The organism is Nocardiopsis ansamitocini, assembly GCF_030268225.1.
Classification (GTDB): domain Bacteria; phylum Actinomycetota; class Actinomycetes; order Streptosporangiales; family Streptosporangiaceae; genus Nocardiopsis_D; species Nocardiopsis_D ansamitocini.
Window position 1 is genome coordinate 567277 of record NZ_BSQG01000002.1, and the last position, 55746, is coordinate 623022.

Consider the following 55746-nt stretch of genomic DNA (forward strand, 5'->3'; position numbering starts at 1 on the left):
CGCACCAGTGGAGCGGGAGCGTCACTACGAGGTCGTGGTCATCGGTGGCGGCGCCGCGGGTCTCAGCGGGGCGCTGACCCTGGCCCGCGCGCGCCGCTCGGTGCTGGTGATCGACGAGGGCCGGCCCCGCAATGCGCCGGCCGCCCAGGTCCACGGCTACCTGACGCGCGACGGTCTCCCGCCCGCGCAGTTGCTCTCCGCCGGGCGCGCCGAGGTCACCGGTTACGGCGGCGCGATCATGACGGGCACGGTCGTGGGTGCCGAGCGTCTGGCCACGGGCGGTTTTCGCCTCGTCGTCGACGGTGGCGGGGTCATCGTCGCGGACCGGTTGCTGGTGACCACCGGACTGGTCGACGAGCTGCCCCAGGTGCCGGGGCTTGCCGAGCGGTGGGGGAACGAGGTCCTGCACTGCCCGTACTGCCACGGGTGGGAGGTCCGCGACCAGGCCATCGGCATCCTGGCGACCGGACCGTTGTCGGTCCACCAGGCGCTGATGTGGCGACAGTGGAGCCAGGATGTGACCCTGTTCCTGCACACCGCCCCCGAACCGGGGGACGAGGAGTACGAGCAGTTGGCGGCCCGCGGTATCGCCGTGGTCACGGGTGAGGTCATCGGTCTGGCGGTCGATGGCGACCGGCTCACCGGGGTGACCCTTGCCGGCGGAAAGGAGCTCCCCTGCCAGGCCCTGGTGGTGGCTCCGCGGTTCACCGCCCGCGCCGATGTCCTCACGGGGCTCGGCCTTGAGACCACGGAGCAGGAGATGGGCAAACAGGTGATCGGCAGCTTCATCGTCACCGATCCGTCCGGAGCGACCCGGACCCCCGGTGTGTGGGCGGCAGGCAACGTCACATCACTGACCGACCAGGTCGTCGCGGCTGCCGGAGCGGGAGTGCGCGCGGCGGCGGCGATCAACGCCGACCTGACCGCCGAGGAGACGCGCAAGGCCGTTGCCGCGCGCAACGCGCCCTTCTCCGCGCGAGCTGAGCGCGAGGCGTCCGAGCGGGTGCTCGGCGATCGCAGGCACGGTCTGTGACCGCTCCGCCGCGATGGTGGCGGTGGTTGGCCTTCAGGGAGAATCGGTCCGGGTTGAAAAAGAGTCAATGTGCCGAGAGTCCTAACAGGCCGCGTAGCTCTCCCGACCTTCGTTGAGTCGTCCACGGTCGGCCCGCCGACCCCGGTCCCTGAACCGTCCGCCGAGTTGCTTCGCGCCTTCGCCGGCCGACGACCGAACCTGACCGCAGCGACCAATCCCGGGACGCGCTGGCTCTTCTCCGGTCGCCGGGCGGGCCATCCGATGGACGCTGGAGAGCTGGCCGCGCACGTTGCGCCTGGCCGTGATCCTGCTTCTCGCCTGGTGAGGCGCTGAAATCGGGTGTGCAGGCGCAACGGGTTCAACCGGGTGGCGGTCCCGTTGCGCTCCAATCCGCTATAACTTTCTATAAACTCGCAGGTCAGAGCGTTGCGAATATGTCGGTTAGTGCGTAAGCTAATCGCGAACGACGCCGGTCCCCGTGGGGGGCCGGAAGTGGAGCCGGGTGACCTGGGGAATTACCAGGAGCCCGGCTCGGCGCATTTCTGAGGCATTCAGCAACCTGTCGTGACGTCCAGGTCGTAGAGGCACTCGGCGAGGATGTCGCGGTAGAGGGGCTCGCCCTGGCGGTGTGCGCGCACCGCGCCGGCGACGACGTCGGGGACCCAGAGCAGGGGATCGCTGCCGCCCCGGTGGTGCTCGACCCGGAACCGTGTGCCCCGAGGCAGGTTGAACCGGGCCCCCGTGACGGTCTGGACATCGCGCTGGTTGAGTGCCTTGTCGCGCGCCTCGAGGTACAGGGTGTCGACCCCGTAACCGTGCAGTTCGTCCACCAAGTGGTTCAGGCACACCGCGCGTGCGCGTTCCTGGCGTCTGCGGGGCACGGGTGAGCCGACCGCGACGATATGGAATCCGGCAAGGTCGGCGACCGTCTTGGCGACGTTCTCACGCTGACGCGGGGTGAGGTCGTTCCAGTGCAGCTTCGATGTCGGACTGCCCTTCCACAGGGTGGACATCACGGCGCGGGCCTCGCCAATCGCGTGGGGCTCGAACACAGCGGTGGCCAGCACGTAGAAACCGTGGGAGTCCGATTCGAGGAAGGACTCGTCGCCGTAGGCCACGGGAGCGGCGGGGGAGTCAAGCATCCCGGCCACACCCCGATCCACACCTGCGCTGAGAACGACGCGGCGGGAAGGTGCTCGGCCGTACCAGGTCGGAGGGGGAGTCGCGGGTGCGCGCCGTCACGAAAGATCCTTTTCGGTGGGGTGTTGACCGCATCGGTGCCTGGATCTGGGGATGGCGGGAGCCGGCGATCGAACGGTTCCGGATTCGTTGCGGCTGCCGTTCTCGGGCAGGAGTGCTCGAACCGTGTTCAGCGGCCCTCAAAACGGCGGTTCGTCGCTGTTGTAACCGCCACCGAAACCACCCCGACCCCGTGTTGTCGGCTTGGGCGGGACGTAGTCCTCCACAGTGCCGTGCTGGTAGTCCGCCAGACCGCAGGCATCGGCCCAGCAACGGCGAAACAACATCCGAGCGGGCTCTGGGTCAGGTCTGTCCCTGTACCCGTAGCCCTCGCTGTCGTCGTCGTACACGACCAGGCGGTCCGGATCCCGGCCGGCCATCGCCGACAGGCCGAGGAAGACCGCTTCGGCGTTTTTCCAGGAGTGGGGGACTGTCTTGCCGGTGAGCATCTTGCGCACCGTCTCCTTGCTCGCGGCCCCCTCCTGGGGAGGGGTGGCGCTGGCGGCCTCGCTGACTTTCTCCATGATCGGCATGTCGGCATCGACCCACAGGCGAAAAAGCATCTCCATGAACCTGCGCCGGGCCCCGGTGGGGAGTTCTTCTTGTGAGGGCATCCGGATCGATCGCGCCATGCCCGAGCTCCTTTAAGCAACTTTCCGCAATCAAGGACTTGTGTCCACGAGATTAGCCCACCACAGGCTCGGTTTCGGGGGGAACAGGCGTTCTCGTGCTCTGGTGCGGGCTTGAGGATGCGGGCGGAGCATCAGGTTTTCGCTGCCCTCAGGCTGGATTGTGACGAGAAGTTCCGGCGTGAAGGGAGCAGGGATGATCGAGGTGCGCGCGGCGCTGATCCTCTTGGGCAGTACGGGGTGCGCGGCACTGGCGGGGGCGTTGAGGTTGGCGGCCGGGGCTTCGTGGCCCGACGCTTTGCTGGCCGCCGGTGCCGGGTTCGGGGCGGCGGTGGGCGTCTTGGTCTTGATGGTCGAGCGCGACCGTTCCGCAGGCGGATCCTGAAGAGGGGCGGGCCACGTACACGGGGAAGGGGCGCTGGCCGTTGGCACCGTGCCTGCCTGCCGCTGGGTGCACGCCGGCGACTCGTCTAGTCGTCGGCCTTCTCATCGGTGACGCTGATTCCTCGCGATCCGCTGCTTCGAAGAAGGGGCGGCGTTTTCGGCGAAACCTGTCTATCCCCTGTGGGCAGGGGAGAATCGGCGCATGAAACACGGGTGGTACCGGGCGGGTCCGCCGCGGCACCGCTGGTGTTCCCGAGCCTGGGCCTGGGGTTGGACGAGTTGAACCAGAGCGCCGGCATCGCCTCCCTTGCCGCAACCGCGACGGCGGGGCGCTGTCCACCCGGGCCGCCAACACCGTGGTGTCCGCTTTCGAGGCTGCGGCGGGAACCGGGCCGGCGGTTGACGGGGAGGCGTTCGGCCCGCACGTGCTGCGCCACACCTTCGGCACCGACCTCGTGCGCGGCCGCGGCGAGGTGGCCCCCGCCCTGGTAGACGTGGTCCTGGTCGCAGAGCTGATGGGCCACGCCGACCTGAACACCACCCGCCGCTACACCCTGCCGAACGCGTCCAGGGCGGCCCGGCCCCGGTGGGGGAGGCCACCGATCCGCAACCCGGAAGAGCCCCCGCCCGACCCGGGTGGGCGCCACGGCATCGGTGCCCACGGGCGCGGCCCCGAGGCATCCTCAGGCAGAGCCGGGGCGGGGCGGTAGGGCCAGGCCGATGTGCTCGCCGATCTCCTCGATCAGTCCGAGGTCGGCGAGCCTGAAAGAGCCCCGGTTGCTGCGTCGGATGAGGGTGAGGGCCCCGCGCACCCCCCGGCTGCCCCGCAGCGGAACGCTGAGCAGAGATCCCGCGCCCAGGGTGCTCAGCACGGGAACACCGTCGCCGTCCAGGCCGAGCATCGCCTCGTCCTCGATCAACTGACTCAGGATCGAGTCGCCTCTGGCCAGTACCTCCCGTGGGATCTCCGCGGCCATCGGGTCCAACGAGCGCACCAGTTTGTTCTGCGGGCCCTCCTCCGGGCCGGCCACCACCGCGCGGCGCGCCAGGTCCGGGTCGGGGAGGTCGCACACGTCGATCACGACCCAGTCGGCGTAGGAGTCGGCCAGCAGTGCCGCCGCGTCGTCCAACGCGAGTGGGCGGCCCTCCCCGCCGGGACCGGCGCTGCGCAGCAACAGTCGGGTCATCCGGGTCAATACGTCCAGTCGTCGGGCAGCCAGCACCACCACCTGGTCTTCGACCTCGGCCTCCAACGGGGCCGGTCCCACAGCGGTGCTGGTGGCCAGCGGCGGCGACATCGCCACCAGCACCAGGGGATGGGGCTCGGTGGGCACGTCCAGCCGGCTCAGCGTCAAGTGGACGTCCTCGGCCCAACCGCGCCGCGCCAGCCGTGAGTCGAACGACGCGGGCTCCCCGCCCTGGAGGACGGTGGCGAGCCAGGAGCGCATGGCCGCGCGCCGGCGCAGGTCCACGAAGATCGACAGCGGCTTGCCGGTCAGGTAACCGGGAGAGCTGCCCAGATGTTGTGCACCGATGGTGTTGATCCGGCGGATGTAGCCTAGGTGGTCCAACAGGACCACCGGGATGCTCAACTCGTTGAACACCGCGCGCAGTACGACCCGCTCGTCGTCGTGCTGCGTCCCGCGGCGGTTGCGCCCCGCGCCGGTCAGCGTCGCCAGCTGGCTCCCGCAGTCGCGCAGCAGCCGCTCGGCGAAGCCAAGCTCCGCGAGCGCCGCGCCGGCTGTGCCGGCCGCGTCGTCGGGGTAGGTCGTGTGGGTGGTGCGCAGCGCCTCGACCCGCTCGCTCAGCTCGGTGATCGCGCGTTCGAGGTCGGCGAGGTTCTCCGGCAAGCTCGTGGCTCCTGACATCGGTTTCCTTTCGTTTGACGCTAACGCATGCGGTGGAACGCGGAAACGATGGCTACCGTGGAGCCAGGTATAGGGCACAGGCGTGACAGGCGCCAGAGGCGGACAGGGGAGGGACGTGATGTCGATGTGGGTCGAACGATTGGCGCGCGACATCGGCGCGCTCGCCCAAAGCGCGGCGGGTGCACCGGAGCGGGCGCTCGACCAGGTCGGAAAGGTGGCCGCGCGTGAGATCCCCAACTGCTCCGCGGCGCTGGTCGTCATCTGGCGCGACGTCCGGCCCGACGACGCGGCGGGAATCGTCGGCCGGCACGTCGTCGTGGACTACGGCGCCTCGCACTCCGACCTCGCCATGGCCTTCGAGCACCAGTACACCACCGACCAGGGGCCGGCCGTCGAGGCGGTGCGGGAGGGCCACGCGGTGCTCGTCGACGATGTCCTGCGCGGCGACCGCTGGCCCGGTTACACCAGCATGGCGGTGCAGTGCGGCGATCGCTCCTCGGTGACCTACCCGTGTGCGATGGGTGCCGAGACGCTGACCTTCGGCGTGCATTCGGGCCGGGCCGACGCCTTCGAGGCGGCCAGGGTCCTGCCGATGGTGGCGATGGTGGCCGAACACGCGGCCACCGCGTTGCGCAGCGCGGACCGACACTCCGACGCCACTCGTGAAGCGGCTCACATGCGGCGGGCGATGACCGCACGCACAGTCATCGACCAGGCGAAGGGAATCCTGATGCACGCGCGGGGGATGGGACCTCAGGAGGCGTTCGAGGAATTGCGCAAGGTCGCCCAGCGCAACGGTATGAAGGTGGCCGACGTCGCGCGCCGGCTCATGGACGAGCAGGCCGCCGGTGGTAGCGGGCCCAGACAGTGAACACGGTGTGGCGACGACCGGTATCGGTGTGGTGACAGGCGTTTGGATCCCTGTCTCACCGGGGAGCGGGGCGCTAAAGTTGCCGAGTGGCCCCAGCTCGAACATGCGGTTCGGGGTTTCGTGGCAGGAACGCCGATGACGGAACGCCGGGGACTGCGGTCGCGGCGGTGGCGAAGTGAGCGGGAAACGTGAGCGCGGAATTCGGGATTACGACCAGGTTCGAGGGCGAGGCGGTTGTGGTTGCCCCGAGGGGCGAGCTCGACGCGGTCACCTCGCCCGAGTTGGGTGTCGTGCTTGACGAGTACCTCACCGGCGACGACCCCCATCGCGGGATCGTCCTGGACTTCTCCGAGGTGGATTTCTGCGACTCCCGGTGCATCGGGGTACTCGTGTCCGCCTATCGCCAGGCGCGCGACCGCGGCAAAGGACTGGCCGTCGCCTCCCCCAAGGGGACGGTGCACCGGTTGTTCGTGATCGCCGGGATCGACCAGGTCCTCACGATCGAGGCTGATCTCGGGCGCGCGCTCAAGGCAGCGCTCGCCTGACTCTCGGGGAAAGCCCGGAACCGCTCCCGATCACACCTTGAAGTGCAGCCGCACGATCGAGCCTCCCGGCCCGCCGCGTACCTCCATGAAGTCGCACACCTGCCGGGTGATCCACAACCCGTAGCCGCGCACGCTCAAGGAATCGACCGGGTAGTAGCCGCTGAGCGGATCGGTCAGCCGGCCGCCCTCGTCGAACACGTCGCACACGATTCGCCCGGCCGGGCGCCACAGCGAGATCGTTCCCTTGCCCGCGCCGTGCTCCAGTACGTTGGCGGCCATTTCGTTGACCGCCACCACCAGGTCACCGGCCCGGTCCTTGGGGACGCCCATGGCCGTCGCCACCCGGACGACCTGATCCCGCAGAGTGGGCAGGTCCGAGATGATCTCCAGCGCCTCCACCGGCCCCTCCGGCGGGGACAGCGGTTCGGCGGTGGTGCGGGCCATCAGGTCGGAGTGCCCGATACAGCGCGGGTTCGGCTGCGGTCCGTCGGGGCCGACCATGGCCGGGTGCGTCTGGTACATGGATTCGATCGCCGCACCGGAGAGCGCGTTGGCGTCGTGGACGCACCGCAGGCTCATCCGCGCGCCCGACAGGGCCACCCCCAGCACCGAGTCCAGACGCTGCCACTCGCGTAGTTCGAGCGGTATCTCGTCGGGCAGTACGGGTTGTCCGATGACGGTAATGCGCTGGTCGGGGTGCAGCAGCGTCAACCGGTGCAGGGCAGCCAGCGTGCGTCCCGGCGCGTCGTAGAAGGATTCGCGTTCCACGAAGTTCACCGCGGCGTGCTGCCGATCGGGAAGCACCTGGCGCACCGCCTCAGCGGGTTCTGCCCCGAGCACCGCGACGATGTGGTCGCCGTGCGCCGCCGCCGAGCGAATCAAGGGGACGACAGCCGCGCACAGCTCTGACGGTGAATGAAACAGCAGTCCGTCATGGGTGAAACTACTGCCTTCGACCTTGGGTCCTGCACTCATGCCATCACCCGGCACCTGTCCCTCCAGCCAGGAATGACTCCTGTGTGAATCTTCGCTGACACGCCGGCGGGACGTACGGATCCGAGGAGAATCTGCCCCCCGGGGAAGCGCCTCTCACACTTCGCGCATGAGTTCGATTCTCTCTCGGCCCGTACCCGGACACCGCGTGCAGGAATCAGTTTGCATCATCACCGACGGCGAGGGGGAGCTCGGCCTCCATCGGGAACAGTTTGGTGTAGATGCGCTCGGTCTCACCGGCGATCCGTTCCCAGCCGAAGCGCGAGGCGGCACGGTCGGAACCGGCGATTCCGTAGGCGGTTCGCTTGGTGGCGTCCGCGGAGAGGGTCCGCAGGATGCGTCCGAGCGTGTCGGGGCGGGCCGAGCGCAGCAACACGCCGGTGGTGCCGTCGAGTACCGCACCGGTCACGCTGCCCACCGCGCGGGCCACGACCGGCAGCCCGCAGGCCATGGCCTCCAGAACGGCGCCGCCGTAGGGGTCGTAGCTCGCGGTGGAGACGAAGACGTCTGCGGAACGCAGGATGCGCGGAAGTTCCTTGCGGTCCACCGCACCCGTCAGGGTGATCCGGTCGTCGACACCGGCTTCCTTGGCGCGCTGCTCCAGGCGGCGGGCGTCGGGGTCGATGGTGAGGTCGTCGGCGGAGGGGCCGCCCACGATCAGCAGTTCGCTCTCGGGGACGCGGACCATCATGTCGATGAGGGAGTCCGCTCCGCTCTCGCGGCCCAGGCCGGTGACGGCGATGACGCGCAGGCGCTGCCCGGCGCCGGTGCGGCGGTGGTGCCACGGGCCCTGCTGGACGCCGTCCACGCTGAAGTGCTCGGCGTCCACGCCGTAGGGGACGACACTGACGGTGGAGCGCGGAACACCCATCCGCGCCAGCTCGAACATCTGCTCGGAGGAGTTGACCAGAACGGAGTCCGCGTTCTGCGCGAGAGCGGCTTCCAGGCGGACCCGGTCGGCGCCCGGCAGGCCGGCGCGGCGCTCGGAGATGCTGAGGGAGTGGAAGGACTGCACGGTGGGGATCTCGTGCCCGCTGTCGCGTACCGCCGCCATCGTCGCCAGCCCGCTGCTCCAGCCGAAGGCGTGCACCACATCGGGGACATCGTTGGTCAGGGCCGTGGTCAGGGCTGAGGCGAAGGCGGCGGTGTGCTCGGGGAGTTCTGCCTCGTCGAGTTTGCGCACGGGGCCCGCGGTCAGGTGCTCGACCGTCACCCCCCGGCCCATTCGGGTCCGCTCGGCAGTCGCGGGGTCGGCATGGCGGGTGTAGACGGTCACCCGGTGGCCGAGCTTGGCCAGCTGGCGGGCAACCGAGGTGAGGTGGACACTGTCTCCACAGGTGGGCTCGCCCTTGTGGGCACCGACCGGGTTGGCGTGCTCGGAAACCATGGCGATCTTCATGTGCGACTCCTCATTGGGCGGCGACCTGACATGCCGTGCGCGCTCGCGGCAACGACGAGCGCCCTCGACGCCGGGCAGGGCGCGAGGGTGGCATGCGGATGAATGCGAACGGATGATGACTCGTCGTCGGAGAGAGACGAGAAGGAGGAAGAGGAGGGCAGACGCATGAGAGACACACCTTTGATCGCTTTCGGGAAACACAAAAAGCGCTCGTTTTTACACTGGTGCTTGAGGTGGACTCAATCAGCCAGGCGCGAGCGCGCGAAGGCGAAGGCGTGTCTGCGTCTTAGACACCCAACGAGCTCTATTGTGCCAGATTGAGAGCATCTTCAACAACCTCACTTGACCTGCGCGAATGTTCTTAGGGATGCGCGCGGTGCGCGCTGCGCGTGTTTGCGTCCCGGTGGCACGGGCACGTCCGATCACCTAGCCGGCGAGGTCGCGGGCGATTGGGACCGTGTGGAGGACACATGACGAAAGGACTTTCGACCCGACTGTGGTCGGTCGCACAACGGCAGCCGAACGTTGATCCACTTCCCGAGTACGCCCGATCCGGGCGGCTGAAGGGGCGAAGGGCCCTGGTCGCAGGCGGTTTCACCGGTGGATCCCAGATCGGGAGGGTTGTGGCGACTGCTCTCGGCAAAGAGGGCGCGGCCGTCGCGCTTGCGGACGCGGTCGTCAGCGACCCCGGAGCGCCGGGTGCCTGGCCGTTGCCGGCCCCCCGCAGGGGGGACGGGCAGGCGGCGACAAAGACCCGGCCGGACTCGATGGTGGTGGAAACCGCGGGACTGGTGTCGGACTTCGGGAGTTACGCCCTGCCTCTCCACTGCGATCTCGCCGACGAGAAGGCGTGTCAAGGAGCGGTGGCGCACACGGCCCTGGAGTTCGGCGGCATCGACCTGTTGGTGGTGTGCGGGACCGCCCCTCCGGAGCCCAGGCGGTTGCTGGAGGTGGACGCTGACGGTTTGGAGCGTGACCTGAGGGCGACCTTGTACAGCGCGTTCTGGCTGGTGCAGTCGGTCTCGATGCACATGGAGGAGGGGGCGAGGGTGGTTCTGGCCGGTCCCCAGGCGAGTGGAGCACGCGGGACGAATCGGATCGGGCACACGGCGGGCGTGGCCGGCGCGCTCAGCCTCGCCGTCTCGCTGGGACCGGCGTTGGCCGAGCGCGGAATCGCGATCAACGGGCTGCTCGCCGACGACAGGGCGGACCCCTACCGGTTGGCGGAGGCGTATGTCGGCCTGTTCACCGGTACGGCTGACCATCCGACGGGAACGGTTCTCCCGCTGATGGGTGCCGGCCGCTCGCACGAGGCCACCGGCTGACCAGGGGGCTGTCGGACACCTGGGTTGTCACGCCGTCGCCGCGTAACGGGTGGTTGTCGCGGCAGGCGAACGCAGTGGTGCCGGGTTCTGAACGCCTGGACACAAGGGACGGCCGAAGCTGCCGTGGTCCTGCCGTCGCTGTTGCCGCGTCTGTCGGGCTGCCGCGTCCCTGCCGGTTCGTCGACGTCCCGTTCGTCCGGCCGAAACGATGATGCCGCAGCATTGATCCCTGGGCGCAGGGTGCGGCCCTCGGCCCTCTGCCGCCCGCGCGGCCGTCCGACGGTTGAGGAAGCCTGTCCTCCGGTCGGCTCCGCTGCCGTATTTCGTGGGTTTTCCGGCGCACCATGTCGAAGCGTTCGGCAGCTATCGGTAACGAGTGGGTTCCTGGAGCGCCGTGGTGGCAGGGGGTCTCATGTTTCCTGGCGGTGGATTTCCTGGATCCGGCGGTGTTCGCGGCTACTGCCGGCAGGAGGTGCGCTGAAGTGCCCGCAGAGCCACAATCAGGCCCGCCCCGCTGGGGGAGCCACCTCTCGGCTTCCCGCTCCGGGAGTGTGGGGTGGGGTGTTTTGCGCCGGGGGGTGGGTGCGGGTTTGTGGTTGGTGGGGGCCCGAGACTGCGGGGTGGGGTGTTTTGCGTCGGGGGGTGGGTGCGGGTTTGTGGTTGGTGGGGGTCTGAGACTGCGGGGTGGGGTGTTTTGCGTCGGGGGGTGGGTGCGGGTTTGCGGTTGGTGGGGGCCCGAGACTGCGGAGTGGGGCGTTTTCCGCCATGATGTACGCGGGTTTTGACCACGGTCGACCGTCCGCCGATACGGTTGCATGATCAACGCGCCTCAACCACCGTCCGGATGGGGCGCTGCTTGGCACTGTTCGGCAGTCGCTGCCGATGAAACAGGAGGTAGGGCGCATGGGTGTCGCTGGTGGGGCAGTCGAGGTCACGGCCCTCACGCACAGGGGCGCTGTTCGCCAGGCTAATGAGGACGCCGTGGTGCTTGGCGCACTCACGGTCGCGGGCGCCGAGATGAACGCACCGGCTCACTGCTGGCTGCCCATCGCTGATCCCGTCATCCTCGCTGTCGCCGATGGTCTCGGTGGGCATGCCGCTGGTGAAATAGCTTCCGAACATGCCGTGCACCGGATGGCCGAGAGCGGCCCTCAGCTGACCGGCCCCGAAGCGGTGGATCTTCTGCTGAAGCACATCGACGAGGAGATCAAGGAGCACGCCGGGCTGCACGCGGAGTTCTCCGGTATGGGTACGACGGTTGCCGGCATGCTCTTGACGGTCGACGGCAACTACTGGTTCAACGTCGGGGACTCTCGGACGTACCGTCTCCAGGACTCCCGGCTGATCCAATTGTCCGAGGACGATTCTCCGGCGCTACCGCCTTCGGAGGACGGTCGTCCGGTCACTACGAACTTCATCACCCAGTCGTTGGGCGGCAGCGGGAACACCGCGATGGTCCCGCATGTGGGGGAGGATCCCGCTCCGGGCCCGGGTGCTTGGCTGATGTGCAGCGACGGCCTTTCTGACCTGGTGACGCTGGAGGAGATGGAGCAGATCATCGCCGAGTCCAGCAGCGATGACGCGGCTGTCTACAACCTTTGGAAGGCGGCGATGGACGCCTCTGGTCGGGACAACATCAGCATCATGCTCGTGCGCCGCGGTTGAGCGGCGGTCGAACGCGCAGCGGCCCCGTACCCGCCAAGGGTGCGGGGCCGCCGCGGTGTCAGTTGCCGGAGTCGCCGTGGCGACGCAGCCGGATGATCACGATGGCGATGAGCCCGATTCCGGCGAGGCCGGCCACGATCGCGATGGCCGGGCCGTAGTCACCGAACTGCCCGGAGGGGGACAGGGGGTCGTCCACGGGGTTGGTGCCGGCGGCCGGGGAGGCGGTGGACGTCGCGGGTGTCTCCCCGGCGGGCGCGCTCTCGGTCGGGGTCGGCTCGGGGAGGGCGCTCTCGGGCACGGTGAAGGTGATCGCGTCTTCGAGGGCGTGGCCGTCGGAGGAGATCATCCGGTAGTTCACGGTGTACTCGCCGGCTGTTTCGACGGGGGCGAGCTGGACCGTGGCGACCGCCCCGTCGATGGAGATCTCTCCGTCGGCGTATTCCTGGTCGTCGGGGCCGATCACGACGATGCCGTTGCCGCCCGCACCGATGTCGGCGCTGAAGGTCAGTTCTACTTCGGTGGGCGGGCTGTCCACTGTCGCGCCGTCCTTCGGGGAGGACGACAGCAGTGTGTCGTGGGCGTATGCGGCGGGTGCCGGGCCGACGAGCAACAGGGCCGCCGTTGCGACGCCGGCGAGCAGACCGCCGATTCGGCGGGTGGTGGACGTTGGTGTGATGGACATACGGAGGGGCCTTTCCTCGGGTGTTCGGTCTAGGGGGTCGCGCATGACTGAACACGAGGGGGGCCGCGGGGGTGGTGGGCCGGTGGCGCGTCGTTGAGGACACGGTCGTGCGACGGCGGTCGGAAGCGGCCGGTGGGGCGGTGGAGGTGCAGTGCCCAGGGGCGGTACAGCGTGGGCAGGGTGCTGGTGAGGATGTCGAAGAGGGTCCAGAGGGCGGCTTCGCCGTGACTGAGCAGTGCTGCGGTGAGCAGTGCGGCCCACAGGTGGCCGACCAGCATTCCGGGTGAGTAGCCGACGACCGTGCCGACGAGGTGGGTGCCGTGCTCGGGCGTGGTGACGACGGTGGTCGGCGCCCCTAGTTGGAAAAGCAGGTGCAGGCCGATCTGTGCGGTGGCCAGGACCGCGAAGATCTCCCCGAAGCCCCATTCGCGCCTGGTGAAGCGGGCCAGCAGGATGCCGCTGAAGAGGGTTGCGGCCGGCAGTGAGGTCAGGGTGGTGTCGCCTTGGCCGGCGGTGATGTGCCCGGCCCAGCCCAGCCCGCCGCACGCGGCGGCCAACGAGGCCGTACGCGCCAGCCACAAGGGTCCCCTGCCGGGATGCTGCACGGTTTCGAACCTAACATTCGGCGAATCGCGCGAGCCGGACGGCGCTCGGTTCGGGACGGCCAAAGCCGGAGCCGCCGGGATCGGCGGATCCCGGCGGCTCCGGCGCTGCTGCGCGCTTGCCTGTTCAGCTCGCGATGGGCAGCAGCTCTCGGCGCATGTAGCGGCGTTCTTCGGGGGTGGTTGCCCCCCACACTCCATGCGCCTCCCCGGCGCGCAGCGCCCACCGCAGGCACTCTTGGCGAACAGTACAACTGCGGCAGATGGCCTTCGCGAGCTCCGCGTCATGACGCCCGGGGCCGGTCGTGCTCACCGGGAAGAACACCTCGGGGTCGTATGTGCGGCACGCCCCTTGCTCAACCCAGTCTTCGCTCTCGTGGTAAAGGCGGTTCACCAGGCGCCTCCGATCCCTGGCTCGGTTCCGTGCACTTCCGCGGCGATCCGCCGCGGGGAAAGCGGTCGGTGCGGGTTGTTCGCTCCGCGGACCGCGTCTCATGCGATGACCGAGCTCCGCGATACGGGTGCGGGGTGATCAACGCATCTCGACCGATTGTAGTACTACGAACGGTCGTACTACAGGGAGTCTGCAAAAAATTAATCCAATTTTCAAGGGTTCTGATCGTTCGTGTGCCGATTGGTGGACAAGGTCACACGATTTACCGAGGGTCGCGGCCGGCCTCGGGGGGCTCGCTGTGTCCGCTCCGGTTTTCTTTCGGAGGCGCAATCGCCTGCTGTTCGGGGGATTCGTGGGGCGGTCGTGCCATCTGGGGCGGGGGGGTACGCGTCTCCTGGGAGGATCGTGGAGCGCGAACTCTCGGCCCTTGTGGGCGAGATGAGCCTTTGGCCCGAATTCGTGTGACCTAAGACACCCTTAAAATTCCCCCAGAAACCCTTAGGTTTGGCCCTGTTGGTCGAGGGGTGGCCGTTGGCGCGTCACGTGCCGCTGTCCGTGGCGCTGCCCTCGGGATCCCCTGTATCTCCTGGTGGACCCGGAGGGTTCGACGGTCGGGAACGGCCCGGTTTCGCGCCCCGCCGCGGTTGCACAAAGTCACAACTCTGGGCAAAAGGACGAGATCTACCCGGCGAAACACCGGCGAAACATATCTGCCTTTTTTCCTGAAATTGCTGCTCAGGAACGTTCGCTATGGTCCCTGGACGTGCCCCAACAACGATTCCACTCCGCTGGCAAGGACAACGCCACCACTGTTCGTGACCGCTCCGCAGCCCTCGAAGGCGCAGGGGACGTGACACTGGTGTCGCCTTCGCTCGACGACGGAAGACACGTGTGGAGGCTCGCCCGCGCCGCCGGGCTCGACGTCAACTCGCCGTACGCCTACGTGCTCTGGTGCCGCGACTTCGCGGCCACCTCTGTCGTCGCCCACGACGACTCCGGCGTACTGCGCGGGTTCGTCACCGGTTATACGCGGCCGGATCAGCCCGACACCTACTTCCTCTGGCAGGTCGCCGTCGACCCCGGGTTCCGGGGACGCCGGCTGGCCCGCCGAATGCTGGACCACGTCGGTGGGCGGCTGCCCTCCCTCGGTATCCGCTACCTCGAAGCGACCGTGACCGCTGACAACGCGGCGTCACGGGCACTGTTCGCGTCGTTTGCCCGCACCCATGGTGCCGACCTGGCCTGGACCCCCCTGTTTGAGCGTGCGCATTTCCCCGACGACACCGGCGAGCCACACGAACCAGAGGAACTGGTCCGCATCGGTCCGTTGTCCTGACCCGATCGCCGGCCCAGACCGCATCCACGTTCGCCCTGCACACAAGGAGAGACGCCCGATGGAGACCTTCACCCAGCTCGAGTCCGAAGTCCGCAGTTACTGCCGGAACTGGCCGGTCATGTTCAACGAGGCGCGTGGCAGCTACGTCTACGACGACTCGGGCCGTCCCTACCTCGACTTCTTCGCGGGCGCCGGGTCGCTCAACTACGGGCACAACAACCCCGAGTTGAAGACCAAGCTGATCGACTACCTCGTCAACGACTCCATCGTGCACAGCCTGGATGCTTTCAGCGTCGCCAAACGCGACTTCCTGAAAACCTTCGGCGAGGTGGTCCTCGCCCCGCGCAACCTCGACTACAAGGTCCAGTTCCCCGGCCCCGCCGGCAACAACGCCGTCGAGGCGGCGCTCAAACTCGCCCGCAAGTACACCGGCCGCGAGACGGTCATCAGCTTCACCAACGGTTTCCACGGAATGACCCTGGGCGCGCTCGCGGTTACGGGCAACTCGATGAAGCGCGGCGGTGCGGGTGTTCCGCTGGGCCACACCGCGACCATGCCCTTCGACAACTACATGGACGGCCAGACGCCGGACTTCCTGTGGCTGCGCAGCCTGCTGGAGGACAGCGGCAGCGGTCTGGACAAGCCCGCGGCCGTCATCGTCGAGACCGTCCAGGGCGAGGGCGGCATCAATGTCGCCAGCAAGGGGTGGCTGCGCGGCCTCTCGGCGCTGTGCGAGGAGTACGGGATCCTCCTGATCGTCGACGACATCCAGATGGGCTGTGGACGCACCGGGCCGTTCTTCAGCTTCGAGGAGGCCGGCATCACCCCCGACATCGTCACCCTCTCCAAGTCGATCAGCGGTTACGGCCTGCCCATGGCGCTCACCCTGTTCAAGCGTGAGCTGGACGTCTGGGAGCCCGGCGAGCACAACGGAACCTTCCGCGGATTCAACCCCGCGTTCGTCACCGGTACCGCCGCCCTGAACACCTACTGGCGCGACGAGGTCTTTTGCAAGGAGACCCTGGCCAAGGGGGACATGGTCGGTGACCGGCTGGCCGCCATCGCCGCCGAGTACCCCGAGGCCGGTGCGCACACCCGGGGACGCGGCCTCGCCCGCGGACTCGCCTTCGCCCAGGAAGGGGCGGCCAAGGCCGTCGCGGCCGCCGCGTTCGAGCGTGGTCTGCTCCTGGAGACCTCCGGTCCCGAGGACGAGGTCGCCAAGCTGCTTCCGGCCCTGACCACCTCCGTGCCCGACCTGGAGAAGGGCCTGGACATCATCGACGAATCGGTGCGCGCGGCCGTGAAGGTGCCGCTGGCGGTCTGAGCGGCCGACCGGACCCAAGCGCAGCACCGAGAGAAGAACCAAGGAGACAAGCACCGTGATTGTTCGAAGCCTCGCCGACGTTGACGGAACCGACGCCGACGTCCACGCCGAGACCTGGCGCAGCCGCCGTATCGTCCTGGCCAAGGACGGGGTCGGCTTCTCCTTCCACGAGACCGTCCTCTACGCGGGCACCGAGACGTCGATGTGGTACGCCAACCACATCGAGCTCGTGCACTGCATCGAGGGCGAGGCCGAGGTCACCAACGACGAGACCGGTGAGACCCACCTCATCACGCCTGGCTCGCTCTACCTGCTCAACGGACACGAGAAGCACACGGTCCGGCCCAAGACCGACTTCCGGGTGCTGTGCGTGTTCAACCCGCCGGTGACCGGGCGCGAGGTTCACGACGAGAACGGCGTGTACCCGCTCGTCACCGAGGAGTCGGCGCCTGCCTGACCGACGCGATGCCCGGCCGCGCGCCGGGTGGTGCGGGCCCCGTCCGGACAGGACCGGGCCCGCACCACCCGGCGGGGGCGGGCAGCCACCGAGACCAGAACTTTGAGGAGCATCCCGCAGGGGGAATCGGAATGACTGTCCTGACCACTGACTTCGTGCAGCCGACCATGGACGACTACCCGACCCGTAAGACCACGGAACCCGCACTGCTCTACCGCAAGGACCCGGCCGTCTGGGGTGACGCCGCCGACGGCCCCATCGACTCCGAGACGCTGGCCGGCTACGACGAGAACGGCTACCTCCAGATCGACAGCCTGCTCACCCAGGAGGAGCTGCGGGAGTACCGGGCCGAACTGGACCGGCTCCGCTCCGATGCGGGGCTGCAAAGCGACGAGCGTGTCGTCGTCGAGCCCGGAACCACCAAGGTCCGCTCGATCTACGAGGTCCACAAGATCAGTGAGCTGTTCGCCCGTCTCGTCGCGGATCCCCGAGTGGCGGGGCGTGCTCGCCAGATCCTCGGTTCCGAGGTCTACGTGCACCAGAGCCGGGTGAACCACGAGCGCCGTTTCACCGGAACCGACCTCTACTGGACGTCCGACTTCGAGACCTGGCACGCCGAGGACGGAATGCCCCGGATGCGCGCGGTCAGCATCGCCATCGCGCTCACCGACAACGAATCCCACAACGGTGCGCTGATGGTCATGCCCGGATCGCACCGGACCTTCGTCTCCTGCGTCGGCGAAGCACCGGACGACCGCTACCGCTCCACGCCCGAGGGCGAAGAGGCCGGTGCCCCCGACCAGTGCAGCCTGTCGATCCTCGCGGAGAAGCGCGGCGTCGAGATGCTCACCGGGCCGGCCGGCAGCGCGACCATGCTCGACTCCAACTGCATGCACGCGGCCAGCAGCAGCCTCACGCCGTTCCCGCGCTCCAGTCTCCTCATCGTGTTCAACAGTGTGGAGAACACCTGCGCGGAGCCCTTCTCGGCCTCCTCGCCCCGGCCGGAATTCCTCGGGGCGCGCGACTTCACCACCGTGTAGAGGTACCGGCGATCCTGCCGACCGGGGCCTGCACGCGTCCACGGGGCGCACGGGCAGCCGCAGGCGAGGGGGCCGGGGCCGACAAGGCCCCGGCCCCCTCTTTCCGCCCTGTCGGACCGTGCGGTAAGCCCACACGGTCCCACCGGTACCGGGGGCGAGGTCACCGGGGTGCCGGAGGCGGTACCCCCGGCACCCCGGTGACCGCTCAGCCGCAGTTGGTCTTCTCGCGGTAGGTGTTCGCGGTACCGATGATTCCCTGCCAGTCCATGCAGGAGCCCTGGCCGTAGACGTAGACCGGTCCCGCATAGGTCGTGTAGTAGCCGGTGTCCTGCTGCGCGTTCTCGGGGATGCTGGTGGAGCGTTTCAGCGACACCGCCATGAGGACGGCCGAACCGGGGGTGTTGCGCACGGTCACGGCGCAGTTGTTGCCGTTGGCGCTGTTGTAGGTCAAGAACACCGTTCCCACGCTGCCGACGGAAGCGGAGTTGACGACCTGGTAGCCCGAACCGCACACACCGTTGTAGGTCGCCGCTGATGCCGGGGCGGCCGACAGCGCGGTACCGGCCAGCATCGCACCGGCCGCCAGTGAGATGGCCGCAAACCTCTTCAGCGTCTTCATGGAAGTCCCATCGGGTCTCGTGACACCGCTTCGGTGCGGCGCTCGACAGGAACTCTGGCAGCCGGTGCTTGCCGAACACTTCGTCTCGCCTTAACAGCCGCTTCCCTTTCCCACGCGCGATCGGTGAATGATACGCAGCGTGACGGATTATCGGGCTTAGTGGAAAAGTTGCCTGGTAATCGCGACATACCGTAGTCATTCACGAGCTTTTTGAGTTGCCCGGGGCACACTGATGCTTCAACCGGGGGAGAGCGCGGGTGAAGAGAGCGCACGTATGGGTGATGTGGACGGGAAGCGCGGTGTTCGCGCTGTCCGTGCTGGTCACAGCCGCTTCCGAGTTCGCGGGAGTCGGGTGGGCCGACTCTTCTGGCGTTCCCTCGCCGTTGTGGACCGTCTGGATTCCCACCGCGGTGGGAATCCCGCTGATCTGGTTGCTGACCCCTGACCGGGGGCCGGCGGCTCTCGACAAGCAGGTGCGCCAGACGCTCGGGGGACACCCTGTTTCCCGGGAACTGAGCTACCTCATGCTGTGCCTGGCGGGTTTCCTGGTCGGCGCGGTCCTGCTCGGCAACATCTTCGCGATCTTTCACGACGACGGTGTCCTCAACCTGGGGACCCCGGTGTCGCGGGTGGCGTTCCTGCTGATCATCCCGGTGTTGATGGTCGACCGGGCCGGCTTGACCCTCAGCCGCGTACGGGGCAGCATGCCGCGGTTGGCGATAGGGGTGCGGGAGCCGTGGCGCTGGTCGGGACTGGTGGCGGTCACGGTGGTGCTGGGCATCGTGCTGCTGTACGCCTGGGAGGACGTCGTCCGGTCCGGTCCCGCGTTCTCGCTGGTCCTGCTGCTGGTCCTGCTGGTCGTGACGGTGCCGGAGGAGATCTTCTTCCGTGGCATGGTGCAGACCAGGCTGGAAGGCATGCTGGGGCGGGGTGCCGGAATCGTGCTCGCCTCGTTGATGTTCGCTTTCGTCTACGCGACCCTTGGGAGTTACGTGGATCTGCTGCGACTGGGCGTGCAGTCGGTGGGCGGCGACTACCTGCTCGCGGTGGCCACCTACGGTGTCGCCGGGCTGCTCTACGGCTATCTGTGGTCGCACTACCGCAACATCTGGCTCAACGTCGGACTGCGTGCCGGAACGATCGCCCTGGTCCTGGGGCCGTCCTTGGCGCTCGCAGGATGACGCGCGTGGAGAACGCGCTCGCAGGGCGCCTGCCCCGGGCCCTGGTGGTGTGCCTCGGCCTGGTGGTCTTTCTCGTCTCCGCGGTCTACCTGTACTCCGTCGGGTCCACCCGGATCAGGGGAACCGACGACTTCTCCTCGGGCGAGCTGTGGACGCTGTGGCTGCCTGTCGCCGTGACGATGCTGTGCGTCCGGTTCATCCCGTGGCGCCGGCCCCCCGATGACGACCTCATCGGTCAGGTCGGCCACATGTTCCGCGGGCGCCGGGTCGACCAGGAGGTCGTGGTCCTGCTGGCGTGCCTGTTCGGGTTCTTCGTGGGGGACGGGTTCCTGGAGTTCGCCTTCCGGACCATGAGCCCGGGTCTCTCCGGCCTGGCGTACCACACGGCCAAGGTGGTGTTCCTGCTGATCCTGCCGCTGATCCTCATCGGCGGTTCGGGCATCATGCGCCACGTGTCCGGACCGGACCTGATGACCCTGGCCACGCGGGTTCCGCTGGGCTGGCGCTGGGCCGGCCTGGTCGGGGTGCTCGCCTACCTCTACCTCAACGTCTTCCTCCGCTGGACGACCGCTGCGGTCGGCGAGGAGCGCATCCCCCAGGGGTACTCGCTGCTCCTGGGGCTGCTGCTGACCATCGCCACCTCCGCGCTGCTCCAGGAGTTCTTCTTCCGCGTGCTCCTACAGACCCGGGTCGAGGCGCTGCTCGGCCGGTGGCCGGCGATCGTCGCGACCGCCCTGCTCTGCGCGGCCGCCGAACTGGTGGGCGCCGGCTTCGTCCCGTCGGTGTCCGAGGAGCTGGCGATGACCGCGGCGGTGACGGTCCCGGTCGGCCTGATGTACGGCTACCTGTGGTCGCGTTATCGCAACATCTGGTTGAACTTCCTGCTGCACGGCGGGGTGAGCTGCCTGGTTCTCTTTCCCGCGCTACAGGGCACCGTCCTTTGAGGCCGTGGTCGTGCTCGTCTGACACTGGAGCCGCCCCGGCACATAATGGGCGTCGACGCGACCGAACCGGGGGGACATGACCACGCTCGCCGAGGACCTGATCGTTCTTGCCCACGACCCTGCCAAGGGTCGACCGTTGGTCGGCTCCACCCGGCTGGCCTGCGGGCTCGCCGGAGCGCTGTTGGCCGACCTCGCGCTGGCCGGGCGTATCAGCATCGATGCCGACTACGTCTACGCCGACCGCTACTCGCCGTCCAGGGACACCGACCTCGACACCGTGGCGGATCGGATCGCGGTGAGCCGGCGCAACCGCAAGGTGCACTGGTGGGTGAACAAACTCCAGTCGTCGACGCTGCGCAAACGTCTGCTGGAACGGTCGACACGCGAAGGAGCCCTGCACCGCGCCCGGCGTACGGTCCTGGTGGTCTTCCCCCGGGACGACTACTATCCCCGCGATCCGGACCGGCGTTCCCAGCTGCGCCGGAATCTGCGTGGGGTCCTGCTCGGGGAGGTCCGGGCCGACGCCCGCACCATGGTGCTGCTCGCGCTCGTGGGAGCGACGGGCGCCCACCGCAGGCTCTTCCCCGATCTCCCCAACAGGGAGCGCCGGCGCCGGATCAAGACGGTCGTCACCGGCGACACGATCGGCAGGGCGGTCCGCAAGGCGGTCCAGTCGAGCGAGGCGGCCTCGGCCGGCGCCGGAGGTTGACCGAGGGACAATGGCCGGCCGGCGAATTCGGTTGTCGCCGAAGAAATTCGTGGAGTTTCGGGGAGGCGTCCGAACGTCAAAGTCCGGTAGCGCAGGGTATTTCGCGATTCATCACTCGGCCGTAACCCTCTCAATGCGGTAAATCGTCTCCCTGAAGTGCTGCAACGCCCCGAAGAACGGGTAAGGAACTATGTATGGCCGTAACACGGCGTAAAGGTCGGGTTCGGCGTCCGTTCACGGGAATGGGGGAGTCTGCGACCTGTGAGTGTGGAACCGGTGTATACGGCCCAGAATGGTGAAGAACTCCCTATAGACCGATTTATGGACCGCGAGGAAAGTTGGCTTCGGTTCAACCAGCGTGTGCTGGAACTCGCTGAGGACACCGCGATACCGCTGCTGGAGCGCGCGATGTTCCTCGCCATCTTCTCCAGCAACCTCGACGAATTCTTCATGGTCCGCGTCGCCGGCCTCAAACGGCGGCTGGCTACCGGGGTCGCAGTGTCCTCGCCCAGGGGGCACCACCCCAGGGAACTGCTGGAACGGATCAGCAAGGTCGCCCACGAGCTGATGCCGCGTCACGCAGAGTGCTTCCACAACTCGGTGGGGCCCGCGCTCGCCGAAGCCGGCATCCGCATCGTCCGCTGGGACGAGCTCACCAGTGCCGAGAGCCAGCGGATGCAGCGCTTCTTCCGACGCACCATCTATCCGGTCCTCACCCCTTTCGCTGTCGACCCCGCGCACCCCTTCCCCTACATCTCCGGCCGCTCCCTCAACCTCGCCGTGACCGTCCACGACCCTCAGAGCGGGCGCCGGATGTTCGCCCGCATCAAGGTCCCCTCGATCCTGCCCCGCTTCATCGAACTCGACGGCGGTCGCTTCGTCCCGGTCGAGGACGTCATCGCCGCACACCTGCCGCAGCTGTTCGAGGGCATGGAGATCCGCGAGCACCACGCCTTCCGGGTCACCCGCAACACCGACCTCGAAGTGGACGAGGACGAGACCGACGACCTCGTCCAGGCCCTGGAGAACGAACTGTTGCGCCGCAGGTTCGGCCCTCTCGTGCGCCTGGAGGTGGAGGAGACCATCTCCGACGCCGTCCTCGCGATCCTGCGCCAGGAACTTGGCGCCGAGGAGGGGGAGGTCTACCGGGTCCCCGGTCCGCTCAACCTGGCCGGGCTGTCGCAGCTTTACAACCTGGACCGGCCCGAACTCAAGTACGCGCCGCTGGTTCCGGTGGAGCCGCGCGCACTCGCCAACGGGGACTTCTTCTCCGCTGTGCGCGAGCGCGAGCTGCTGGTCCAGCACCCCTACGAGTCCTTTGCGGCCACCACCGAGCGTTTCCTCGCGGCTGCCGCCGTCGACCCCCAGGTCGTGGCGATCAAGCAGACCCTCTACCGGACCAGCGGCGACTCGTCCATCGTGGAAGCGCTGATCGAGGCGGCGGAGTCCGGTAAAGAGGTCGTGGCCCTCGTCGAGATCAAGGCGCGTTTCGACGAACAGAACAACATCCGTTGGGCCCGCAAGCTCGAAGAGGCGGGCTGTCATGTCGTCTACGGCGTCGTCGGACTGAAGACCCACTGCAAACTCGCCCTCGTGGTCCGCCGCGAGGAGGACGGGACGCTGCGCCGGTACTGCCACGTGGGAACCGGCAACTACAATCCCCGAACCGCCCGTATCTACGAGGATTTCGGGCTGTTCAGCTCCGACCTCGAACTGGTCGAGGACCTGAGCGACCTCTTCAACCACCTGACCGGCTTCTCCCGCAAAAGACACTACCGACGGCTCCTCGTAGCGCCCCGGGCGCTGCGCGAGTCGCTGACCCGTCAGATCCAGAACGAGATGGCCAACCACGAGCAGGGGCTGCCCGCCCGGATCCGGATCAAGGCCAATTCCCTGGTCGACGAGGACATCATCGACGCGCTCTACGCGGCGTCGCGGGTCGGCGTCCCCATCGATCTGTGGATTCGCGGCAGCTGCGTGCTGCGCCCCGGCATTCCCGGCCTCTCCGAGACCGTGAGGGTACGCAGCATCCTGGGACGGTTCCTGGAGCACTCCAGGGTCTTCGTCTTCGAGAACGCCGGAGACCCCCAGGTGTGGATCGGCAGCGCCGACCTCATGCCGCGCAACCTCGACCGCCGGGTCGAGGCGTTGGTGAACATCACCGACACCGGACAGCGGGTCCGGTTGATCGGCATGATGGACCTCGCCATGGCCGACAGCACGTCCTCCTGGCGGTTGGCCGAGGACGGGAGTTGGACCCGTGCCTCCCACGACGGCCGCGGCACACCCCTGCTGGACTTCCAGAACACGTTGCGCGGCGACCGGCACCTGCGGGTCGTCGATGGCTGACGACCAGACCCCGGGCACCGTCGGGAGCCCTTGCACGGCTCCCGGCGGTGCGGTCGGCGGCTACCTCGAACCGATCCGTGCGGCGGGCGCGGTGCTGTGGCGCGAGGGTTCCGACGGCCGTGCGGTCGCCCTCGTCCACCGACCGGCCCGCGACGACTGGAGCCTGCCCAAGGGCAAGCTCAAGAACGGCGAGCACGTCCTTTCCGCGGCGGTGCGCGAGGTCGGCGAGGAGACGGGTCTGCGGCCGGTACTGGGCCGCCGCCTGCCCTCGCAGCGCTACCTGAAGAACGGCTGGCCCAAACAGGTCGAATGGTGGGCGGCCACCGCCACCGACGAATCCGTTTTCCAACCCACCGACGAGGTGGACGCCCTGGAGTGGTTCCCACTCGCCAGGGCGCGTGAACGGCTCAGCTACGACCACGATCGCCAGGTCCTCGACGACTTCTGCCGAGGGCCGGCCCGGACCGTTCCGCTGATCCTGCTCCGGCACGGCTCCGCCGGGGAGAAGAACGCGTGGGCCGACCACGACCTGTTGCGCCCGCTCGACGGGACGGGCCGCGCCGACGCCCTGGCCCTGGCCACGGTGCTGGGTGCCTTCGGCGTGGCCGACGTGGTCTCCTCGGCCGCTGCGCGCTGCACCGAGACCGTGCTGCCCTACTCCGTCATGCACACCGCGGAGGTGCGCACCGAGCGTTCTTTCACCACGGGGACGACGAGCGGTGCCCCGTCCTTCGAGCGCCACACGGCCCGCAAGGCGTTCGCCGCACTGCTCGCCGAACGAAGCGCGGTCCTGGTGTGCACCCACGGCGAGCTCGTCGCCGATCTCATGCGCGAGACGCTGCTCCGGTCGGGCGCGCCGGTCTCCCAGCAGTTGTCGCTGCGCAAGGGCACGTTCTGGGTGGTGCACGTCGGAGCGGAGGACGGTGCACTGGCCGCCGTCGAGCGGCACGCGGCCCGGGGGTGACCCCGCCCGGACGCTGGGTAGGGTGACGGCCATGGCAAAGCATCGCGTCTCCCGCACCATCGTCATCGCGGCCCCGGCCCCGAAGATCTTCGACATTCTCGCCGACCCGCGCCGCCATCCCGAGATGGACGGTTCCGGCAGCGTCCAGGGGGCGATCGAGGGGCCCGGGCGATTGGGGTTGGGGTCGCGGTTCGGAATGGACATGCGGCTCGGTCTGCCCTACCGCATCACCAACGAGGTGGTGGAGTTCGAGGAGAACCGGCTGATCGCCTGGCGGCACAAGGGCCCCCACCGGTGGCGCTGGGTGCTGGAGCCGCTGGACGAGCACACCACGAAGGTCACCGAGACCTTCGACTACTCCTACGCGGGCTCTTTCGTCTACCAGTTGCTGGGCTACCCCGCGCGCAACGCCCGCGGGATCGAGGAGACCCTTCCCCGCCTCAAAAAGCTTCTGGAGTCCTGACCTTTCCCGTCGTGGCCCCGTTTTCCCTGTCGCGGTCCGCGGCTGTTCCCCGCCGACTACGGGACGCCCGGACACGGGTCAGGCGGGATAGCACGCCACCTCGGTTGCCTTCACACTCGCCCAGACCAGGTCGCCCGGCGCCAGCGCGAGTTCTGCCAGACCCGCCGGGGTGATGTCGGCGCTCAGGTCGACCTCGCCGGTGAGGTGGACGCGAACCTGGTCGCCGAACCGCTCGATCCCGTCCACTGCGAGTCGCCAGGCGTTGCGGGGGCTGCCGTCGGGGCGGGTGCGGTACAGCGCGACGGAGCGCGGCGTGAACGCGGTGAAGACCTCCCCCGAGTGAGTGCCCGCGACGGTCACGGCGACCGGTGCTCCTGACGTGCCGGTCACCGTGACCCGGGTGCCGTCGGCCCGGCCCCGGTAGAGGTTCAGTCCGACCAGTCGGGCCACGTAACCGGTGCGCGGCCGGCGCGCGACGTCCACCGGCGATCCCTGCTGCACCAGTGCACCGTCCTCGACGACCATCACCCGGTCGGCCAGGACCATGGCGTCCAGCGGGTCGTGGGTGACGATGACGGTCGCACCGCCGAAGTCTGCGAGGTGCCGTTGCAGATGCGAACGGACCGAGAAGCGCGTGTGCGCGTCCAGGGCGGCCAGCGGCTCGTCCAACAGGAGCAGCCGGGGCCGTGTCGCCAGCGCGCGGGCCAGCGCCACCCGTTGCGCCTGCCCGCCCGACAGCGACCGCGGTCGCGCGCCTGCGTGGTCGGCGAGCCCGACCCGGTCCAGCAGCCGCGCCGCCCGCGTTCGCGCCTCCGTCTTGGGAACGCCTTGGCAGCGCGGCCCGAAGGCCACGTTCTCCAGCGCGCTCATGTGGTCGAACAGCAGGTAGTCCTGGAAGACCATGCCGATGGGGCGCCGCTCGGTCGGTACGGCCGTGAGGTCGAGTCCGTCGACACGGACGTGCCCGTCCACCATCGGGGCCAGTCCGGCGAGCGCGCGCAGGACCGTCGACTTGCCGGCCCCGTTGGGGCCCAGCAGTGCCAGGACCTCGCCCGGTGCGACCCGGAGGTGGACGTCCAGGGCGAAGGAGGGGCGGCGGACCACCAGACGCGCGTCCAGTGCCGGGTGGGTCGGGGTCACGGTGCACTCACCCACCGGTCGCGCAGGCAGATCAGAATGACCAGGGAGACCGCCAGCAGGACGAGGCTCAACACGATCGCGGCGTCCGGGCTCTGCTGCATCGCCAGGTAGACGGCCAGTGGCATGGTCTGGGTGCGGCCGGGGAAGTTCCCGGCGAACATGACGGTCGCCCCGAACTCGCCCAGTGCCCGGGACCAGCACAGCACCGCGCCCGCGAGCACGCCGGGGGCGACCATCGGCAGCGTCACGCGGCGAAAGATGGTGGACCTGCTGGCACCCAGTGTCGCGGCCGCGTCCTCATAGCGCCGGTCCGCGCCGCGCAGCGCACCCTCGACGCTGATCACCAGGAAGGGCATCGCCACGAAGACCTGTGCGACCACGACCGCCGCAGTCGTGAACGGCAGCGAGTACCCCGTCCAGGCGTAGATGTACTGGCCGAGCACGCCGTTGCGTCCCAACACCAGCAGCAGCGCCACTCCTCCCACGATCGGCGGGATCACCAGCGGGACGGTGACCAGCGCCCGCACCACGCGGCGCCCCGGGAACTCGGTGCGCGCCAGCAGCCAGGCCAGGGGGACCCCCAGGACGAGGGAGACCAGGGTGGCGACCGTGGCGGTGGTCAGCGACAGCCGGAGCGCGCCCAGTACCTCCGGCATGAGCAGCCGGGTGCCGAGGGTGGGCCACGGCGCACGCAGCAGCAGCCCGAGGAAGGGCAGGAGGAGGAAGGCGAACCCGAGCAGCGCGGGCACCACGAGGAGCCAGGGGAACCGCCCGGAGGCGACCCTGATGGGGCGTTCGCGCCGTCGCGCGGAGGTCTGCGTGCTCAATCGTCGTCCAGCTCCGGGAGCGGTTACGGGGTGCGGAAGCCGGCGTCGGCCAGGACCGAGGCGCCCTCGTCGGACGTCACCAGCGCCACCCAGTCGGCGGCCGGTCCCGCGTTCGGCGCGTCGGCCAGGACCGCGATCGGGTAGTCGTTGACGGCCTGCTCGGTCTCGGGGAACCCGATCCCTTGAACCGTCCCGCCCGCGGCGATCACGTCGGTGCGGTAGACCAGTGCGGCGTCCACCTCGCCCAGCTGGACCTTGGTGAGTGCCGCCTTGACGTCCTTCTCCCGGGTCACCGGCTCGATCCGCACACCGGTCGCCGTCATGACCGTGTCCGAGGCCGCGCCGCAGGGCACCTCCTCCGCGCACAGCGCGACCTTGACGCCGTCGTCGGCGAGGTCGTCGAACCCTTCGATGCCCGCCGGGTTGTCCGCCGGCACCGCGATCTCCAAAACGTTCTGCGCGAAGGTCTCCGGCTCGCCGGCCACGCCCGCCTCGTCCACGACGAGATCCATGGTGGCGGTGTTGGCCGAGGCGAACACGTCGGCCGGCGCGCCCTCGCCGATCTGGGCCGCCAGGTCGGAACTGCCGGCGAAGTTGAACTCGACGCTCACGTGGGGATTTGCCTGCTCGAAACCGGTGGCCAGCTGTTCGAAGGACTCGGTCAGCGAGGCCGCGGCGAAGACCGTGAGGGTCGTCTCCGGCTGCTCGGGCCCGGCCGAGCCGTCCGTGGTGTCCTCCACGGGTGCACAGGCCGCGGTGCCGAGCAGGCCGGGGACGGCCAGCAGTACGGCGACGCGATGGAAGAGGGGTCTAGGCATGTCTGGCTCCCGGTGCTGATCCTGTCTCCACGATGACGCTGGTCGATTTCACGATCGCGGTCGCCTGCGATCCCACCTCCAGGCCCAGTGCGTCGGCGGCCTCCCGGCTCATCAGCGAGACCACGCGGTGCGGGCCGGCCTGGATCTCCACCTGCGCCATGACCTCGTCGCGGACCACGTGGGTGACCAGACCGCGGAACCGGTTGCGCGCCGACATCGCCGAGAGGGCGGGGTCGGCGTCGGCGTTGTCGCGCATGAACGCGGCCAGGTCGGCTCCCTCGATCAGCCGGTGGCCGTGCTCGTCGCGTCGTGCCGTCAAGCGCCCCGAGTCCACCCAGCGGCGGACCGTGTCGGGGCTGACCCCGATCAGCTCGGCGGCTTCTCCTATTCGCACAATCGACACCACGTGAATCTACCCCTCGCATATGCCATGAAGATAGTCATTTTTGCCTAGTAAGAACGAGAGAAATCTGGCGAAAGCTCCAACCGGGAGGGTAGCGCCGGAACGTCTTCGGTGGTGCTGACACCACCGGGCGGCGGTGTGGTGTCGTCATCGCAGGGTTGTCCACATCCGGCCTACCGTTGGGAGCACCGTGATACGACCCGGAGGGAGTGACCGTCGGTGCCAGCAGCGATCGGTGATGCCGAGGCGTCTGCTCCGGCACGGCGGCCGTGGGTCGAGCGGCTGGTCGCGGTGCTGCACCTGCTCACCTCGTTGGTGCTCGCGCTGCTCTACCTCGCCCCCGGTGCACTCCTGCTGATCGGCGTCAACGAGCTCACCAACGAAGTCCTGTCGGTGCTCGCCGGCGACCCCGAAGCCCAGGAGCGGCTGCCCTCCACCATCGTGGCCTCGGGGATCGTCCCCCTTCCGCTGGTCACCCTGTTGGCCCGACTCGCCTGCTGGGTCCAGCGTTCCCGGCTGGAGGCCGTGTTCGGGGTGGTGGAGGCCGTACCGCTCGCGCCGGGTGCGCGCGGAGGACTCCCGGTGCGTGTCCTGCGCTATCTCTTCGGCCGCGACGCCTGGAGCGCCGTTCTCTACAGCACCACAGCGGGAATCGTCGGTCTGGCGTCGGGGGCCCTGGCCATGGCTCTGGTCGCCTACGGCCTGGGGTCGGTGATCGGCGGGCTCCTCGGTGTGGTGCTCGCGCTGGCGGACGGCGGTCTCACCGAACTCCTCGACAGCGCCGACCTGGCCTTCCTGGCCGCCGTCGCCATTTTGCTGGGGCCGGTGAGCGTCCTGGCCGGCCTGTGGGTCGCGCCCTGGTTGGTGCGCGCCGACGTCGGAATCGCCCGGCGGATGCTCTTCGACTCGTCCCAGGTACGGATCGAGCGGCGCATGCGCGAACTGAGCGACAGCCGCTCGCGCATGGTCGACGCAGCCGAGGCCGAGCGTCGCCGGATCGAGCGCGACCTGCACGACGGTGCCCAGCAGCGGCTGCTCGCGGTCACCATGACGCTCACCCGGGCCCGCGCCAAGTTCGACCGGGACCCGGAGACGGCCCGCGCCCTTCTCGCCGAGGCCCAGGCCGAGGCCCGGGAGGTGATGGCGGAACTGCGCGAGGTCGCCCGGGGTCTGCATCCCCGAGTCCTCACCGACCACGGGCTGGAGGCCGCGCTCCCGGTGGCGGCGGGGCGCTGCCCGGTGCCGGTCCGGGTCGACGCCGATCTCGGCGGGCGCCCCTCGCAGCGGGCCGAAGGCATCGCCTACTACGCGGCCTGCGAGGCGTTGACCAACATCGCCAAGCACGCCGCGGCGCGCACGGTCACGGTCCGCGCCGTTCGGATCGTCCAGCGCAAGGGCGACCTGTTGCGGCTCACCGTTGTCGACGACGGCATCGGCGGAGCCGACCCCGAGGTCGGGACCGGCCTGTACGGGCTGTGGGACCGGGTCCACGCGGTGGACGGCCACCTGGCCGTGCACAGTCCGACCGGTGGGGGCACCGTGCTCACCGCCGACATCCCCTGGGAGGCATGACCGTGCGCGTGATCATCGCGGAGGACTCCGTACTGCTGCGCAGCGGAATGGTGAAACTCCTAAAGGACGAAGGGATCGAGATCGTCGCCGAGGTCGGCGATGCCCAGGCCCTGTTGGTCGCGGTCGCCGAGCACGACGTGGACCTGTGCCTGGTGGACATCCGCATGCCGCCCACGTTCTCCGAGGAGGGCATGCACGCGGCGATCCGCATCCGTGCCCAGTACCCGCACGTGGCGGTCCTGCTGCTGTCCCAGCACGTCGTCGGCACCTATGCCGCCGAACTGCTGGGCGGCGGCGCGACCAGGGTCGGCTATCTGCTCAAGGACCGCATCGCCGATATCGACGAGTTCCTGGTCACGCTCCGCCGTATCGCCGACGGTGGCGCGGCGATCGATCCGGAGGTGGTGTCGCAGCTGCTCAGCCGCAACACCGACACCGCGTTGGACAGGCTGAGTCCGCGTGAGTCGGAGGTGTTGGGAGCGATGGCGGAAGGGCTCAACAACGCGGGGATCGCCGCCCGGCTCTTCGTCACCGAACGTGCGGTCGAGAAGCACATCCGCGCCATCTTCACCAAGCTGGACCTCGTCCAGGACGACCACGACCACCGCCGGGTGCTCGCGGTCCTGCAGTACCTGCGGGCCAACGCGGCCGGCGGCTGACACCTGCAATCGTTCTCCGAAGGAGAGGAAGCCACAATGACGTTCAACGGGCGGGGCCTGTACGTCTCGTCGAGCAAGGTTCCGCGCCGGCAGCGGCTCGGTTGGCTCGCCCTGGGGGCGGTGATCGGTCTGATCGCGCTGGTGTTCGGGCTGTTGAACATGCTCAATGGGGTCTCCTTCACGAGTGAGACGAGAGAGGACAGCTACCCGGCTTCCGCGCTGCTGCGAATCGACGCCGACGTCGTGGCGGCCGTCTCCGTCAGCCAGACGGGGGGCGATCGGATCACCGTCCAGCGCGCCCTGGTCGGTGCGCAGGGCTCCGGTTCCTTCGAATCCGTCGAGCAGGACGACGAGAAGCTGGAGCTGAATGTCTCCTGTTGGCGGTTCCCCCTGTTCAGTACCTGCGAGGTCGACTACGTGATCGGGGTGCCCGAGGGGACCGATCTGGACATCAGTACCGACCGGGGCCGGGTCGACGTCACCGGGGTCGTCGGGGACGTCACGGTGGACACCGGCAGCGGCGACATCGCGTTGTCTCAGGTCAGGGGGTCGATCGACCTGGAGTCGGGGGCGGGGGACATCAGCGCCGCGGGCGAGGGGGCCACCGCCAAGGCCGAGTCCGATGTCGGTGACGTGGACCTTCGGTCGTTCCGGGCCGCCGAGGTCGAAGGAGAGTCCGACGTCGGTGACGTTCTGCTCGGCACGGGATTCGAGAAGGCCGAGGCGTCGACCGGTGTCGGGGAGGTGACGGTCTGGACCGACGAGGAGTTCCGCAGCCTGAAGGCACAGTCGGACGTGGGGGACGTCGACGTCCGTGTTCCGGACGCGCCGTACCGGGTGACCGGCGAGACGGGCCTCGGCGACCGGGACATCCGGGTGCGGCCGGGGGGACGGGGGGACGCCTCGATCCGGGTGGAGACGGGTACCGGATCGGCAGTCGTTCGCGCCGACTGACATCGGACCGTGGCGGGGCCCGGATCGTTTTCGGGCCCCACGGTTTCGGCCGAGTTTTTCGGGGCAATCGATAACACTGAGCGCCAGGCTCGATCAAGCAACCGCTTGGTACTGTTGTTTTCGACCGCATCCCGCCGAAGCCCCCTGGGGGACGATCGTGGAGGACTTCATTTCGGGCCTGCCGCCCGCCCTTTCGTCTCCGTCCCGGGAAACGCCGAGGCGCAGACGTGGGCCACGTGTTCGACGGTGTGGTAGTGTCCGGGCACGGATGCCTTTTTAGTATCTTGGGAATCAGTCTGCGCGCACCTCAAGCCGTCGCACGAATCGTCCCAAATACCCATTCGTTCCATCCGGGCGCGACCCGCAGCCCGCGTCTCGGTCGGTTGTCTCCGGTCCACAGGCGAAGAATTCGCATATGTCTGACAAATCCTCATTGTCGACATGAGGGGTAGCACACATATGACTCAGTCCTCCGACCGTGCCAGCGCGCCCGGCAACGCGTTGAGCGAAGACCACAACGAGTATTCCGCCCGATGGCAGGTCCGTGCCACCACGCCGCCCGGCAGGGCGACCGTGTCGGCGTATCCTTCCGGAGCAAGCATGCCCGCGTTGCAGATCACCACCCGTCACCACGATGACGGCATCGTCATCGCGCTCGCCGGGGAGATCGACATCGCCACTGAAGACGATTTCCGTGCGACCGTCCTCCAGGCTGCGGTGGACAGCCCCAACAGTCGCGTGGTGCTGGACTGTGCCCAGCTCACCTTCATCGACTCCAGTGGCCTGCGGGTACTCATCCAGTGCCACAAGGCGGGCAAGGAGCACGGTAGCCGACTCTTCGTGGCCGCACCCTCCGAGCGCATCGCCCAGATCCTGCGGGTGACCGCCATCGACACGCGGATCCCCGTCCACCCGACGGCCGACGACGCACTGTCGGCGCCCCTGGAGAGCAGTAGCCGGCAGAGCTGAATCCCGCCGCGCGGCCCGTAGAGCGGCCCGTAGAAGGGTGCGGGCCGGCGGCTGGTCGGTGCCGACGGCCCGGAACCGCGTCCTACCCGGCGAACATCAGCAGCCAGACCCCCAGCGCCACCACGGCGAGGTTGAAGACGCCGAAGAACAGCACCCACGCCGTTCCCGGAACGCCGGTCAGCCGGTCGAGTTGGTCGGCGTCGGAGTGGGGCGAGGGCTGGCGCCTGCGCTGCGCCTGGAGCTCGAACACCGGTCGCACACTCGCGAACAGCATGAACCAGGTGAACAGGTAGGCACACACGCTCTGTACCTCGGCCGGGGTGAACCACGAGATCAGGAACACCACCGCCCCGGTTCCCACCACCGAGACCACGCCGTAGACGTTGCGGATGAGCAGCAGCATGGCGGCCAGCAGCAGGATGCTGATCCACAGCAGTGCGGTGATCCGTCCGCCGGTCAACAGCACGATCCCGGCCAGCCCGACCACCGAGGGCGCGGTGTACCCGGCCAGAATCGTCATGATCATGCCGATGCCGTCGGGCCGCCCCCGGGAGACGGTCACCCCCGAGGTATCGGAGTGGAGTCGCACCCCGGTCAACTGTCGCCCGCTGAGCAGCGCGACCAGCGCGTGCCCGCCCTCGTGCGCGATCGTCACCACGTTGCGGGCGACCCGCCAGGGGCCGCGCACCAGCACAACGGACAGTGCGATCACGCCGGTGGCGATGATCAGCCATTGGGGCGGGTCGGGCTGGACGGAGAACACGTCCTGCCACACTTCGGCGAACGAGGTCGCTTCCATCTGCTTTTCATCTCCCTCTCGGCTGCCTACCGCACTCTAGGACACGCCGGAGACCCGTCCGGTTCACGCGTGGGGCCGGGAAAAGCAGTCAGCCGACCCCGAGTACGCGCGATGCGGTCGAACCGCCGGGCCCGCTGCTCCCCGCCGGCTCACGGGTCGGCCCTTCGCGTTGCAGGACCCAGGTACAGGCGGCCAAGGTCAGCGGCACCGCCACGGTCAGCGCCAGCGCCGGGATCGCGATCCCGGAGTCGTTCAGCGCGAACCCGGCCAGGGCGGTCACCAGGGAGCCGGTGAGCCCCGCCCGCAGGGTCGGGGCGTAGTCGTACACCTGTTGCAGCACACCCATGCGCCAGTTCGTCGGCTTGTTGAGGACGACGAACAGGAACAGCAGGGCGCAGGCCGACAGCAGGGTCAGCTGCCAGTTGCCCAGGGACCCCAGCATCGCGCCCAGTTTGCGCGCGACCACCGTCCACGCCTCACCCTCCAGGACCTGCCCGGCGAACAGCCCGAAGTGGCTGCGCTCGTTGGGCGGCCGCAGGTAGTCGAGGTAGGCCAGCGCGCCGATCACCGCGACGGCGGCGCCGCTGATCACGGTCATCCGCACCAGCGTCACCCGCAGCCCTGCCAGCATCAGTACCGTGACGGCCAGACCGGGGACGATCGCCAGGACCCCGCCGAAGTCGGTGCCCAGCCCCGGCCAGCCGATCACGAAGAGCGTGGCGGTGCCGATGGCCAGGGCCATCGCCACCGCCCATCCGCGCCGTCCCTTGGCCAGCAGCGGGTGGGCCAGTCCGGCGATCGTCATGAGCATTCCGGTGGCGAACGTCGCGAACGCGATGTTGCCCAGACCGTAGAACCGGCCGGCGACGATCGGCGTGTAGCCCGTCGGCGAGTTCATCTGTAGGTTCGCCCCGGTGCACAGGTCGACGAACAGCACCAGGGTGGTGATCCCCGCCACGACCGTGATCGGCCCCAGGATGTGTCGCCGCCACGGCCCAGCGAGCGCGAGCGCGACCACCACGGCGTCGGCCAGGAGCACGCTGCCCAACAGGGTCAGGTGTGGAACGGGAGCCGACCACCAAGGGATGAGGTTGGCAAGGTAGCTGGACACCGGGAAAGCGGCCCCGGCCAGGGCCACCACGCGGGTCGTCGACAGCACCAGATGGCGTTTGGAGCGGTCCCGGTCGCTGTAGTGCTTGAGGGCCAGGGCCGCGGCCAGATAGATCAGGAGCTGGAGGGCCACCAGGCCGCTGAAGAACCCGGCGGTGAGCGATTCCACGACCTCGGCCGCGGTGGTGAACTCCACCAGTTCGTTGACCGCTTCGGCGGTGTCGGGCGGTCTGGGCAGCTCGTGCCACGCGCGTCCGACCATGCCGGGTGGGGCCTCCAGGCCCATCGTGTGCAGGAGCGTGGTGGTGATGTCGGTCAGGGCCACCAGCCCGGCCCGCCGGGTCGACTCCGACGTCAGGAAGCCCTGGTCGAAGTTCTCGCCGGCCGGGCCGACACCGTGCAGCAGTGCCGCGTTGAGGCTGGAGGTCCCCGCCTCCACGGAGATCCCGGCCACCATGAGGGTGGCGCCGGGCGGCAGGGTCGCCCGTACCGCGGCGATGTCGGCGTCGAGTGACTCCAAGCGGTCCTGACGGTTCTGACGGTCCTCGGCGGAGCCCGGGGAAGGCTCCGGTTCCTCCTCTTCCTCGACTTCGTCGGGTTCCACCGCTTCGGGTTTGACGGGGCGTTCGAGATAGAGGGAGGCGAGGTCGTCGAGGTCCACGACGCCCAGCGTCACGCCGTCCCAGTCGCCGCTCTTCAGACTGCGCACGCCGCCGAGGTAGTGGTCCACCCGGCCGTCGCTGTCGGCGGCGGCCAGCACCGCTCCGGGCCCCACCGCCAGTGTCCTTCCACCGTTCGCGTGCACGGTGTCCCCGAGCAGGCCCACCTGGGCGGCGTATTTGGAGGAGGCGTTGTAGGAGACATGGTCGGCGTAGTCCCGCGCCACCGCGCCCGCCCCGTCGATCTCGGGCCGGGCGGGAAGCTCGCAGATGGAGTAGGTCTGGCGCTCACTGGAGGCGCGTTGACCGGCGGAGACGGTCAACCAGCCGTCGACGGGGCAGGTGCGCGAGGTGACGGTGCGGATGGACATGTCGCCGATCGCGCTGTCTTCGGCGAGCGACCACAGGTTGGGGGTCCGGTCCGGGGCGATCTCCTGCCAGGAGAGCCCGGGGACGCCGACCAGGACGACCGGGCCGGACGGCGCCTTGGGCGCGGGCTGGATCGCGGCACCGGGAGTCCAGAGCAGCGGTGCCGCGCATATCGTCGCGAGCGTTGCCCCGGCCCGCGAAAGCCACCTGCCCAGAGCCACGCCCAGTCCCCCCTTGATGATCAGGCAGCGTCCGACTCACACTAACCGCCGTTTTGACCGCCCTGGATGACCGCCACCCGCTCCACCCCGGCCGACCCGTCCCTGCCCGTGCCCCGTCCGCTTGCGCACCCTTTCCCACCAAACCGGTGGCCCCACGGGGCCGGCCTTTTCGCGGTTGCGGCGGTATCCGGGACACCGGTCAGTGGGTGGGATTCGTTTGCGCAGGTCAGCGCGCGGGGTTTGGGGTGGTCGGCCGTGGAGGACAACCCTGGTCGTCGCCTCCGGGCCGGTACGGGCAAGTAGGGAACAGGTACGCGGAACCGGAGGGCACGGGCCGTCGGAGAGTCGATCGGGGCCGGTCGGTCAGCGGGTGCGGATTCCGGTGAAGGCCACCGCCGCCAGCGTGTCGGCGAGTTGGTCCGCGGTCAGCCCGCGCTCGGGGCGGTACCACTCGACCAGGGAGTTGACCGTCCCGAACAGCAACCTGCTGGCGAGGACCGGGTCGATGTCGGGCCTGATGTCACCCTCGCCGACTCCTTCGCGGACCAGCTCGCCGACGAACCGGTCGAACGCGCGTCGGCGCTCCAGCGCCTGCCGCTCGACCCCGGTGTTGCCACGGACCCGAAGCAGCAGGGTGACGTGCGGCAACTCGTCGGCGAGCACCCGAACGCTGCCGCGCAGCACGTATTCCAGCCGGTCGATGGCCGGCCCGGTCGTGGCCCCCGGCTCCTCGGTCACGGCGAACAGGGCGTCCAGGGCACGGTCGAGGGACTGGCGCAGCAGGTCCTCCTTGCCGGCGACGTGGTGGTAGATCGCGGACTTGGTCACGCCGAGCGCGCGGGCCAGGTCCTCCATGCTGGTGCCGTCGTATCCGCGTTCGTTGAAGACCGCGACCGCTACGCGCAGCACCGACTCGGCGTCGTGGCCGGGACGGCCCGAGCGGCGCTTGGCGGATGAGTCCGGAACAGAGGTAGTAGCCACAGCTCTGAATACTAGGTGGCGCCGGCGGGTGCACGTCAGGGCGCCGGCGGCTCCGTCGGTCCGGGAGGCCGCTGCTGCGGGGCTTGCAAACTGAACGAATGGTCGGTTAGTAATGGTGCTGGACAGTCAGCGCGGCAGCGCCGCCGGCGCAACAGACCTGGAGTGCGGATCCGTGGCAACAGACCCGATGGAGTTCTTCGACCGGCACCACACGACGCTGCGGCAGGCGGTCGACGCCATTCGCGGCCGGCACTTCTGGAGCGCCTACCCGGAGTCGCCCAGCCCCAAGGTCTATGGCCCCGACGCCGCTGCCGAGGGGCAGGCGGCCTTCGACGCCTACCTCGGTCGGGACTTCCCCCTCGACCAGGCCGGCGACGACGACCGGGTGGTCACCGAGCGTTCCCCCTACGGCATCGAACTGGGGGTGGGCTATCCGCACGCCGATGCCGACACCCTGGTGGCGGCATCCCGAGCGACGCTGCCCGGCTGGCGCGACGCAGGCGTGCGCGCCCGCACCGGTGTGTGCCTGGAGATCCTGGACCGCCTCAACAAACGCAGCTTCGAGGTCGCCCACGCCGTCCAGCACACCAGCGGCCAGGCGTTCGTGATGGCCTTCCAGGCGGGCGGCCCGCAGGCCCAGGACCGCGGTCTGGAAGCGCTGGCCTACGGCTACGACATGATCGCGTCCTACGCGCCCGAGGTCCGGTGGGAGAAGCCGCAGCGCAAGGGCGCCCCGATCGTCATGGACAAGCGTTTTCACGCCGTACCGCGCGGAGTGGCGCTGGTCATCGGCTGCACCACCTTCCCGACCTGGAACAGCTATCCCGGACTGTTCGCCAGCCTGGTGACCGGCAACCCGGTGATCGTCAAACCGCATCCGCGCGCGGTGCTGCCGCTCGCCATCACCGTGGCGGTGGCCCGCGAGGTCCTCGTCGAGGCCGGCCTCGACCCCGACGTCGTGCTCCTGGCGGCGGAACGTCCCGATGAGCGGTTGGCCGCGGAACTGGCCGTCCGCCCGGAGGTGCGGGTCGTGGACTTCACCGGTTCCACCTCGTTCGGCGACTGGTTGGAGGCCAACGCCACCCAGGCGTTCGTCAACACCGAGAAGGCCGGGGTGAACGCGGTCGTCGTCGATTCGACCGACGCCTATGCCGGGATGCTGGCCAATCTGGCCTTCTCCCTGTCGCTGTACAGCGGGCAGATGTGCACTACCCCGCAGAACCTTTTCGTCCCGACCGGTGGCATCGCCACCGACGAGGGGCACAAGAGCCCCGAGCAGTTCGCCGCCGACCTCGCCGAGGCGGTGCGGGGACTGCTGGGCGATCCCGCCCGTGCGGCCGGGATCCTGGGAGCGCTCGCCAACGACGACGTCCTGGAGAGGGTCGAGGCGGCGGACGGGCTCGGTGAGACGGTGCTGAAGTCCGAGCGCATCCCGCACCCCGACTTCGCCGACGCGATCCTGCGCACGCCGGCCGTCGTGCGTCTGGACGCCGCCCGGGGCGACGTCTACGGCCGGGAGCACTTCGGCCCGGTCTCCTTCGTGATCACGACCGAGGACACCGCGCACGCGCTCCGGCTGCTCGGTGAGACCGTCACCGAACGCGGCGCGCTGACCGCAGCGGTCTACTCCACCGACGAGGAGGTGCTGGTGGCAGCGGAACGGGCCGCACTGGAGGCCGGGGTCAACCTGTCGGCCAACCTCACCGGCCAGGTCTTCGTCAACCAGTCCGCCGCGTTCAGCGACTACCACGGCAGCGGGGCGAACCCGGCCGCCACCGCCTCTCTCACCGACCCGTCCTTCGTCGCGGGCCGCTTCCACTTCGTCCAGTCCCGCCGGCACGCCTGAACGCCGACAGCCGGACACAGGCGGTGGGGGCGGCATCGGTCGCCCCCACCGCCTGTACCGTTCGGGGTCAGTCGTGGGGCAGGTACGGGCGCGAAGCGATCTTGCGGTGGCGCCCGCCGCCCGTCTGCTCCGGGACGGAGCCGGCCTGTCGGGGAACGCCGGGGGTGTAGCCGCTGCCGGGCAGCGAGCCGTCGTCCCGGGTGGGACGCCGTTGAACCCGCCGAGCCGACCACACCGAGGCGCCCACGCCGGTCAGCAGTGACATGACCACCAGGCCGGTCACCAGGTTGATCAGCGCCGTCGCTCCCGCGCTCGCCAGTGGCGCGTTCTGCGCGAAGGGGGTGACCACGGCGACCGCGGTCGCCAGGCCCACGATCCAGCCGAAGAAGTTCAGGGGGCGCGGGGCACTCAGCATCAACAGGTGCAGCAGCCCGGTGGCGATGAGAGCTGCCACGGCTGCCAGCAGTGCGTAGACGGCGGTCCCGGCATCGCCGAGGGAGCCGACCTCCTCCTGGGCCAGGATCGGGATGTCGAAGACGCCCCTGACGATCAGCGTGCCGACGAAGATGACCAGCGCGGCCACGACGGCGGTCGCCAGCCCCCCTGTCCACAGCCTCGCCGTGTTGATGTGTCGTTCGTTTCCGACGTCGGGTCCATAGTCGGTCATGCCGTTACCCCCCGATACGGCGTCAAAATGATCGCTGCGCCCATACCCGCGGCTCAACGAGGGGTAACCCCGGGCTTTCCCTCGATCGGGCAATACCGCTAGACGTGGGGCCCGGCGGCGTTCACCGCGTCGGCCACCGCGTCGGCCAACCCGGGCATGTCCCCGGTGTCGAGGTTGGAGATGGTCACGCGGATTCCGGGCGCGGTGTCGGTTCGGAACCTGCTGCCCGGGGTCACCGCCCAGCCGCTGCCCATGAGCCGGGCCACCGCCACCGCCTCGTCGGGTACCCGGACCCATACGTTCACCCCGGACCGGCCGAACGCGGGGATTTTGTGCTCCCGCAGCGCGCGGATCAGCGCCGTGCGCCGTTTCGCGTAGTCCGCGTCCACCCGGACCGGGTCCACCGCGCGCGAACGCCACAGTTCCGCGAACGTCTCCTGGAGGACGTGGCTGACCCACCCCGGGCCCAACCGGTGTCCGGCGCGCATCCGGTCCACCGTCACCGGGTCGCCGGCGACCAGGCCCAACCGGAGGTCGGGGCCGTACCCCTTGGCGGCGGTGCGCACCACCGCCCAGCGCCTGGTCGCCCCCGCCAGGCAGTGGAACGCCTCGGCGACGAACCCGAACCCGTGGTCGTCCTCGATGGTCAGTACCTGCTGGTGCTCGGCCAGTTCCGCCCGGAGTGCCGCGGCGCGCTCGGCGGACAGGACCGATCCCACGGGGTTCTGCGCCCGGTTGGTCACGATGACCGCGCGTGCCCCCGAGCGCAGCACCTTCGCCAGTTCGCCGGGCAGCATTCCCTCGTCGTCCACCTCGACCGCGAGCCGCTTCAACCCGAGGGAGGCCACCAGGTCCAGTTCGCTGTGCCAGCCCGGGTCCTCCAGTGCGACCGCGTCACCGGGCCGCACCCCCGAGCGCAGCAGCCGGTCGATTGCGTCCAGTGCCCCGGAGGTGACGGTGACCTCGTCGGCGGGAACGCCGTCGGCGCCGAACACCTCGCGGGCCACGGACAAAAGTTCCGTCCCCACCGGCGGGGTGTCGTAGAGGGGGTGGCGGCCGCTCCGGCGGGCGGCCACCGCCGCCAGCGCGGGCCCGAGGTCGGGCAGCAGCCGGGGGTCGGGGTTGCCGCTCGCGGCGTCGTGCGTGCCGGGCCGTACCGGCCGCGGTCCCGCCTCCCTGGGGGCGGTGGCGTGCTGGGCGCGGACCCGGGTGCCGCGTCGGCCGGCGGTCTCCACCAGCCCCCGGTCGCGCAGGAGCCGGTAGGCGGTCGCGACGGTGGTGGCGTTGACCCGGAGCGTGCCGGCGAGGTCGCGGATGGGCGGCAGCGCCGTACCGGGCCCCATGTCACCGGTGATGATCGACCTCTCGACGCTGTCGGCGATCTCGTGCGATCCGCGTCCGCTGATGACCATCTCCCCATTGTGCCGGAGGCGCGGGTTCCGTACTGCTGCCCCCGTTCCGTCCACCGGATCGGCCCCGGAGGGCGAAGAGCGGAACCAGGGGCGACGGCCCGATGCCCGTCGGGACGAGTGGTGACGGGGCGGCCACGAAGGTCGGTCCGCCGTCGGCGCTGTCCGCGTCGCCCGGTCCGAACGGGCCTCCTCGTTCATGGGGACGGTTTTCCAGGCGTCGCCTCCCGGCCCGCGACCGCTACACCCGTGAACGCAGCCCCGTGGACTCCCTGCCGGTGCCCCTTTGTCCGGCGCGCTGGGCGATCGTGCCCCGCCGGTCGATGGGCACGATCAGCGGGGTCCCGGTCTCGGGGTCCTCGATCACCCGACACGGCAGGCCGAAGACCTCTTCGACGAGTTCCGCCGTGACGACCGTCGCGGGATCGCCCTCGGCCACCACCGCGCCGTCCTTCATCGCGATCAGGTGGGTGGCGTAGCGGCACGCGTGGTTGAGGTCGTGCAGCACCGCCACCAGGGTGTGTCCCCGCTCGTGGTGCAGCTCGGCGCACAGGTCGAGCACGTCCATCTGGTGGGCGATGTCCAGGAACGTCGTCGGCTCGTCCAGGAGCAGCAGTGGGGTCTGCTGCGCCAGGACCATCGCCAGCCATACCCGCTGCCGCTGACCGCCGGAGAGTTCGTCGACCATCCGCCCCGCGAGCTCTTCCACCCGCGTGGCGCGCATCGCCTCGGTGATGATGAGCTCGTCCGAGCGCGACCACTGCTTCAGGAACTTCTGGTGCGGATAGCGCCCCCGTGCCACCAGGTCGGCGACGGTGATGCCGTCGGGGGCGATGGAGGACTGCGGGAGCAGCCCCAACCGTCGTGCGACCTCCTTGGAGGGGTAGGAGCCGATCTCCCGACCGTCCAGGTGCACCGCCCCCGTGGAGGGCTTGAGCATCCGCGACAGCGCGCGCAGCAGCGTGGACTTCCCGCAGGCGTTGGGCCCGACGATGACGGTGAACGAGTTGTCCGGGATGGCGATCCCCAACCCTTCGGAGATGACCCGCTGGTCGTAGGCCAGCGTCAGGTTCTCCCCCCGCAGCCGCTCGGATTGGGACATGTTCTCTCCTCGTGGTCCGCGTGTCGCGTCGTCGTCAGGCACGTCCGCCGCGCCATTCCGTGTACAGGAGCCAGACCAGGTAGCTGCCGCCGATGATGGCCGTGATCACGCCCACCGGCAGTTGGATCGGCGCGAGCAGCCGCATCGCCAGCAGGTCGCTGCCCAACAGCAGAGTCGCACCCATGAGTCCGGCTCCGAACAGCGATGTCCCGTTCGCCCTGGTCAGTCGGCGTACCAGTTGGGGGGCGGCCAGGGCGATGAACGCGATCGGGCCCGAGACCGCGATCGCGACCCCGGTCAGCGCACTGGCCGCGACCAGCGCCATCGCCTGGGTGCGCTGTGTGGACACGCCCAGCGCGTTCGCGATGTCGTCGCCCATCTCCATCAGCCGCAGCCGCGGCCCCAACCACAGGATGAACGGGACCAGTACCGCGACGCCGATCCCGACGGTCGCCACCTGGCCCCAGTCCCGCAGGGTGAGGCTGCCGAGCATCCAGACCTGGGCGCTCATCGCGTCGTTGAGCTCGGCGCGGGTGATCAGGTAGTGGGTGACCGCCATCAGCATCGCGCTGATGCCGATCCCGACCAGGATCAGCCGGTAGCCCTGCACGCCGCCCTTCATCGCCAGCAGGTAGACGATCCCGGCGGTGGACACGCCGCCGATCACCGCGCCCATGGCGATCCCGACCCCGCCGCCGCCCAGCACCAGGATGGTCAGGACGGCGCCCACGGTCGCGCCGTGGGTGAACCCGATGATGTCGGGGCTGCCCAGCGGATTGCGCGAGAGGCTCTGGAACACCGCTCCCGCCACCCCCAGCGCGGTGCCCACGAGGATCGCGGTCAGCGCCCTGGGCAGTCGGACCCCCTGAACGAAGAAGGTGTCGAGCCGTTCGCCTTGCCCCAGCAGCGCGTTCAGCACGTTGGGCAGCGCGATCTCGTAGTCGCCGACCATCAGGCATCCGGCCAGCAGCGCCAGGATCGCCGCGGTCAGGGCCGTGTAGACGGCCATGATCCGGGGACGCAGGCGAAAGGCCATGGTCGGGCCGAGCCGGACCAGCCGGTCGGGGCGCGGCTCGCGCCGTTGTCGGCGCGGACGGGAGAGCGTCGCGGTCACAGCTGGGCCATCCTCTTGCGTCGAACCAGTGCGATGAAGATCGGGGCGCCGATCAGCGCGGTGATGATGCCCACTTCCAGCTCCCCGTTGGGCAGCACGACCCGGCCCAGGGTGTCCGCGCCGACGAGTAGCGCCGCGGCCAGGACCGCGGAGTAGGGCAGGACCCACCGTTGGTCGGGCCCGGTGACGAGGCGCGCGACGTGCGGGACGGCAAGGCCCACGAAGGCGATGGGGCCGGCCGCCGCGGTGGCCGCGCCGCACAGCAGCACCACGGAGAGGGCGGTGCCGATCCGGGTCCGGTTGATGTTGGCGCCCAACGCGGCCGCCATGTCCTCGCCCAGCGAGACGGCGTTGAGGGCGGGCCCCAGGAACAGTGCGAGGAACATGCCGCCGATCAGGAACGGCGCCACCTTGACCAGCACGTCGAGGTCGCGCCCGACGAGGGCGCCCACCTGCCAGAACCGGATCTGGTCGAAGACGAACTCGTTGGTGATGATGATCGCGCTGGTGATACCGACGAGGACCGCGGCCACGGCGGTCCCGGCCAGTGCCAGCCGTACCGGGGTCGCTCCGGTCCGTCCGCGCGACCCCAGGAAGTAGACGAGGACGGCGGTCAGCCCTGCGCCGGCGAAGGCGAACCAGATGTAGGCGTCCATGCTGGTCAGACCGAACACGAAGATAGCGATCACCACGGCGGTGGTCGCGCCCGCGTTGACGCCGAGGATGCCGGGGTCGGCGAGCGGGTTGCGCACCAGCGCCTGCATCAGTGCGCCGGCCAGGCCCAGCGCGGCGCCGACCGCGATGCCGAGAACGGTGCGGGGCAGTCGCAGTTCGCGTACGACCACGTGGTCGTAGCTGCCGTCGTAGTGCAGCAGCGCGTTCCACACGGTGCCCGGCGGGATGGACTTGGCGCCCACGGCGATGCTCAGCAGCACGAACAGCGCGAGCACGCCCAGCGCCAGCAGCAGCCCGCCGGCGCGCAGCAGATGGGTCGTGGCCTGCGCCGAGGTGCGCTGGTCCAGAGCGCTGCGTGCGACCGTCGCGTCGTCGGCGTCGGCCCGGTCCGGGGAGACCGTCAACGGCCGTTCCAGACTCATCGAACGCGACCCGAAAGTGCTGGTAGGGCGCGCCGGAACCGTAGGTGCACAGCTGGCCTCCGTGAGCGGATCGGCAAAAACTTAGACAAGGCTAACCTATGCCTGTTGCTGTTGTCGGTCCCGCCCGCGCCTGATCAGGGGACGGCGGCTATTCGAAGGCGTCCCGGTCCGCCGAGGGGGAACCGGCCGCGCCGTGGCGCCGTGGTCCGCGCTTGGGGCGCGAGACCCACCACAGCAGCCAGGCGGCAGCACTCACCACGGCGCTGGTGCCGGTGAGCAGCCAGGTCACCATCGACCCGCCGGTTCCCACGTTGACCAGGACCGAGGCCAGCGTCAAGCCGGTGGCAGCCAAGGGCAGCAGGATCACCAGTGATGAGCTGGTGAGTTTCTTCTTCGGAGCGGAACGTCGGCGGTTCATGTTCTTCGCACTCTTCGGCCGGTTGCAGGGAATCCCAGTGGAGCGTACCCGCCAACCGCACCCACCGCGGTGAATCCCGAGGATCGCCCCGGCCTGCGCGCTCCGTGCCGTGTCGGGGCGCGGGGCCGGTCGACGACCGGCTTCCGGCGCGGTGCCGGGGCACGGCCGGCCTCTCCGGTACCCGAGACGGCGGGGAGGAAGGGAGGTTGAGGTGTGCGTCACGCACGCGGCCGGGCGTTTCGAGGGCTGCGTCGGACCGCCCCGACGCAGCCCTCGGACCGGTCAGGACCGGTCGGCGCCGGTGGCGGACGTCAGCAGGGGCGGGGGCTCGAAGGCGCGCACCGGGGGGAGGTCGCCGGTGAAGCGCTCCACCTCCACGAGCGCCAGTTGGCCCGTGCTGCCGTGCCCGAGCAGTGAAGTTCCCACGTCGCTGGTCAGGACATTGGGATTGCCGTGCACGCAGGTGGCCTCCGCCGCGGACGGATCGAACCACGCTCCGGTGGACAACTGCACCACGCCCGGACGCAGCGCGTCGTCGAGTACGGCTCCGGCCAGGCAGCTGCCCCGGTCGTTGCGCAGGCGGACCACGTCCCCCGCGGCGATGCCCCGCTCGGCGGCGTCCGCGGGGTGCAGCCGCACGGGCGCGCGTCCGGCGATCTTCTCCGAGCGGCTGTGCGCCCCCATGTCCTGCTGGCTGTGCAGCCGTCCGGTCGGCTGGTTGGCGATCAGGGTCAACGGCCACCGCTCGGCGAGCTCCGTTCCGGGGCGTTCCTGCGGATCGAGCCAGGAGGCGTGCCCCGGGCAGTCCGCGTACCCGAACCCGGCGATCTCCCGCGAGTACAGTTCGATCCGCCCACTGGGCGTCTCCAGCGCGGCGCCCTCGGGGTCGGCGCGAAACGCGTCGAACAGGGCGGTGTCCTCGACCCGGTGCGGGAGGTCGACGCCCCCCTGCTTCCAGAACACGTCGAAGTCCGGCAGCCGCGCACCGTGCGCCTCCTGCCGGGCCCGCCACCCCTCGTACATGTGTCGCGTCCACTCGGCCGAACCGCGCCCCTCGGTGAACTCCTCGCGCAGCCCGAGCCGCTCGGCCAGATCCGCGAACGTCTCGTACTCGTCGCGCGCCTCGCCGTGTGCGGGGACCACCCGGGGCATCACCCTGAGCCGGAGGTCGCCCTGCCCCGCGGTGAAGTCGTCGCGTTCCAGCGTGGTCGTGGCCGGGATCACGATGTCGGCGTGGCGGGCGGTGGCGGTCCAGTGCGTCTCGTGCACCACCACGGTCTCGGGGCGGGCGAAGGCGCGCCGCAGCCGGGACAGGTCCTGGTGGTGGTGGAAGGGGTTGCCGCCGGCCCAGTACACCAGGCGGATGTCGGGGTAGCGCAGCGTCCGGCCGTCGAAGTCGAACGCCTCGCCCGGGTGCAGCAGCATGTCCGAGACGCGGGCCACCGGGATCAGCGCGTCCACCGGGTTGCGGCCCTGCGGCAGCCGCGGAAGCGCCAACGGCGTGGCCCCGCCGCCGTAGCTGCCCATCGAGCCGTACCCGCTGGCGAAGCCGCCGCCCGGGAGCCCGATCTGGCCCAGGCACGCGGCCAGCGCCAGCCCGGCCCACAGCGGCTGCTCGCCGTAGCGGGCGCGTTGCACCGACCAGCCGATGTTGACCAGGGTGCGCCCGCCTGCCATCCGACGCGCCAGGTCGCGCAGCGTCCCCGCCTCGATACCGCTGATCGCGCCGGCCCACTCAGGGGTCTTGGCGGCGCCGTCGGACTCGCCCAGGACGTAGCCGCGCAGCCGTTCCCACCCCGTGGTGTAGCGCGCGAGGAAGGCGGTGTCGGCCAGGTCCTCGACGACGAGCACGTGGATCAGCGCGAGGAGGACCGCCGTGTCTGTTCCGGGTGCGGCCGACAGCCACTCGGCGCCCAGTTCCGCGGCGGTGTCGTCGCGGATGGGGCTCACCGACACGATCGACGTCCCGCCGCGCGCCGCCGCACGCATACCCGGTTCGGCGGTGTGCGTGGCCCGACCTCCCGAGGCCATCCACGCGTTCGAGACACGCAGCCCGCCGAAGGTCACCAGCAGGTCGGTGTGCTCGGCGATCGCCGCCCACGTGGGCGGGCGACGCAGCACGTCGTACGTGCCGGCCGCCCCCACCAGGTGCGGGAACAGCACTTCCAGGGCCCCGTGGCTGTAGGTGGCCACCGAACGGGTGTAGCCGCCGATGGTGGTGAGGAAGCGGTGCAACTGGCTCTGCGCGTGGTGGAACCGTCCGGCGCTGGCCCAGCCGTAGGAGCCCCCGTAGATCGCGGCGTTGCCGTGGGCGTGCCGGACCCGGTCCAGTTCACCCGCCAGCAGGTCCAGCACGGTCTCCCAGCCGACCTCCACGTACGCGTCGTCGGAGTCACCGCGTCGGGTGTCGGGGCCGGGCCCGTTCTCCAGCCACCGTCTGCGCACCGCGGGGCGCGCCACCCGGGTGGTGGAGTGCTGTGCGGCGGGCGCGTTGTCCACCAGGGGGGAGGGTGCGGGGTCCGCGGGGTCGGGGCGGGCCCCCACCACGCGGTCACCGCGCACCAGCACCTCGTAGGTGCCCCAGTGCGAACTCGTCTGATGTGCCGTTGTCGGCCCCGTACCGCTGTCCATCGGTCCTGCTTCCCTGTGCGTGTTCTCCGGGCGCAAGCCTATGTACGGCCGACCGCGTCGGCGCCGCCCGGTGTTTGCCAGGATGGGGGCACATTCGTCGAACAGGGGAGTCGTTGCACATGGACGCCGTCGCTTCGCGGTCGCGCAGGTCGGTGCTCGCCGTCCCGGGGTCCAACCCCCGGTTCATCGAGAAGGCGCGCGGGTTGGCGGTGGACGCCTTCTTCCTCGACCTGGAGGACGCGGTCGCCGCCTCGGAGAAGGAGCGGGCCCGGGAACTGGTCGCGGCGGCGCTCAACGAGGGAGGGTGGGGGGACCGTATCCGCTCGGTCCGGGTTAACGACCTCACGACGCAGTGGACCTACCGCGACGTCATCACCGTGGTGGAGACCGCGGGCGCGAACCTGGACTGCCTGGTGCTGCCCAAGGTGACCGACGCCGTCCAGGTCCGTTGGCTGGACACCCTGCTCACCCAGATCGAGCGGTCGGTGGGGCTGGAACCGGGGCGGATCGGGATCGAGGCCCAGATCGAGGACGCCCGCGGCCTCGTCGCGGTGGACGAGATCGCCGCGTCCTCGCCCCGGTTGGAGAGCCTGGTGTACGGGCCGGCGGACTTCATGGCCAGCATCAACATGCGGACGCTGGTCGTGGGCGAGCAGCCGCCCGGCTACGACGTCGGCGACGCCTACCATTACGTCCTGATGCGCATCCTGATGGCGGCGCGCGCCAACGGCCTCCAGGCCATCGACGGCCCCTACCTGCAAATCCGTGACGTGGACGCGTTCACCCGCTCGGCCGCCCGCAGCGCGGCCCTGGGCTTCGACGGCAAGTGGGTGCTGCACCCCGGCCAGGTCGAGGCGGCCAACGAGGTCTACGCCCCCGGCCAGGCCGACTACGATCACGCCGAGCTCATCCTGGACGCCTACGAGCACGCCACGACCGTGCGCCGCCGCGGCGCGGTGATGCTCGGCGAGGAGATGCTCGACGAGGCGTCGCGCAAGATGGCGCTCGTAGTGGCGGCCAAGGGCCGTGCGGCCGGACTCCACCGCACGACCGCCTTCACCCCCGAGGACGACTGACATCCATAGGAGCATCCCGTCCCGTTCAGCGGTTGCGGCACGAGAACCCGTCGGCGAGCAGGCTCAGGCCGATGGCCAGCAGCCAACTGTCCTTGGCGAGCGCGATCCCGCTCGGTGAGGGGCGGATGCCGTCGGGCCGGCGGGCCTCGGGGTCGGTGAAGTACAGGCCCAGCAGGCCCCCGGCGAAACCGGTCAGCCCGGCGCCCGCCACGGCGTTGGGCACGACCGGCAGCATCAGCGCCGCCCCCAGCACGAGCTCGCCGGTGCTCAGGAGGCGGACGAACTTGTCGGGAGGGACGTCCTTGAGGAACGGGTAGGCGCGCGCAGCCTCGCCGTGCAGGTAGGCAGCGGTATCAGGGTCGACGTCGCGTTTGTCGAGCCCGGAGTTCAGGATGAACGCCCCCGAGATCAGGCGCAGCGGCAGGTGGGCGGCTCGAAAAGCCATCGTGGTACCTCCGTGGCAGGAATCCGTCGTGGTCCGTCGCCCACTACCCGATCCCGTCCGGGAGCAACACCTCTTTCCCCCGTACCACTGCGGGGCAGCGCACACCGCGCGCCCGTGCCCTGGGAAGCACGCGGCCCCCTGCCGCTGAGCGGCCCCCCGACAGGGGGAGGCGCCCGGCGTGAACCGGGCGGCGTCGGGCCTCTCGCCGCACGTGCCGTGTCCTCTTACCGATCGCTAACCCCGATGCGCCACGATGAGGGCCATGAGCTCCGTCCGCACCGTGCTGATCGCCGATGACGACCGCGCCATTCGCGAGTCCCTGGAACGGGCCCTCCAACTGGAGGGCTACGAGGTACGCACCGCCGTCGACGGCGTGCAGGCCCTGGCCGCAGTCCATTCCACGCCGGCCGACCTGCTGATCCTCGACGTCATGATGCCGGGAGTGGACGGCTTGGGCGTGTGCCGGGTCCTGCGCGCCGAAGGCGACCGGACCCCGATCCTGATGCTGACCGCGCGCGTCGAGACACCCGATCGGGTGGCCGGTCTCGACGCCGGAGCCGACGACTACCTTCCCAAGCCCTTCGAGCTCGACGAGCTCCTGGCGAGAATGCGCGCGCTGCTGCGCCGCACCGCGCCGCACGCCGCCGACGAAGCCGTCGAGCCGCCCATCCAGGTCGGTGACCTGCGCATCGACCCCGGTGCCCGCCGGACGTGGCGGGCCGGTCGCGAGATCGAGTTGTCCAAGACCGAGTTCGACCTGCTGGAACTGCTCGCCCGCAACGCCGGGATCGTGCTCGACCACGCCACCATCTACGACCGAATCTGGGGATACGACTTCGGCCCCGAGTCCAAGAACCTCGCCGTCTACATCAGCTACCTGCGCCGCAAGCTCGAACCCGACGACGCGCCGCCACTGATCCAGACCGTGCGCGGTGTCGGCTACACCATCCGCCCCCGATGACCCGCCCCCCGACCGGGCCGGCGGCCCCGGCCCGGTCGTTCCCCAAGTTCGGCGAGGTCACGCTCGGTACCCGTCTGGCGGTGATCTTCGCGCTGGTCGCCGCGGTCGTCATCGTCCTCGTCGGCTCGCTCGCCTACAACGCCGCAGCCACCCTGATCCGCGCCAGCGCCAAGCAGGAGTTCGACACCACCGTCGTCGCGATCTCCAAGAACCTGCACGCGTCGTCCATGTCCCCGGGCGGTTTCAACGAGTTCAACCTCGTGCACTCCGCGAGCTTCTCGCTCCAGCTGATCAGCCCGGACGGCACGGTCGTGGTCCCCATCAGCGGCCCCCAGGAACTCGCCCCGCTCCCGGTGGTCGAGGAGGACCGGGAGATCGCCGGGTATGACGAGACCGGCGCGCTCAAGGTGCGCGAGGCCCGCGTCGACGGGGAGCCCTACCGGATCGCCACCATCTCCTTCGGTCAGCGCAACGGCGCGATCCAGGTCGGCCAGCGGCTCGGCCCCACCGAGCACCTGCTGGAGACGCTCTCCGGCCAGATGTTCCTGGTCGGCTCGATCGTCCTGTTGAGCGCCGCCGCCGCGGGATGGCTGGTGGCCCGCCGCATCACCGGGCGCCTGGTGCGCCTCACCGAGGCCGCCGAGTACGTCAGTTCCACCGGTCGCCTGGACCGGGTCGGGCCTGCCGAGGGCAACGGCGGCAAGGACGAGGTGGGACGTCTGGGCAACGCCTTCAACGCGATGCTGGCACGGCTGGCGTCGTCCAAGGAGGAGCAGCGGCGCCTCGTCCAGAACGCCTCGCACGAGTTGCGTACCCCGCTGACCAGCCTGCGCACCAACGTCAGTGTCATGCGCCGCTTCGAGCGGCTTTCCCCCGACGCCCAGGGACGTCTGCTGGACGACTTGGAGGGGGAGACCCGCGAGCTCACCGACCTCGTCAACGAACTGGTGGGACTCGCCACCGAGACGCGGGAGGACGAGGCGCCCCACGAACTGGTGTTGGGCGAGTTGGCCGAACGCGTCGCGGCCCGCAGCCGCCGCCGGACCGGCCGCGAGGTGACCGTCGACGCCGATGCCAGCGCCGTGTTCGGGCGACCCGGTGCGCTGGAGCGGGCCATGTCCAACCCGGTGGAGAACTCCGCGAAGTTCGATCCCACGGGCACGGCCCCGATCGAGATCGTCGTCCGGGAGGGCACGGTGGAGATCCGCGACCGCGGCCCCGGGATCGACCCGGCCGAAAGCGGCCACGTCTTCGAGCGCTTCTACCGCGCCACCTCCGCGCGCAGTATGCCCGGCTCCGGGCTGGGGCTGTCCATGGTGCACGACATCGCCCAGGCGCACGGGGGGACGGTCTTCGCTCGGAGCCGCGAGGGCGGTGGCTCCGTCATCGGGTTCTCGCTGCCTACCGTTCGGTGACCTGGTGGCCGGCGGGGTCGTGGCGGTCCCGGTCGAGCTGTTCCTGGAGTTCGTCGACCACGATCAGATCTTCGCGGGTGCGTCCGGTGCGGTAGGAGACCCGCCCCGCGATGTGCGCGGCGACCGGGACGGTGAAGATCTGGAACAGCAGGACGAGCACCAGGATGCCGATCTGCGGCTCGGGGTAGAGCCGCAGGCCGATTCCCAGCAGGATCAGGGCGAGGCCCATGATCTGCGGCTTGGCCGCGGTGTGCATGCGCGACAGCAGGTCGGGGAACCGGATCAGGCCCACGCCCGCGGCGAACGACAGCAGGGCGCCCGCGAGGATGCAGCTCACCGCCAGCCAGTCCAGGACCTCGGTCATGACGCGTCCTCCTTCTCGCCGGACGCCCCGTGTGTCGACGGGCGCCGTTTCGCCACGAATCGGGAGATGCTGATCGACCCCACGAAACCCAGCAGCGACAGCACCAGCAGTGTCGGCAGCACCGTGGGGTCGCGGTTGAAGGCGGCGAATGAGCCGATCCCGGCGATGGCCGAGGCCAGCAGCACGTCCACCGACAGCGCGCGGTCCAGGATGGTCGGTCCGATCACCAGCCGGGCCAGGCTCAGCAGCGACGCCGCGCCCAGCAGCACCGCGACCGTGACCCACAGGTAGTTCATGAGGTGCCCCCCGTCGACGCCAACCGTTCGATCTCCCCGCGTGACCCGAACGCCCGGACCACCCGCTCCTCCAGGCGCAGGACGTCGGCCCGGGCCTGTTCCACGTCCTCGGCGCCGGCCCCCAGCACGTGCACGAACAGCGTGTGGGTGGCCGAGCGGACTTCCACGATCACACTGCCGGGAATCACCGAAACACACACGGCGGTGAGCGTGAACAGCAGGTCGGACTGGGTCCGCAGCGGTACCGCGATGACGGAACTGTGCGGTATCCGCCCGAAGGAGAACGCGGTCGCCAGCACCCTTACCGTCGCCTGCGCCATGTCCACGACGAATCGCACCAGGAAGAACAGGGTCGCCCTGGGGTGGATGCGAAAGCCCGAGTCCAGCGGCGGGAGCGGGAACACGAGCATGACCAGCAGGCCCACCAGCAACCCGGACACCACCGTGTTCACCGAGAGCTCGCCGAACAGCAGCACCCACGCGATCAGCAGCCCGGCCAGCGTGGGCAACTGGATGACGCGCTGTCCGATCCGTACGCTCATCGGCGGACGCGGGGGACTGGTTGCCGAGGTCACTGGACGCCTCCCGGGTGGACCGCTTCGATATAGGGCGAGCGCGCGAGCAGGTCCTCGGCGGTGGCCTCGCTGTAGGCGACCATGGGGCCGGCGAACACCGTGAAGCCCAGCCCCAGTACCACCAGTCCTATTGTCGCCCCCAGCATCAGCACGGGGAAGGAGTCGGAGGTCACCACGGCCTTGCCGCCGATGCCGATGGGCGCCCGGACGGTCGTCGCGGGGATGTTCACCGGGGAGGACGGTCCGACCGCGGAATCGTCCTCGGAACTCTCCAGCAGGGTACCCACCGCCACGGGCCTGCCGTCGTCGGGCGAGCGCCAGAAGGCGTAGTTCCACAGCCGTGAGATCGCCATCAGGGTGAGCAGGCTGGTGATCACCGATCCGGCCACCAGCAGGTAGGCGATGGGCGTGTCCTGCTGTACGCCGGCCTGGATCAGCCCGAGCTTGCCCAGGAAGCCCGACAGCGGGGGGATTCCGGCCAGGTTCATCGCGGGGACGAAGAACAGGATGGCCAACAGCGGCGACAGTTTCGCCAGTCCGCTGAGGTCGTTGAGCGAGGTACTGCCGCCCCTGCGTTCGATCAGGCCGGTGACCAGGAACAGGGTCGTCTGCACGGTGATGTGGTGGGCCACGTAGAACACCGCCCCGGCCAGGCCGAGCGCGCTGCCCAGCGCGATCCCGAACACCATGTAGCCGATATGGCTGACCAGGGTGAAGGACAACAGGCGTTTGATGTCCTTCTGCACCATCGCCCCGAGGATGCCGATGACCATGGTGGCCAGCGCCACCCACATCAGCGCCGTGTTCAACGTGTCGTTGTCGAAGAGCAGGGTCTGGGTACGGATGATCGCGTACACGCCGACCTTGGTGAGCAGCCCCGCGAACACCGCGGTGACCGGGGCGGGCGCCGTGGGGTAGGAGTCGGGCAGCCACGCCGACAACGGGAACACCGCGGCCTTGATCGCGAACGCCACCAGCAGCATCGCCTGGAGGACCAGTTGCAGGCCGACGGGCACTTCGCTCATCCGCACCGCGATCTGGGCCATGTTGACCGTTCCGGTCGCCGCGTAGACCAGGCCGATCCCGATCAGGAAGATGATCGAGGACAGCAGCGACACCACGACGTAGGTGGAGCCCGCGCGGATGCGCGACGCCGTTCCGCCCTGGGTCAGCAGTACGTAGCTGGAGGTCAGCAGGATCTCGAAGCCCACGTACATGTTGAACAGGTCCCCGGCGAGGAAGGCGTTGGACACGCCCGCCACCAGGATCAGGAACGTGGGGTAGAAGATCGACAGCGGGGTCGCTTCCTCGTGGTCGGCGGCGCCCTGGCCGATCGAGTACACCAGGACCGACAGCGTGATGGCGGCCGACACCGTCACCATCAGCACCGACAGCCGGTCGGCCACGAGAGTGATCCCGATGGGGGCCTCCCAGCCGCCGACCTGCACCACCTGGGGACCGTAGGCGTCGACGCCGAACAGCAGGACGACACCGATGACCAGGACGGCGGTCAGCGCCGTGACGCTGATGGCCCTGTTGAGGCGCTGGTAGCGCACACCGAGCGCGAACTTCACGCCCGCTGCGAAGAGGGGCAGTACCACCGGTAGCGGCACCAGGTAGTGCAGGAGCCCGGGAAGCAGGGTGTTCAGGAAGTCGGTCATCTAGTCGGCTCCCTGAAGGTCGCTGTCCTCGGCCAATGCCAGTCGTTCGCGTTCGGCGCGGATCTGCGAGCGCAGCTGCCGCTTCTGCGACCGGATCTTCTGGCGCAGCTCCTTGCGCTGACGGCGCTCCGCCTCCTTGTCGGCGCGGACGTGCTCGGCCAGCTCCTCGCGCCGGGCCCGCACGCGTTCACGGGCCTCCAGGATCGTGGCCCGCACGCTGCGCTTCTTGTCGCTGATCCAGCGCTGTTTGGTGTCCTCGGGGCGCGCCTCGTCGACCACGCAGGCGTTCAGGTCCTTCTTCGCCTGGGCGAGTTTGGCCATGATCGCGGCGCGTTCCGCCTCTTCCTGTTGGTCCTCGCGCTCGATCCGGTCCTGGAGCGCCTGGCGCTGGTCGCGGATCTCGGTCCGCTGCGCCCGGCGCTGGGCGCGGATGCGCGCGCGCAGTTCCGCTCGCTCCCCGCCGGTGGAGATCCGCCGGTCCTCGGCGTCGTCCTGCACCTCGTCGTTGCCCTGGAGCTGCCAGCTCCGGTAGGCCATGGCCAGCAGGAACGCCGTCACGCCCAGGGTGATGACGATCGCGGTCAGGATCATCGCCTGCGGCAGCGGGTCGCTCATCGCGTCGGGCTCGGTCAGGCCCAGCAGGGGTGGCCCGCCGGCCGCTCCGCCGGTGGACAGGATCATCAGGTTGACCCCGTTGCCCAGCAGGATCACGCCGAGCAGGATGCGGGTCAGGCTGCGCTCCAGCAGCAGCGTCACCCCGGTGGCGACCAGTACGCCCACCACGATGACCAGCAGGACGGTCGGAGTGTCGTTCACGCGGACACCTCCTCGTTGTGCCGCGAGCGCGCGGCCCGCTGGTCGTTTTCCATCTGTTCGTCGATCCGCGCGCCGAGGCTGTACAGGATGTCCTGGATCAGGCCGATCACCAGCAGGTAGACCCCGACGTCGAAGGCCAGCGACGATGTCAGGTGCACCGGCTCCATGAACGGCAGGTGCAGGTCGTAGGCGCCGCCGGCCAGGATCTCGGTGCCGAGCACCGCGCCGGCCAGTGCGGTGCCGGTGGCGATGGCGAGCCCCAGTCCGATCAGGACGCCCGGCTGCAACCGGAGGGCGAGGTACAGTTCGTGCCGCCCGCCGGCGAGGTAGCGGACGATCAGCCCGAGCCCGGCCACGATGCCGCCGGCGAAGCCGCCGCCGACGCTGGAGTGTCCGGTGATCAGCAGGAAGACCGACAGCAGGATGATCACCGGGAACAGCAGCCGGGCGATCACCTCGAAGATCACCGAACGGCGTTCCTGTGCCATTGCCAGCACGCCGGGCAGCCACAGCGGACGTTCGTCGGTGCGCACCGTGACCGAGCCGAGGGCGGATTGCAGCGCCAGGGGACGCCATTGGTCGTCGGGGGGACCGGCGGCGGCTGAGGCGCGGATCGGGGCCAACGGTACCGAGAAGGGGTTGAGCCCCACCGCGGTCCGCAACGTGCGGGTGCGCCGTCGTACGAACAGCAGACTGGCCACGCCCGCCGCCACCGCGGCCAGGACCGAGATCTCACCCATGGTGTCCCAGGCGCGCACGTCCACCAGCAGCACGCTGACGATGTTGTGGCCGCCGGCTTCCTCGGCCGCGGCGGGGTAGCCGCCCGAGATCGAGTCGGTCCGGCGTCCGGCCAGCGCGAAGTAGGCCATGGAGGCCACCAGGAGGCCGGTCGCCGCTCCGATCAGCAGGTTCCACACCCGCCGGGCGCGCAGGACCGGAGTGGAGAAACGCGTGGGCAGCCGACGCAGGACCAGGACGAACACCACCAGGCTGACCGTCTCGACCAGGAACTGGGTGAGTGCGAGGTCGGGGGCGCCCTGGAGGGCGAACAGCGCGGCTGTGCCGTAACCGGTGACTCCTACGAGGACCACCGCGAACAGTCGGCCGCGCACCACGAGCACCCACAGGGCGGCCAGCACGACGATGACGGCGGGGATCAACTGGACGGGGGTGTCCCAGAACCTGACCGCCGGTGTCTCCATGAGCCACAGTCGGCCGTTGATGATCGGGACGGCGCTGACCACGACCAGGGTCACCAGTGTCGTGCCCAGGTAGATGGGCAGCGATCCGCGTTGGGTGAGGCCGGTGACCTGGGTGGCGAAGTTGACCGTGTGGAAGACGATCCGCCGGTAGGTGC

Annotated in this window: 56 protein-coding genes (2 of these 56 cut by a window edge); 25 read left to right on the forward strand and 31 right to left on the reverse strand. The window is 69.6% G+C overall.

Translation table 11 applies throughout. The annotated features are described in order from the left end of the window. A protein-coding gene (locus tag QSJ59_RS09195) for an NAD(P)/FAD-dependent oxidoreductase (protein ID WP_285758621.1) crosses the window boundary here: on the forward strand, positions 1-1033 show its 3' portion. The gene continues 29 nt to the left of window position 1, outside the view; 1033 of the gene's 1062 nt are visible here — the last part of the coding sequence; the start codon falls outside the window, past its left edge; the stop codon is at positions 1031-1033. A 551-nt stretch (positions 1034-1584) separates the two neighbouring features. Here QSJ59_RS09195 and QSJ59_RS09200 read toward each other — a convergent pair. Together QSJ59_RS09200 and QSJ59_RS09205 are read right to left on the reverse strand one after the other, a co-directional pair. Further along, positions 1585-2175, reverse strand: a complete 591-nt coding sequence (locus QSJ59_RS09200) for a hypothetical protein (RefSeq protein WP_285758623.1) — start codon at positions 2173-2175, stop codon at positions 1585-1587. A 237-nt stretch (positions 2176-2412) separates the two neighbouring features. Further along, positions 2413-2904, reverse strand: a complete 492-nt coding sequence (locus QSJ59_RS09205) for a hypothetical protein (protein ID WP_285758625.1) — start codon at positions 2902-2904, stop codon at positions 2413-2415. A gap of 193 nt (positions 2905-3097) precedes the next feature. Between QSJ59_RS09205 and QSJ59_RS09210 the strand changes: the two genes are divergently transcribed. Beyond that, entirely contained in the window at positions 3098-3286 is a 189-nt protein-coding gene (locus QSJ59_RS09210; RefSeq protein WP_285758626.1) for a hypothetical protein, read from the forward strand. A 358-nt stretch (positions 3287-3644) separates the two neighbouring features. Next, a complete protein-coding gene (locus QSJ59_RS09215; RefSeq protein ID WP_285758627.1) occupies positions 3645-3995 on the forward strand; it encodes a site-specific integrase in 351 nt (116 codons plus the stop codon). Here the strand turns inward: QSJ59_RS09215 and QSJ59_RS09220 are convergent. Further along, complete coding sequence (locus QSJ59_RS09220) at positions 3969-5135, reverse strand: GAF domain-containing protein (protein ID WP_285758788.1); 1167 nt, start codon at positions 5133-5135, stop codon at positions 3969-3971. The genes QSJ59_RS09215 and QSJ59_RS09220 overlap by 27 nt on opposite strands. A 142-nt stretch (positions 5136-5277) precedes the next feature. On the opposite strand from QSJ59_RS09220, the gene QSJ59_RS09225 reads away from it, so the two are divergent. Then, on the forward strand, positions 5278-6024 hold the full coding sequence (locus QSJ59_RS09225; protein WP_285758789.1) for an ANTAR domain-containing response regulator: 747 nt from the start codon (positions 5278-5280) through the stop codon (positions 6022-6024). Positions 6025-6212: 188 nt separating this feature from the next. Then, complete coding sequence (locus QSJ59_RS09230) at positions 6213-6569, forward strand: STAS domain-containing protein (protein ID WP_285758628.1); 357 nt, start codon at positions 6213-6215, stop codon at positions 6567-6569. A 30-nt stretch (positions 6570-6599) separates the two neighbouring features. Here the strand turns inward: QSJ59_RS09230 and QSJ59_RS09235 are convergent, their stop codons facing one another. Together QSJ59_RS09235 and QSJ59_RS09240 are read right to left on the reverse strand one after the other, a co-directional pair. Further along, entirely contained in the window at positions 6600-7544 is a 945-nt protein-coding gene (locus tag QSJ59_RS09235) for an ATP-binding protein (RefSeq protein WP_285758630.1), read from the reverse strand. Between the two features lie 175 nt (positions 7545-7719). Then, on the reverse strand, positions 7720-8961 hold the full coding sequence (locus QSJ59_RS09240; protein ID WP_285758632.1) for a glycosyltransferase: 1242 nt from the start codon (positions 8959-8961) through the stop codon (positions 7720-7722). 470 nt (positions 8962-9431) lie between these two features. On the opposite strand from QSJ59_RS09240, the gene QSJ59_RS09245 reads away from it, so the two are divergent. Beyond that, positions 9432-10286, forward strand: coding sequence for an SDR family oxidoreductase (locus QSJ59_RS09245; RefSeq protein WP_285758634.1), 855 nt, complete (start codon positions 9432-9434; stop codon positions 10284-10286). An 819-nt stretch (positions 10287-11105) separates the two neighbouring features. On the opposite strand, the gene QSJ59_RS09250 is transcribed toward QSJ59_RS09245, so the two are convergent. Continuing rightward, positions 11106-11408 (reverse strand): hypothetical protein, encoded by a 303-nt coding sequence (locus tag QSJ59_RS09250; RefSeq protein ID WP_285758804.1) that lies wholly within the window; start codon positions 11406-11408, stop codon positions 11106-11108. Here QSJ59_RS09250 and QSJ59_RS09255 point away from each other — a divergent pair. Continuing rightward, entirely contained in the window at positions 11304-11951 is a 648-nt protein-coding gene (locus tag QSJ59_RS09255; protein WP_285758790.1) for a PP2C family protein-serine/threonine phosphatase, read from the forward strand. The two genes, QSJ59_RS09250 and QSJ59_RS09255, sit on opposite strands and share 105 nt — an antisense overlap. A gap of 58 nt (positions 11952-12009) precedes the next feature. Here QSJ59_RS09255 and QSJ59_RS09260 read toward each other — a convergent pair whose 3' ends face one another. The 3 genes from QSJ59_RS09260 to QSJ59_RS09270 all read right to left on the reverse strand — a co-directional run bounded on the left by QSJ59_RS09260 (position 12010) and on the right by QSJ59_RS09270 (position 13629). Continuing rightward, positions 12010-12633 carry a copper resistance CopC family protein gene (locus QSJ59_RS09260; RefSeq protein WP_285758636.1) on the reverse strand — a complete coding sequence of 208 codons (624 nt, stop codon included), beginning with the start codon at positions 12631-12633 and terminating at the stop codon, positions 12010-12012. Positions 12634-12662: 29 nt separating this feature from the next. Continuing rightward, positions 12663-13238 carry a copper resistance protein gene (locus QSJ59_RS09265; protein WP_285758637.1) on the reverse strand — a complete coding sequence of 192 codons (576 nt, stop codon included), beginning with the start codon at positions 13236-13238 and terminating at the stop codon, positions 12663-12665. A 124-nt stretch (positions 13239-13362) separates the two neighbouring features. Beyond that, positions 13363-13629: a WhiB family transcriptional regulator gene (locus QSJ59_RS09270; protein ID WP_285758638.1), complete on the reverse strand. Its 267-nt coding sequence runs from the start codon at positions 13627-13629 to the stop codon at positions 13363-13365. Between the two features lie 763 nt (positions 13630-14392). On the opposite strand from QSJ59_RS09270, the gene ectA reads away from it, so the two are divergent. The 4 genes from ectA to thpD all read left to right on the forward strand — a co-directional run bounded on the left by ectA (position 14393) and on the right by thpD (position 17786). Then, positions 14393-14965 (forward strand): diaminobutyrate acetyltransferase, encoded by a 573-nt coding sequence (gene ectA, locus QSJ59_RS09275; RefSeq protein ID WP_349497194.1) that lies wholly within the window; start codon positions 14393-14395, stop codon positions 14963-14965. A 58-nt stretch (positions 14966-15023) separates the two neighbouring features. Further along, positions 15024-16289: a diaminobutyrate--2-oxoglutarate transaminase gene (ectB, locus tag QSJ59_RS09280; RefSeq protein WP_285758639.1), complete on the forward strand. Its 1266-nt coding sequence runs from the start codon at positions 15024-15026 to the stop codon at positions 16287-16289. Positions 16290-16344: 55 nt separating this feature from the next. Continuing rightward, positions 16345-16746, forward strand: a complete 402-nt coding sequence (locus QSJ59_RS09285; protein WP_285758641.1) for an ectoine synthase — start codon at positions 16345-16347, stop codon at positions 16744-16746. Between the two features lie 131 nt (positions 16747-16877). Continuing rightward, positions 16878-17786, forward strand: a complete 909-nt coding sequence (thpD, locus tag QSJ59_RS09290; RefSeq protein ID WP_285758642.1) for an ectoine hydroxylase — start codon at positions 16878-16880, stop codon at positions 17784-17786. A gap of 205 nt (positions 17787-17991) precedes the next feature. Here thpD and QSJ59_RS09295 read toward each other — a convergent pair whose 3' ends face one another. Beyond that, positions 17992-18405 (reverse strand): spore-associated protein A, encoded by a 414-nt coding sequence (locus tag QSJ59_RS09295; protein WP_285758643.1) that lies wholly within the window; start codon positions 18403-18405, stop codon positions 17992-17994. A 257-nt stretch (positions 18406-18662) separates the two neighbouring features. Here QSJ59_RS09295 and QSJ59_RS09300 point away from each other — a divergent pair, with 257 nt between their 5' ends. From QSJ59_RS09300 to QSJ59_RS09325, 6 genes are all read left to right on the forward strand, one after another. After that, positions 18663-19586: a CPBP family intramembrane glutamic endopeptidase gene (locus QSJ59_RS09300; protein WP_285758644.1), complete on the forward strand. Its 924-nt coding sequence runs from the start codon at positions 18663-18665 to the stop codon at positions 19584-19586. 5 nt (positions 19587-19591) lie between these two features. Beyond that, positions 19592-20530 (forward strand): CPBP family intramembrane glutamic endopeptidase, encoded by a 939-nt coding sequence (locus QSJ59_RS09305; protein WP_285758645.1) that lies wholly within the window; start codon positions 19592-19594, stop codon positions 20528-20530. 76 nt (positions 20531-20606) lie between these two features. After that, a complete protein-coding gene (locus QSJ59_RS09310) occupies positions 20607-21239 on the forward strand; it encodes a GOLPH3/VPS74 family protein (RefSeq protein ID WP_285758646.1) in 633 nt (210 codons plus the stop codon). A 261-nt stretch (positions 21240-21500) separates the two neighbouring features. Next, on the forward strand, positions 21501-23588 hold the full coding sequence (locus QSJ59_RS09315) for an RNA degradosome polyphosphate kinase (protein ID WP_285758647.1): 2088 nt from the start codon (positions 21501-21503) through the stop codon (positions 23586-23588). Then, on the forward strand, positions 23581-24552 hold the full coding sequence (locus tag QSJ59_RS09320) for an NUDIX hydrolase (protein ID WP_285758649.1): 972 nt from the start codon (positions 23581-23583) through the stop codon (positions 24550-24552). Before QSJ59_RS09315 ends, QSJ59_RS09320 begins: the two co-directional genes overlap by 8 nt. Positions 24553-24583: 31 nt before the next feature. Then, positions 24584-25015 carry an SRPBCC family protein gene (locus QSJ59_RS09325; protein ID WP_285758650.1) on the forward strand — a complete coding sequence of 144 codons (432 nt, stop codon included), beginning with the start codon at positions 24584-24586 and terminating at the stop codon, positions 25013-25015. A gap of 78 nt (positions 25016-25093) precedes the next feature. Here QSJ59_RS09325 and QSJ59_RS09330 read toward each other — a convergent pair whose 3' ends face one another. The 4 genes from QSJ59_RS09330 to QSJ59_RS09345 are packed head-to-tail and all read right to left on the reverse strand — an operon-like array spanning position 25094 to position 28203. Beyond that, positions 25094-26155, reverse strand: a complete 1062-nt coding sequence (locus QSJ59_RS09330) for an ABC transporter ATP-binding protein (RefSeq protein WP_285758651.1) — start codon at positions 26153-26155, stop codon at positions 25094-25096. Beyond that, positions 26152-26982: an ABC transporter permease gene (locus tag QSJ59_RS09335; protein ID WP_285758652.1), complete on the reverse strand. Its 831-nt coding sequence runs from the start codon at positions 26980-26982 to the stop codon at positions 26152-26154. The genes QSJ59_RS09330 and QSJ59_RS09335 overlap by 4 nt, the downstream gene beginning before the upstream one ends. Positions 26983-27005: 23 nt before the next feature. Then, complete coding sequence (modA, locus tag QSJ59_RS09340) at positions 27006-27800, reverse strand: molybdate ABC transporter substrate-binding protein (protein ID WP_285758653.1); 795 nt, start codon at positions 27798-27800, stop codon at positions 27006-27008. Then, positions 27793-28203 carry a TOBE domain-containing protein gene (locus tag QSJ59_RS09345; RefSeq protein WP_285758654.1) on the reverse strand — a complete coding sequence of 137 codons (411 nt, stop codon included), beginning with the start codon at positions 28201-28203 and terminating at the stop codon, positions 27793-27795. The genes modA and QSJ59_RS09345 overlap by 8 nt, the downstream gene beginning before the upstream one ends. Positions 28204-28422: 219 nt before the next feature. On the opposite strand from QSJ59_RS09345, the gene QSJ59_RS09350 reads away from it, so the two are divergent. The 4 genes from QSJ59_RS09350 to QSJ59_RS09365 all read left to right on the forward strand — a co-directional run bounded on the left by QSJ59_RS09350 (position 28423) and on the right by QSJ59_RS09365 (position 32357). Continuing rightward, complete coding sequence (locus QSJ59_RS09350; RefSeq protein ID WP_285758655.1) at positions 28423-29775, forward strand: sensor histidine kinase; 1353 nt, start codon at positions 28423-28425, stop codon at positions 29773-29775. 2 nt (positions 29776-29777) lie between these two features. Beyond that, positions 29778-30434 (forward strand): response regulator transcription factor, encoded by a 657-nt coding sequence (locus QSJ59_RS09355; protein WP_285758792.1) that lies wholly within the window; start codon positions 29778-29780, stop codon positions 30432-30434. Positions 30435-30470: 36 nt separating this feature from the next. Continuing rightward, positions 30471-31388 (forward strand): DUF4097 family beta strand repeat-containing protein, encoded by a 918-nt coding sequence (locus tag QSJ59_RS09360; protein WP_285758657.1) that lies wholly within the window; start codon positions 30471-30473, stop codon positions 31386-31388. Positions 31389-31847: 459 nt separating this feature from the next. After that, positions 31848-32357, forward strand: coding sequence for an STAS domain-containing protein (locus tag QSJ59_RS09365; RefSeq protein WP_349497195.1), 510 nt, complete (start codon positions 31848-31850; stop codon positions 32355-32357). Positions 32358-32439: 82 nt separating this feature from the next. On the opposite strand, the gene QSJ59_RS09370 is transcribed toward QSJ59_RS09365, so the two are convergent. The 3 genes from QSJ59_RS09370 to QSJ59_RS09380 all read right to left on the reverse strand — a co-directional run bounded on the left by QSJ59_RS09370 (position 32440) and on the right by QSJ59_RS09380 (position 36496). Continuing rightward, positions 32440-33156 carry a M50 family metallopeptidase gene (locus QSJ59_RS09370; RefSeq protein WP_285758659.1) on the reverse strand — a complete coding sequence of 239 codons (717 nt, stop codon included), beginning with the start codon at positions 33154-33156 and terminating at the stop codon, positions 32440-32442. A gap of 88 nt (positions 33157-33244) precedes the next feature. Then, positions 33245-35515, reverse strand: coding sequence for a hypothetical protein (locus tag QSJ59_RS09375; protein WP_432707452.1), 2271 nt, complete (start codon positions 35513-35515; stop codon positions 33245-33247). Between the two features lie 363 nt (positions 35516-35878). Next, entirely contained in the window at positions 35879-36496 is a 618-nt protein-coding gene (locus QSJ59_RS09380) for a TetR/AcrR family transcriptional regulator (protein WP_475471512.1), read from the reverse strand. Between the two features lie 187 nt (positions 36497-36683). On the opposite strand from QSJ59_RS09380, the gene paaN reads away from it, so the two are divergent. Next, positions 36684-38342, forward strand: coding sequence for a phenylacetic acid degradation protein PaaN (gene paaN, locus QSJ59_RS09385; RefSeq protein ID WP_285758797.1), 1659 nt, complete (start codon positions 36684-36686; stop codon positions 38340-38342). Between the two features lie 67 nt (positions 38343-38409). Here paaN and QSJ59_RS09390 read toward each other — a convergent pair whose 3' ends face one another. From QSJ59_RS09390 to QSJ59_RS09420, 7 genes are all read right to left on the reverse strand, one after another. Further along, positions 38410-39009: a DUF6069 family protein gene (locus tag QSJ59_RS09390; protein ID WP_285758660.1), complete on the reverse strand. Its 600-nt coding sequence runs from the start codon at positions 39007-39009 to the stop codon at positions 38410-38412. Between the two features lie 98 nt (positions 39010-39107). Next, complete coding sequence (locus tag QSJ59_RS09395) at positions 39108-40421, reverse strand: aminotransferase class I/II-fold pyridoxal phosphate-dependent enzyme (RefSeq protein WP_285758662.1); 1314 nt, start codon at positions 40419-40421, stop codon at positions 39108-39110. A 238-nt stretch (positions 40422-40659) separates the two neighbouring features. Continuing rightward, complete coding sequence (locus tag QSJ59_RS09400; RefSeq protein WP_285758663.1) at positions 40660-41520, reverse strand: ABC transporter ATP-binding protein; 861 nt, start codon at positions 41518-41520, stop codon at positions 40660-40662. Between the two features lie 34 nt (positions 41521-41554). Then, entirely contained in the window at positions 41555-42634 is a 1080-nt protein-coding gene (locus tag QSJ59_RS09405; RefSeq protein WP_432707453.1) for a FecCD family ABC transporter permease, read from the reverse strand. Then, complete coding sequence (locus QSJ59_RS09410; RefSeq protein ID WP_285758664.1) at positions 42631-43731, reverse strand: FecCD family ABC transporter permease; 1101 nt, start codon at positions 43729-43731, stop codon at positions 42631-42633. The genes QSJ59_RS09405 and QSJ59_RS09410 overlap by 4 nt, the downstream gene beginning before the upstream one ends. A gap of 148 nt (positions 43732-43879) precedes the next feature. Beyond that, positions 43880-44149, reverse strand: coding sequence for a hypothetical protein (locus tag QSJ59_RS09415; RefSeq protein WP_285758666.1), 270 nt, complete (start codon positions 44147-44149; stop codon positions 43880-43882). A 282-nt stretch (positions 44150-44431) separates the two neighbouring features. Continuing rightward, entirely contained in the window at positions 44432-46780 is a 2349-nt protein-coding gene (locus QSJ59_RS09420; protein ID WP_285758668.1) for a molybdopterin-dependent oxidoreductase, read from the reverse strand. 119 nt (positions 46781-46899) lie between these two features. Here QSJ59_RS09420 and QSJ59_RS09425 point away from each other — a divergent pair, with 119 nt between their 5' ends. Then, a complete protein-coding gene (locus QSJ59_RS09425) occupies positions 46900-47856 on the forward strand; it encodes an HpcH/HpaI aldolase/citrate lyase family protein (RefSeq protein ID WP_285758669.1) in 957 nt (318 codons plus the stop codon). Positions 47857-47881: 25 nt separating this feature from the next. On the opposite strand, the gene QSJ59_RS09430 is transcribed toward QSJ59_RS09425, so the two are convergent. Continuing rightward, on the reverse strand, positions 47882-48301 hold the full coding sequence (locus QSJ59_RS09430) for a hypothetical protein (RefSeq protein ID WP_285758670.1): 420 nt from the start codon (positions 48299-48301) through the stop codon (positions 47882-47884). Between the two features lie 262 nt (positions 48302-48563). On the opposite strand from QSJ59_RS09430, the gene QSJ59_RS09435 reads away from it, so the two are divergent. Both QSJ59_RS09435 and QSJ59_RS09440 read left to right on the forward strand, forming a co-directional pair. After that, the gene (locus tag QSJ59_RS09435; RefSeq protein WP_285758672.1) at positions 48564-49262 is read left to right on the forward strand and encodes a response regulator transcription factor; all 699 of its coding nucleotides are present in this window, start codon (positions 48564-48566) and stop codon (positions 49260-49262) included. Beyond that, positions 49259-50677, forward strand: a complete 1419-nt coding sequence (locus QSJ59_RS09440) for a HAMP domain-containing sensor histidine kinase (protein WP_285758673.1) — start codon at positions 49259-49261, stop codon at positions 50675-50677. Before QSJ59_RS09435 ends, QSJ59_RS09440 begins: the two co-directional genes overlap by 4 nt. Here the strand turns inward: QSJ59_RS09440 and mnhG are convergent. The 6 genes in view from mnhG to QSJ59_RS09470 are tightly spaced (at most 29 nt apart) and all read right to left on the reverse strand, a layout consistent with a single transcriptional unit that may run on beyond the window. Beyond that, positions 50664-51041 carry a monovalent cation/H(+) antiporter subunit G gene (mnhG, locus tag QSJ59_RS09445; RefSeq protein WP_285758674.1) on the reverse strand — a complete coding sequence of 126 codons (378 nt, stop codon included), beginning with the start codon at positions 51039-51041 and terminating at the stop codon, positions 50664-50666. The genes QSJ59_RS09440 and mnhG overlap by 14 nt on opposite strands. Next, the gene (locus tag QSJ59_RS09450) at positions 51038-51337 is read right to left on the reverse strand and encodes a monovalent cation/H+ antiporter complex subunit F (RefSeq protein ID WP_285758676.1); all 300 of its coding nucleotides are present in this window, start codon (positions 51335-51337) and stop codon (positions 51038-51040) included. The genes mnhG and QSJ59_RS09450 overlap by 4 nt, the downstream gene beginning before the upstream one ends. Continuing rightward, entirely contained in the window at positions 51334-51879 is a 546-nt protein-coding gene (locus tag QSJ59_RS09455) for a Na+/H+ antiporter subunit E (protein WP_285758677.1), read from the reverse strand. The genes QSJ59_RS09450 and QSJ59_RS09455 overlap by 4 nt, the downstream gene beginning before the upstream one ends. Before the next feature lie 29 nt (positions 51880-51908). Continuing rightward, positions 51909-53573 carry a Na+/H+ antiporter subunit D gene (locus tag QSJ59_RS09460; RefSeq protein WP_285758678.1) on the reverse strand — a complete coding sequence of 555 codons (1665 nt, stop codon included), beginning with the start codon at positions 53571-53573 and terminating at the stop codon, positions 51909-51911. Then, complete coding sequence (locus QSJ59_RS09465; protein WP_285758680.1) at positions 53574-54389, reverse strand: Na(+)/H(+) antiporter subunit C; 816 nt, start codon at positions 54387-54389, stop codon at positions 53574-53576. After that, a protein-coding gene (locus tag QSJ59_RS09470; protein WP_285758799.1) for a Na+/H+ antiporter subunit A crosses the window boundary here: on the reverse strand, positions 54386-55746 show its final stretch. It continues 1588 nt past the right edge of the window; the window shows 1361 of its 2949 coding nt (coding positions 1589-2949); its start codon lies off the right edge, out of view; it ends in the stop codon at positions 54386-54388. The genes QSJ59_RS09465 and QSJ59_RS09470 overlap by 4 nt, the downstream gene beginning before the upstream one ends.

Excerpts from the sequence above, each read along its gene's own strand:
- QSJ59_RS09200 (WP_285758623.1), bottom strand. The coding sequence starts at position 2,175 with ATGCTTGACTCCCCCGCCGCTCCCGTGGCCTACGGCGACGAGTCCTTC.
- QSJ59_RS09205 (WP_285758625.1), bottom strand. The coding sequence starts at position 2,904 with ATGGCGCGATCGATCCGGATGCCCTCACAAGAAGAACTCCCCACCGGG.
- QSJ59_RS09210 (WP_285758626.1), top strand. The coding sequence starts at position 3,098 with ATGATCGAGGTGCGCGCGGCGCTGATCCTCTTGGGCAGTACGGGGTGC.
- QSJ59_RS09225 (WP_285758789.1), top strand. The coding sequence starts at position 5,278 with ATGTGGGTCGAACGATTGGCGCGCGACATCGGCGCGCTCGCCCAAAGC.
- QSJ59_RS09235 (WP_285758630.1), bottom strand. The coding sequence starts at position 7,544 with ATGAGTGCAGGACCCAAGGTCGAAGGCAGTAGTTTCACCCATGACGGA.
- QSJ59_RS09240 (WP_285758632.1), bottom strand. The coding sequence starts at position 8,961 with ATGAAGATCGCCATGGTTTCCGAGCACGCCAACCCGGTCGGTGCCCAC.
- QSJ59_RS09245 (WP_285758634.1), top strand. The coding sequence starts at position 9,432 with ATGACGAAAGGACTTTCGACCCGACTGTGGTCGGTCGCACAACGGCAG.
- QSJ59_RS09255 (WP_285758790.1), top strand. The coding sequence starts at position 11,304 with ATGAACGCACCGGCTCACTGCTGGCTGCCCATCGCTGATCCCGTCATC.
- QSJ59_RS09250 (WP_285758804.1), bottom strand. The coding sequence starts at position 11,408 with ATGTTCGGAAGCTATTTCACCAGCGGCATGCCCACCGAGACCATCGGC.
- QSJ59_RS09260 (WP_285758636.1), bottom strand. The coding sequence starts at position 12,633 with ATGTCCATCACACCAACGTCCACCACCCGCCGAATCGGCGGTCTGCTC.
- ectB (WP_285758639.1), top strand. The coding sequence starts at position 15,024 with ATGGAGACCTTCACCCAGCTCGAGTCCGAAGTCCGCAGTTACTGCCGG.
- thpD (WP_285758642.1), top strand. The coding sequence starts at position 16,878 with ATGACTGTCCTGACCACTGACTTCGTGCAGCCGACCATGGACGACTAC.
- QSJ59_RS09295 (WP_285758643.1), bottom strand. The coding sequence starts at position 18,405 with ATGAAGACGCTGAAGAGGTTTGCGGCCATCTCACTGGCGGCCGGTGCG.
- QSJ59_RS09310 (WP_285758646.1), top strand. The coding sequence starts at position 20,607 with ATGACCACGCTCGCCGAGGACCTGATCGTTCTTGCCCACGACCCTGCC.
- QSJ59_RS09320 (WP_285758649.1), top strand. The coding sequence starts at position 23,581 with ATGGCTGACGACCAGACCCCGGGCACCGTCGGGAGCCCTTGCACGGCT.
- QSJ59_RS09325 (WP_285758650.1), top strand. The coding sequence starts at position 24,584 with ATGGCAAAGCATCGCGTCTCCCGCACCATCGTCATCGCGGCCCCGGCC.
- modA (WP_285758653.1), bottom strand. The coding sequence starts at position 27,800 with ATGCCTAGACCCCTCTTCCATCGCGTCGCCGTACTGCTGGCCGTCCCC.
- QSJ59_RS09360 (WP_285758657.1), top strand. The coding sequence starts at position 30,471 with ATGACGTTCAACGGGCGGGGCCTGTACGTCTCGTCGAGCAAGGTTCCG.
- QSJ59_RS09365 (WP_349497195.1), top strand. The coding sequence starts at position 31,848 with ATGACTCAGTCCTCCGACCGTGCCAGCGCGCCCGGCAACGCGTTGAGC.
- QSJ59_RS09370 (WP_285758659.1), bottom strand. The coding sequence starts at position 33,156 with ATGGAAGCGACCTCGTTCGCCGAAGTGTGGCAGGACGTGTTCTCCGTC.
- paaN (WP_285758797.1), top strand. The coding sequence starts at position 36,684 with ATGGAGTTCTTCGACCGGCACCACACGACGCTGCGGCAGGCGGTCGAC.
- QSJ59_RS09390 (WP_285758660.1), bottom strand. The coding sequence starts at position 39,009 with ATGACCGACTATGGACCCGACGTCGGAAACGAACGACACATCAACACG.
- QSJ59_RS09395 (WP_285758662.1), bottom strand. The coding sequence starts at position 40,421 with ATGGTCATCAGCGGACGCGGATCGCACGAGATCGCCGACAGCGTCGAG.
- QSJ59_RS09400 (WP_285758663.1), bottom strand. The coding sequence starts at position 41,520 with ATGTCCCAATCCGAGCGGCTGCGGGGGGAGAACCTGACGCTGGCCTAC.
- QSJ59_RS09410 (WP_285758664.1), bottom strand. The coding sequence starts at position 43,731 with ATGAGTCTGGAACGGCCGTTGACGGTCTCCCCGGACCGGGCCGACGCC.
- QSJ59_RS09415 (WP_285758666.1), bottom strand. The coding sequence starts at position 44,149 with ATGAACCGCCGACGTTCCGCTCCGAAGAAGAAACTCACCAGCTCATCA.
- QSJ59_RS09420 (WP_285758668.1), bottom strand. The coding sequence starts at position 46,780 with ATGGACAGCGGTACGGGGCCGACAACGGCACATCAGACGAGTTCGCAC.
- QSJ59_RS09425 (WP_285758669.1), top strand. The coding sequence starts at position 46,900 with ATGGACGCCGTCGCTTCGCGGTCGCGCAGGTCGGTGCTCGCCGTCCCG.
- QSJ59_RS09430 (WP_285758670.1), bottom strand. The coding sequence starts at position 48,301 with ATGGCTTTTCGAGCCGCCCACCTGCCGCTGCGCCTGATCTCGGGGGCG.
- QSJ59_RS09435 (WP_285758672.1), top strand. The coding sequence starts at position 48,564 with ATGAGCTCCGTCCGCACCGTGCTGATCGCCGATGACGACCGCGCCATT.
- QSJ59_RS09440 (WP_285758673.1), top strand. The coding sequence starts at position 49,259 with ATGACCCGCCCCCCGACCGGGCCGGCGGCCCCGGCCCGGTCGTTCCCC.
- mnhG (WP_285758674.1), bottom strand. The coding sequence starts at position 51,041 with ATGACCGAGGTCCTGGACTGGCTGGCGGTGAGCTGCATCCTCGCGGGC.
- QSJ59_RS09450 (WP_285758676.1), bottom strand. The coding sequence starts at position 51,337 with ATGAACTACCTGTGGGTCACGGTCGCGGTGCTGCTGGGCGCGGCGTCG.
- QSJ59_RS09455 (WP_285758677.1), bottom strand. The coding sequence starts at position 51,879 with ATGAGCGTACGGATCGGACAGCGCGTCATCCAGTTGCCCACGCTGGCC.
- QSJ59_RS09460 (WP_285758678.1), bottom strand. The coding sequence starts at position 53,573 with ATGACCGACTTCCTGAACACCCTGCTTCCCGGGCTCCTGCACTACCTG.